The sequence below is a fragment of the Pseudomonas sp. 2995-1 genome, from assembly GCF_002742505.1.
Taxonomy (GTDB): domain Bacteria; phylum Pseudomonadota; class Gammaproteobacteria; order Pseudomonadales; family Pseudomonadaceae; genus Aquipseudomonas; species Aquipseudomonas sivasensis.
The window spans coordinates 1-57671 of record NZ_LJSA01000328.1 but is presented as its reverse complement, the minus strand read 5'-3'; the positions used below and the strand labels follow the sequence as shown (position 1 = coordinate 57671).

At 62.2% G+C, this 57671-nt stretch carries 31 protein-coding genes and 2 pseudogenes (1 of these 33 running past the window's edge); 18 read left to right on the top strand and 15 right to left on the bottom strand.

Going from position 1 to position 57671, the window contains the following annotated elements; translation table 11 throughout:
• Positions 1-740, top strand: partial view of an Nramp family divalent metal transporter gene (locus AOA61_RS08855; RefSeq protein ID WP_032885360.1) — the 3' portion only. Its footprint begins 580 nt before the window's first position; the window shows 740 of its 1320 coding nt (coding positions 581-1320); the start codon falls outside the window, past its left edge; it ends in the stop codon at positions 738-740.
• 1 nt (position 741) lies between these two features.
• On the opposite strand, the gene AOA61_RS08850 is transcribed toward AOA61_RS08855, so the two are convergent.
• Positions 742-1674, bottom strand: coding sequence for a LysR family transcriptional regulator (locus tag AOA61_RS08850; RefSeq protein ID WP_095186030.1), 933 nt, complete (start codon positions 1672-1674; stop codon positions 742-744).
• Between the two features lie 118 nt (positions 1675-1792).
• Here AOA61_RS08850 and AOA61_RS08845 point away from each other — a divergent pair, with 118 nt between their 5' ends.
• The 3 genes from AOA61_RS08845 (at position 1793) to AOA61_RS08835 (ending at position 2998) form a co-directional block, all read left to right on the top strand.
• Positions 1793-2281, top strand: coding sequence for a DMT family transporter (locus AOA61_RS08845; protein ID WP_032885359.1), 489 nt, complete (start codon positions 1793-1795; stop codon positions 2279-2281).
• A 4-nt stretch (positions 2282-2285) separates the two neighbouring features.
• Positions 2286-2738 (top strand): DMT family transporter, encoded by a 453-nt coding sequence (locus AOA61_RS08840; protein WP_099601604.1) that lies wholly within the window; start codon positions 2286-2288, stop codon positions 2736-2738.
• An 89-nt stretch (positions 2739-2827) separates the two neighbouring features.
• Positions 2828-2998: a metallothionein gene (locus AOA61_RS08835; protein WP_095185981.1), complete on the top strand. Its 171-nt coding sequence runs from the start codon at positions 2828-2830 to the stop codon at positions 2996-2998.
• A 52-nt stretch (positions 2999-3050) separates the two neighbouring features.
• On the opposite strand, the gene AOA61_RS08830 is transcribed toward AOA61_RS08835, so the two are convergent.
• Together AOA61_RS08830 and AOA61_RS08825 are read right to left on the bottom strand one after the other, a co-directional pair.
• Complete coding sequence (locus AOA61_RS08830) at positions 3051-3323, bottom strand: hypothetical protein (RefSeq protein ID WP_032885357.1); 273 nt, start codon at positions 3321-3323, stop codon at positions 3051-3053.
• A gap of 16 nt (positions 3324-3339) precedes the next feature.
• Positions 3340-3582: a DUF6555 family protein gene (locus tag AOA61_RS08825; protein WP_032885356.1), complete on the bottom strand. Its 243-nt coding sequence runs from the start codon at positions 3580-3582 to the stop codon at positions 3340-3342.
• Positions 3583-3698: 116 nt separating this feature from the next.
• On the opposite strand from AOA61_RS08825, the gene AOA61_RS08820 reads away from it, so the two are divergent.
• The 3 genes from AOA61_RS08820 to AOA61_RS08810 all read left to right on the top strand — a co-directional run bounded on the left by AOA61_RS08820 (position 3699) and on the right by AOA61_RS08810 (position 5715).
• A complete protein-coding gene (locus tag AOA61_RS08820; RefSeq protein WP_099601603.1) occupies positions 3699-4463 on the top strand; it encodes a helix-turn-helix transcriptional regulator in 765 nt (254 codons plus the stop codon).
• Positions 4464-4550: 87 nt separating this feature from the next.
• A complete protein-coding gene (locus AOA61_RS08815; protein ID WP_081797626.1) occupies positions 4551-4724 on the top strand; it encodes a DUF1427 family protein in 174 nt (57 codons plus the stop codon).
• Between the two features lie 31 nt (positions 4725-4755).
• Entirely contained in the window at positions 4756-5715 is a 960-nt protein-coding gene (locus AOA61_RS08810) for a zinc-binding alcohol dehydrogenase family protein (protein ID WP_099601602.1), read from the top strand.
• Between the two features lie 67 nt (positions 5716-5782).
• Here the strand turns inward: AOA61_RS08810 and AOA61_RS08805 are convergent, their stop codons facing one another.
• The 3 genes from AOA61_RS08805 to AOA61_RS08795 form a co-directional block, all read right to left on the bottom strand.
• Positions 5783-6811: a purine nucleoside permease gene (locus tag AOA61_RS08805; RefSeq protein ID WP_099601601.1), complete on the bottom strand. Its 1029-nt coding sequence runs from the start codon at positions 6809-6811 to the stop codon at positions 5783-5785.
• Between the two features lie 14 nt (positions 6812-6825).
• Positions 6826-7773, bottom strand: a complete 948-nt coding sequence (locus tag AOA61_RS08800; RefSeq protein WP_032885352.1) for a nucleoside-specific channel-forming protein Tsx — start codon at positions 7771-7773, stop codon at positions 6826-6828.
• A gap of 155 nt (positions 7774-7928) precedes the next feature.
• Positions 7929-8867 (bottom strand): AraC family transcriptional regulator, encoded by a 939-nt coding sequence (locus tag AOA61_RS08795; protein WP_099601600.1) that lies wholly within the window; start codon positions 8865-8867, stop codon positions 7929-7931.
• A 208-nt stretch (positions 8868-9075) separates the two neighbouring features.
• Between AOA61_RS08795 and AOA61_RS08790 the strand changes: the two genes are divergently transcribed.
• Both AOA61_RS08790 and AOA61_RS08785 read left to right on the top strand, forming a co-directional pair.
• Positions 9076-10386 (top strand): sugar ABC transporter substrate-binding protein, encoded by a 1311-nt coding sequence (locus tag AOA61_RS08790; protein WP_099601599.1) that lies wholly within the window; start codon positions 9076-9078, stop codon positions 10384-10386.
• An 18-nt stretch (positions 10387-10404) separates the two neighbouring features.
• Positions 10405-11178, top strand: a complete 774-nt coding sequence (locus AOA61_RS08785; protein WP_032885349.1) for an L-iditol 2-dehydrogenase — start codon at positions 10405-10407, stop codon at positions 11176-11178.
• 140 nt (positions 11179-11318) lie between these two features.
• Here AOA61_RS08785 and AOA61_RS08780 read toward each other — a convergent pair whose 3' ends face one another.
• On the bottom strand, positions 11319-12011 hold the full coding sequence (locus tag AOA61_RS08780) for an NUDIX hydrolase (protein ID WP_099601598.1): 693 nt from the start codon (positions 12009-12011) through the stop codon (positions 11319-11321).
• Positions 12012-12158: 147 nt separating this feature from the next.
• Here AOA61_RS08780 and AOA61_RS08775 point away from each other — a divergent pair, with 147 nt between their 5' ends.
• The 5 genes from AOA61_RS08775 to AOA61_RS08755 all read left to right on the top strand — a co-directional run bounded on the left by AOA61_RS08775 (position 12159) and on the right by AOA61_RS08755 (position 17570).
• Entirely contained in the window at positions 12159-12806 is a 648-nt protein-coding gene (locus tag AOA61_RS08775) for a nicotinamidase (protein ID WP_099601597.1), read from the top strand.
• 11 nt (positions 12807-12817) lie between these two features.
• Positions 12818-14035: a nicotinate phosphoribosyltransferase gene (gene pncB, locus AOA61_RS08770; protein WP_099601596.1), complete on the top strand. Its 1218-nt coding sequence runs from the start codon at positions 12818-12820 to the stop codon at positions 14033-14035.
• A gap of 1 nt (position 14036) precedes the next feature.
• On the top strand, positions 14037-14843 hold the full coding sequence (gene nadE / locus AOA61_RS08765) for an ammonia-dependent NAD(+) synthetase (RefSeq protein ID WP_099601595.1): 807 nt from the start codon (positions 14037-14039) through the stop codon (positions 14841-14843).
• 158 nt (positions 14844-15001) lie between these two features.
• Positions 15002-16357, top strand: a complete 1356-nt coding sequence (locus AOA61_RS08760; RefSeq protein WP_099601594.1) for an MATE family efflux transporter — start codon at positions 15002-15004, stop codon at positions 16355-16357.
• A 40-nt stretch (positions 16358-16397) separates the two neighbouring features.
• Positions 16398-17570, top strand: coding sequence for an MFS transporter (locus AOA61_RS08755; protein ID WP_032885341.1), 1173 nt, complete (start codon positions 16398-16400; stop codon positions 17568-17570).
• A gap of 42 nt (positions 17571-17612) precedes the next feature.
• Here AOA61_RS08755 and AOA61_RS31535 read toward each other — a convergent pair.
• Positions 17613-17720: pseudogene (locus tag AOA61_RS31535) on the bottom strand (type II toxin-antitoxin system HicB family antitoxin); the annotation flags it as partial.
• Positions 17717-17821: pseudogene (locus AOA61_RS32180) on the bottom strand (type II toxin-antitoxin system HicA family toxin); the annotation flags it as partial. The pseudogenes AOA61_RS32180 and AOA61_RS31535, both read right to left, overlap by 4 nt.
• A 147-nt stretch (positions 17822-17968) precedes the next feature.
• On the opposite strand from AOA61_RS32180, the gene AOA61_RS08745 reads away from it, so the two are divergent.
• Positions 17969-28171, top strand: coding sequence for a non-ribosomal peptide synthetase (locus tag AOA61_RS08745; protein ID WP_099601593.1), 10203 nt, complete (start codon positions 17969-17971; stop codon positions 28169-28171).
• Positions 28168-31347 (top strand): non-ribosomal peptide synthetase, encoded by a 3180-nt coding sequence (locus AOA61_RS08740; RefSeq protein WP_099601592.1) that lies wholly within the window; start codon positions 28168-28170, stop codon positions 31345-31347. Before AOA61_RS08745 ends, AOA61_RS08740 begins: the two co-directional genes overlap by 4 nt.
• 62 nt (positions 31348-31409) lie before the next feature.
• Here AOA61_RS08740 and AOA61_RS08735 read toward each other — a convergent pair whose 3' ends face one another.
• The 3 genes from AOA61_RS08735 to AOA61_RS08725 all read right to left on the bottom strand — a co-directional run bounded on the left by AOA61_RS08735 (position 31410) and on the right by AOA61_RS08725 (position 49096).
• The gene (locus AOA61_RS08735; RefSeq protein WP_099601591.1) at positions 31410-32363 is read right to left on the bottom strand and encodes an alpha/beta hydrolase; all 954 of its coding nucleotides are present in this window, start codon (positions 32361-32363) and stop codon (positions 31410-31412) included.
• Positions 32364-32423: 60 nt separating this feature from the next.
• Positions 32424-47315, bottom strand: a complete 14892-nt coding sequence (locus AOA61_RS08730) for a non-ribosomal peptide synthetase (RefSeq protein ID WP_099601590.1) — start codon at positions 47313-47315, stop codon at positions 32424-32426.
• Positions 47316-47446: 131 nt separating this feature from the next.
• Positions 47447-49096 (bottom strand): cyclic peptide export ABC transporter, encoded by a 1650-nt coding sequence (locus tag AOA61_RS08725; protein ID WP_095185966.1) that lies wholly within the window; start codon positions 49094-49096, stop codon positions 47447-47449.
• A gap of 431 nt (positions 49097-49527) precedes the next feature.
• Between AOA61_RS08725 and AOA61_RS08720 the strand changes: the two genes are divergently transcribed.
• Complete coding sequence (locus AOA61_RS08720; protein WP_099601589.1) at positions 49528-52014, top strand: TonB-dependent siderophore receptor; 2487 nt, start codon at positions 49528-49530, stop codon at positions 52012-52014.
• Between the two features lie 97 nt (positions 52015-52111).
• On the opposite strand, the gene AOA61_RS08715 is transcribed toward AOA61_RS08720, so the two are convergent.
• From AOA61_RS08715 to pvdM, 3 genes are read right to left on the bottom strand one after another with little or no spacing between them, the layout of a single operon-like run.
• Positions 52112-52984, bottom strand: coding sequence for a formylglycine-generating enzyme family protein (locus AOA61_RS08715; protein ID WP_099601588.1), 873 nt, complete (start codon positions 52982-52984; stop codon positions 52112-52114).
• A 32-nt stretch (positions 52985-53016) separates the two neighbouring features.
• Complete coding sequence (locus AOA61_RS08710; protein WP_099601587.1) at positions 53017-54285, bottom strand: aminotransferase class V-fold PLP-dependent enzyme; 1269 nt, start codon at positions 54283-54285, stop codon at positions 53017-53019.
• Between the two features lie 18 nt (positions 54286-54303).
• Positions 54304-55647: a pyoverdine-tailoring dipeptidase-like protein PvdM gene (pvdM, locus tag AOA61_RS08705; RefSeq protein ID WP_032885334.1), complete on the bottom strand. Its 1344-nt coding sequence runs from the start codon at positions 55645-55647 to the stop codon at positions 54304-54306.
• Between the two features lie 143 nt (positions 55648-55790).
• On the opposite strand from pvdM, the gene AOA61_RS08700 reads away from it, so the two are divergent.
• Entirely contained in the window at positions 55791-57419 is a 1629-nt protein-coding gene (locus tag AOA61_RS08700) for a PvdJ/PvdD/PvdP-like protein (protein WP_099601586.1), read from the top strand.
• The last annotated feature ends 252 nt before the right edge of the window (positions 57420-57671 follow it).

The window sequence follows — 57671 nt, the reverse complement described above, 5'->3', positions numbered from 1 at the left end:
ATTGGCCGGACGTCTTCAGCGGCTTCACGCCGTCACTGTCGGCCATCAGCGATGCCGCGCCGCTGTACCTGGCCATCGGCATTCTGGGCGCTACGGTGATGCCCCATAATCTCTACCTGCACAGCTCAATCGTGCAGACCCGCCTGATCGGTAAAGACCTGGCCAGCAAACAGGACGCGGTCAAGCTGGCGCGCATCGACACCATCGGCTCCCTGGCCCTAGCCCTGCTGGTCAATGCCGCCATCCTGGTACTCGCCGCCGCCGCATTCCACAAGACCGGCCACACCGACGTGGTGGAAATCCAGGATGCTTACCACCTGCTCGATCCGTTGGTGGGTGGCGCCTTTGCCAGCATCCTGTTCGGCGTCGCCTTGCTGGCGTCCGGGCAAAGCTCGACGTTTACCGGCACCATCGCCGGACAAGTGATCATGGAAGGCTACCTGAACCTGCGCATTCCCTGCTGGCAGCGGCGCCTGATTACCCGGGGGCTGGCGCTGATCCCGGCGTTTCTCGGGGTGTGGCTGATGGGTGACGATGCCATCGGCAAATTGCTGATCCTAAGCCAGGTGGTGCTGAGCCTGCAGCTGCCGTTTGCGCTGTATCCGCTGATTCGCATGACTGGCGACAAGCAACTGATGGGACCGTTTGTGAATAGCCTGCCCACCAGGGTGTTGGTGTGGTTTCTATTTGTGGTGATCAGTGGGGCGAATGCTTGGTTGATTGGGCAATGGGTGTTTTGAGTCAGCGATCCCAATAAGGCACCGCCCCAAAACACTCCACAAAGTAATCAATCACGGTCCTCACCTTCAGCGACAAGCGCCGGCTCCCTGGCCACAACGCCGCAATTTGCTGCGGCTCCAGCGTGGTCGCCACTTCGTACTCTGTCAGCACCGCGTGCAACGTGCCGGCGCGCAAGCTTTCGCCGATCAACCAGGATGGAAACACCACCAGCCCCAGGCCTTGTTCGGCGGCGTGGGTGAGGGTGTCGGCGTGGTTGCCAGTGATCGGGCCTTTGACGCTGTAGGGCGTCCAGTCGCCCTGGTCGCGGCGGAAAAACCAGCGTTGTTGGCCGGTGATGCCCTTGTACGCCAGGCATTGGTGGTTGATCAGTTCATCGGGGTGCGAGGGTGTGCCGTGCTTCGCCAGGTAAGCAGGGCTGGCGGCGATGCGAAAGCGCTGGGGCGCAAAGATACGGGCCTGCATGCCGGAGTCGTTGAGCACGCCGATGCGAAATAGCAGGTCGGTGCCATCTTGCAGAGGGTCGACGTAAGTGTCGGTTTGCTGGATATCCAGTTGCAGCTTGGGGTAGCGGCGGCACAACTCGCCGAGCCAGGGTGAGAGGTGACGCTGGCCGAACACCATCGGCGCATTGATACGCACCAGGCCGCTGGGCTCGCTTTCCTGTTCCTGCAGGGCCTGGCCGGCGGCTTCCAGTTGTTCGAGCATCAGGCGCGCGTGCCGCCCTAGCAGGCGCCCAGCCTCGGTGGGGCTGACGGCGCGGGTGTGCCGATACAACAACTGTTGCCCCAGGGCCTGCTCCATTAATTGGATCTGCCGCGAGATCGAGGAGGGCGCCAGGCTTTCGCGGCGCGCCACTTCGGAGAAGCTGCCGTGGTCCAGCACTGCGACGAACAGGCGCAGCGCCTTGAAACTCAACTCGTTCAAACCCTGCATCATGGCTCCAAGCTGTGCGTTTTGCGCAAAGGTGTTGTTGGCATGCTCCCATTTATCGCACAGGACGGCCACTGGATAATGCGCGCCATTAATCCATTTGTTGATGCGCAGGTGATGTATGCAGGCCAGTTCTATCGAGGGTGTGGCGAACGCCACGCCGAAAAAAAACCTTCTGCGGTTGCTGTTGTTGCCGCTGGTGATCCTCGCCGGTATGGGCTTGTCGGTGGAGGCCGGTTTACTCGGCCCGTTGGGCGTGCAGGTGGGGCACCTGTGGGCGACGTTGAGCATCTTCGGCGTGGGCTCGGCGATTCTGTATTTGCTGCTGCTGTTCAGCGGTCCGCAAAAAGGCCCGGCGCTCACGGACTTGCCGCGCTGGCAGCTGATCGGCGGTTTTCTGGGGCCGATGTACGTGGTGGTACTGACCCTGGCCACGCCGCACATCGGTATTGCGATGACCATGATCGCGATACTGTCGGGACAGGTGGGCAAGAGCGTTTTGATCGACCATTTCGGTTGGTTCGGCACGACGCGCAAGCGAGTCAATGGAGAGCGCTGGATCGCGCTGGCGTTGATTGTGGTGGCACTTGTTCTGATCGCACGAGGGTAAGACGATGAATCTGATTCTGTTGTTGGTACTGGTCATCGCGGCCGGTGCGGTATTGAGTGTGCAGGCGGCGATCAACGGTCGCCTGGGCCAGACAGTGGGTGTGTTGCGCAGCAGTTTGCTGACCTTTGCCGTAGGGGCGCTCACCACCGCGCTGTTGATTTTCTTCTTTGAACCGGCACAGGCGTTGAGCCTCTTGGACGTGCCTAAATGGCAGCTGACCGGCGCGCTTTTCGGCGTGGTGTACATGATGGTGATGGTCGGTGCGGTGCCGGTGGTCGGCACGGCGGTGGCCACTGTGGCGGTGATCACCGGGCAGTTGGGCATGGGCATGCTGATCGATAACTTCGGCTGGCTGGGCAATCCTGCCATCGAATTGTCGGGCGGTCGCATGCTGGCGATGGTGTGCCTGGCGCTGGCGCTGATGTTCATGTATCGCAGCAATACGCGCACCGACTGATGGTTTGAACGATCTGCGTGAGCCGGCAGTCATTGCTTAAGGTGCCGGCGCTCGCCGTACCGAGACGACCATGATGAAGGAGTCTGACCATGCCAGATCAAACCTGTGCCTGCCCACACTGCAAATGTGTATTGGGTGTCGAAGCGGTGATGAAAGACGGTAAGGGCTATTGCTGCCAGGGCTGTGCCGAACACCATGCCCATGGTGAACCCTGCGCTGCGGCTACGGGCTGCGAGTGTGCCAAGTCGGCCAACGGTTGAATGCGGTGGGAGCGGTCAAAACCGTTCCCACATTTGATCTATCTGTTAGCTGCTATTGGGTTTCCAACTCCAGCCGGAGGCTATGGTCAGACAGGCGCTGCCGACCTCTGACCACCCCGCTGGTCCGCCGCCCCTCCAGGGCAAACACCACCGTTTTCGCTGCATGCAGATCATCCGGGAGCGGCTGGAACACCTTCAGCACCAGTCTGTCGGGTTTGCGCTGCACGCTCACCTGGCATTCCACATGCCTGGCCAGTGGGCCAAACAGGGTGTCCTGGGTGTAATCAATCCGTGCCTTGCCATTGACCTGGCCGCATACATTCATGGGTATCTCTCCTTGATCAAGCCTGGGCGCGCGCGTCCGAGCGGCGCCATTGCACGTTGGTGATGCCGAATTTCTCGGCCTGAACCTGGCTGGTCTTCTTGACCTGCTCCCGGGCGAAACGGCCAATACGACCGACGCCGGCATCGCAGCTTGCCCAATGCCAAGCTTCGGCGGCATCGAGTTTTTCCAGGCGGATAATGAATGACTTGGCCTCGCCATGGAGGGTGTAATCGATCACAAACAGTTTTGCGTTATTCATCGGCCCATCAACCCTGGTGGTGTAAGCAAGTGATCGCCACGAACGCCAAAAATTCACTCGGATTGTCGGGCGGTGGTCATTACCATGGTGGCTCATCCTAGACTGACGTACGTCCCATGGCCCTGGCCGCGCCACCTGACCTCAGTGATCACGCTGTCCCCGTGCAACCTCTGGCGCGTACTTACCCGCGTGGGTGGTATGTGGAACCCCACAGGCACGAGTGGGGCCAATTGCTTTACGCCATGAGCGGCGTGATGTGGGTCGAGACCCCACGCGAAGCCCTGGTGGTGCCGCCACAGCGCGCGGTATGGCTGCCGCCGGGTGTCGAGCACGGGATTCGCGTAGTGTCGGATTTGCAGATGCGCAATATCTACCTGCGTCCTGCCTTGGCGGCGACGCTGGACAGCCAGGTGCAGGTGATTGAGGTCGGTGGGTTGCTGCGCGAGTTGATCGTCACGCTGGTGGAGGAGGGCGATAGCGGCGACGGTGCGTATTACGACGCGGTGGTCGGCCTGGCCATGTTGGAGTTGCAGCGGGCGCGTCGCTCCCGGATCCGCATCGCCATGCCGATTGAAGCCGACCGTCGACTGATCAGCGCGTGCCAGGCGGTCATGGCTGCGCCTTCCCTGGTGATCCCCTTCGAGCAGCATGCCGGGGTGGCCGGTGCCAGCGTGCGTACCCTGGCGCGGCTGTTCCAGAACCACTTGGGCATGGGGTTCGCCGAATGGCGCCGGCAAGTGCAACTCGCCACGGCGGTGGCGGAGTTGATCCAGGGCCAGTCGGTCAGCGGGATTGCGCGGTCCCTGGGCTATTCGCCGAGCAGCTTCAGCGACATGTTCCGCCGCGAACTCGGTGTGGCCCCTTCGCACTACACCGGCTGAGGTTTGGCCGAAATCCTGAAGCAGTTGGCCGATGCCAGCGGGAGGGGCTCCCTACACTGAGCCACCAACCCACACGGCGCTGCCCCCATGAATTACTTGATCTCCCTCGCCATTGGCCTGTTTGTCGGCGTGATTTATGGTGCGCTGGATTTTCGCTCACCCGCGCCGCCGGCCATCGCGCTTGTCGGCCTGATGGGCATGTTGATCGGCGAAAAACTGTGGCCCATGGGGCGACAGTTGGTCAGTGCCTGGTTGTCCTGAAGTCTTTTTCTTTTCGATGGATGTACTGCCCATGAAAGCCCTGCAATTTTCCGCCACTGGCGATCTCAATGCCCTCAGCTTTATCGACGTTCCCACTCCGGTGCCGGGCGCTGATGAAGTGTTGGTAAAAATCCAGGCTGCGGGCCTCAACCCCAGCGATGTAAAGAACGTGCTCGGTCGCTTCCCTTACACCACGCTGCCACGCATTCCTGGTCGCGATTTTGCTGGCGTGGTGGTTGAAGGCCCGCAGGCATTGGTGGGCCGGGAAGTCTGGGGCACCGGCCGCGATCTTGGGTTTTTTGCCGATGGCTCCCACGCTCAATACCTCACGGTGTCTGCCAAGGGCGTGGCCCATAAGCCTACGCATTTGAGCTTTGCCCAGGCGTCGAGCCTGGGTGTGCCGTACACCACCGCTTGGGATGCGCTGGAGCGCAGCGGTGTGGGCAAAGGCACGCGGTTGATGGTGATCGGCGCCAACGGTGCCGTGGGGAGTGCGGCGTTGGCCCTGGCGAAAATCCGTGGCGCCCGGGTGCTGGCGGCGGTGCGCAGGGTTGAGCAGGTCGAGGTTTTGCAAGCGCAAGGTTTCGAGGCGATTAGCCTCGCTAAACCGCAAGACTTGGGTACGCAAGTGAATGCCGTGTTCGCAGGCGGCGCCGACGTAATCTTCGACACCACCGGTTTCTGGCTGCCTGCCGCCGTGGCGGGTCTGGCGGCTTTTGGCCGTATCGCCATCATTGCTGCGCCCGTGGACGGTCATGTGCAATTGCCGGCTCTGGCGCTGTACCGCAAGGGAGGTTCGGTGGTGGGGATCAATTCATTGCTCTACAGCTGCGAGCAGTGCGCGGTGATGCTGGAGCAGTTCGGGCGCTTTTTTGATGAGGGGCTGCTGCCGCTGCCGGTCGGCCTGCGTGAAGTGGCGCTGGCCGAAGGGGCGCAGTGCTACGAAGACGTGAACCAGGGCAGTGCAGACAAAATCATCTTCCTGCCCTGATACGATCCCGTAGACGCCGGCTTACCGGCGATTGGCCCTAAGCACGCCATCGCCGGCACAGGAATCGTCACGCGTCGGGAACACCTTTTTCCCAGGCTGACCAGTTGTTGAGGATTGCCTGCACCAGCGGATTGCCCGTGCGGTACAGGTTTTCCAGCGCCGGCACGAACCCGCCCTGGTCCGCATAGTTGAGCAGGTTATCCACCTCGCTGTAGCCAGGGTAAGGCCGGTCGAAGTCGGAACCTGCTCGCACCACGGCCAGGCGCTGAATATCCACCAAACCCTCGCGACTGGCGCGCAGCAGGGCCTCATAGGTGGAGTTATCTTCCTGCTGGGTGGTGCAGTATTCGCCTTTGTTATCCGTGAGCAGCTTGGTCCAGACCTCGGCGCGTTCGCTCAGGCGCGTGCCGGAGAACCACGTGTTGCCCGCCAGGGTGTCGCAGCGGGTGACTTGCGGCGGCTGGTTGGCCGGGGCGGCGGGGTAGTGCTTGCGCCAGGCCGTCGACTCTTTGCTTTCCGTCAGCTCGACTTTCTGCGACAGGGCAAACGCCTTGGCTTGCAGCTTGGGGTTGAGCTCAAACACTTCGGTCTTGTAGTCCAGCGGCGGTTTTTCGTTGGGGCCTTTGGTGTTGATGCCGATATAACCGGTCGGCCAGTCCTTGGGCGCATCGCGCGAATCCAGTTCCCACTGCGTTCCAAACTCCACCAGGTAATGCGCCCAGGCAGCGGTGCCGATGGTGCCGTGCTTGGGGCTGATGCCGGCGATCCCGGCGATCAGGAAGTAGCTCTGGCGCAGGTCGAACTTGGGCGACAACGCCAGGGCCAGGGTGGAGGCGGCAGCGTTGGTCTGGCCCATGCCGGTGACGAGCAGGCACACGTCCTGGGTGTTGCAGCGGATCACCGGGTATTCGGCGGACAGGCCCGGCACGCGCACTTCTTGCTTGAGTTGCAGGCGGTCGATCCAGGTTTGTGCCTCGGGCGCGAACATGGTGATCAGCATCACTTTGGGTTTGATCGGTGCCGGGGTATCTGCCAGCACCAGGTGCGGCAACAGGACCATGCCGATGGCCATCGATAGACGGGTAAACGTGTTCATCTCATGCTCCTTGATCAGAATTGGTAGCCGACACCGGCGTAGTAGCCCCAGCCATCGGAGCGGGCGCGGAAGTTGCCTTCGCCGAAATTCAACTCGCTGCCATCTTCCCAGTTGCCGCCGTTATGGAAGTAGCGCCCGACCAGGGTGAAGCGCAGGTGGGTGAACGAGTACAGCAGCACGTTGGTCGCCACCATTGAATTGGCGGTGCGCGCCGGGTTGTCTTTATGCAGGTTGGAGCCGAAATCGTAGTTGGTGAAGCCGATGTAGGTCAGCGAAGCGCCGTTGTCGAACTTGCCGATTGGCACGATGTACTTCATCTGGGCGCGATAGCCGTCCCAGGAATACTCATTGCTGGCACCGTAGTTTTCCCACTGGTAGCGCCCATAGAAGTTAGCCGACAGGTTGACCCGCGAGTGGGTGTCGATGTCGGTGCCCAGGCCGCTGTACAGGGTGTTGGCGCGGTTTTCCTTGTTGCTGCCGTGGTCGTAGATCCAGTCGAACGCCACGTACCATTCCTTGAACGGCCCGATGGCCAGGCTGCGACCGGCCAGGTAGTCGATGGAGATGCGCGGCTCATGCTCCATGAACACCGGCGAGCCGTGGTCCCATGCGCCTTTGTCGTTGCTGTTGCCAATGCCGAGGATCTTCGGCACGTCGATGTAGCCATACAGCTCGAAGGGCCCTTTGCGGCCGAAGTACTCGTATTCCAGGTAAATGTCATCGGACGGCTTGGGGCCGAAGCTGATGTCTTTGCTGCCGATCAGCGTCAGGTCCTGGTTGAACCATTGCGACAGGTAAGGGCCTTTATTCGATTGGGTGGCTTCAGGGCTGAGGGTTTCGCCCTGTGCTGAGTCATTGGCAGGTGTTTCCTGCGCCAAAATGGGTGTGCTGAGTACTCCCGTAACGGCGGCCAGTAGCAAGGAAACACCAAAGCAGGCGCGAGGCCTTGAGGTGAGGTGCATTGAAAGTCCCTATTCGTACGCGGTTTGAACCCGATTGCTCAGGTAAGGGGGAACTTGGCGGTCAAGTTCGTACCGCAAACGTTTGCACAGGCTGTACCAACTTTGCCCAATGGCTTGAATGGCCTAGAAAAAAGGCGAATTAGTCGACCTTTTGATCAGAAATGACTGGGTGTCATTTTTTCAATGGGATTGAACAGATGCATCGCGGTGTCGCGGCGATATTCGCTCGGCGTCTGGTTCATCTCGATCCGAAAGTGCCGGTTGAAATTGGACAGGTTGGCGTAGCCCACTTCAAAGCAGATATCCGCCACCGACCGCTCACTGTGCAGCAACAGCCGGCACGCGCGCTGCACGCGAAATTTGCGCATCAGGTCGATAAAACCGTGGCCGGTGTTGCGTTTGAAGAACCGCGAGAATCCCGGTTCGCTCATCTCCAGTTGCTGAGCGATGACCGACAGGCGCACGTCGCCAGTGAGTTCGCGCATCAGGTAGTCGAAGGCCTTGTTGATGCGTTCAGCGCTGCGGGCATCCAGCGTGGGCGCGTAGCAGGGGCTGGCCAGTGCCTTGACTTGGATGGGCGGCGCGTTTTTCAAGGTGTCGAGCAATTGCAGGAACAGGATCAGCCGTTGCAGGCCATGGGCACTACCGATGGCTTCCAGCAGGTGCGCAGCCTTTGCGGCGCTGTCACCGGTGAACTCCAGGCCGCGCCGGGCCTGTTCGAACAGCGGCTGCAAATCCCCGAGTTCCGGCAAGGTATTGCGCAGGGCGAGCAGGGCGGCGCCATCGAATTGCAGCACCACATCGCGCCCGCTCAAGTGTTCGCCGGGGGCCAGTTCGCCTATCCAGTCGTGGGGCAGGTCCGGGCCGATCAATGCGACATGGCCGGCGCTGAATGCACCGATATAGTCGCCCGCAACCAGCTTGCCGGTGCCTTGGCGGATCAGGTGGATTTCAAATTCGGGATGGTGGTTCCAGCGCGCCAGATCATAGGGGTAATCGTGTTCGAACCAACGAAAGCAGTGGTCGGGTTCGGGCAAGATCACTTCGAGTTCGGCAGGGCGGTGCTCGAACAGTGTGGCGCGGCTGACGGGCATGGTGCTGCCTCTTGTGCGTTGAATTACACCAAAATACGCGGGTTTGCACGGGGCAGGCTACCCCCGCTTTCGCCCGGCACTGATACTTTTTTGATCCTGGATGTGCGGTTAAAAAAGTATCAGCCGCGCATTCGCCAGGCGTTTGTGAGGGCTTGGCCAAGCTGCTGTAATCGGTGCTCAACAACAAAAACAACAGGTGGAAACCGCCATGTTAACGCTTCCCAAAGCACTGTTACTGCTGTCCGGCCTGGCTATCGCTATACCCGGCCATGCGGCCGACACCGTGACCATCGCCACGGTCAACAACAGCGACATGATCCGCATGCAGCGCCTGTCCAAGGTGTTCGAAGAGCAGCACCCGGGCATCAAACTCAACTGGGTAGTGCTTGAAGAAAACGTTCTGCGCCAACGCCTCACTACCGACATCGCCACCCAGGGCGGGCAGTTCGATGTGCTGACCATCGGCACCTACGAAACCCCGTTGTGGGGCGCCAAACAATGGCTGGAACCGTTGACCGAGCTGCCGGCCGATTACGACGCCGACGATATCTTCCCCTCAGTGCGCCAGGGCCTGTCGGTCAATAACACTCTCTACGCCTTGCCGTTCTACGGCGAAAGCACCGTCACCTACTACCGCACCGACCTGTTCAAGAGCGCCGGCCTGAGCATGCCCGCGCATCCCACCTGGACCCAACTCGGCGAGTTCGCCGCCAAACTCACCGCCAAGGACAAGGGTCAGTACGGCATGTGCCTGCGGGGCAAGGCCGGCTGGGGGGAGAACATCGCGCTGTTGAGTACCATGGCCAACGCCTTTGGTGCGCGCTGGTTCGACGAACAATGGAAGCCCGAGCTGACCAGCCCCGAATGGACCGCCGCCGCCAACTTCTACGTCAATACCCTCAAACAATACGGCCCGCCAGGCGTGTCGAGCAACGGGTTCAACGAGACCTTGGCGCTGTTCAACAGTGGTAAGTGCGCGATCTGGGTCGACGCCAGCGTCGCCGGTTCCTTCACCACCGATACCAGCCAGAGCAAGGTTGCCGACAGCGTCGGTTTCGCCGCCGCGCCTACTGAGGTGACCGACAAAGGTTCATCCTGGCTCTACGCCTGGTCCCTGGCGATCCCGGCCACTTCCAAGCACAAGGACGCCGCCAAGGCCTTTATCACCTGGGCCACCTCCAAGGACTACATCCAACTGGTCGCCGATAAAGAGGGCATCACCAACGTACCGCCGGGCACGCGCCAATCCACTTACAACGAGGCTTACCTCAAGGCCGCGCCGTTTGCCCAGGTGACGCTGGAGATGATGAAACACGCCGACCCCGCCCATCCTTCAGCCAAACCGGTGCCGTACGTGGGCATCCAATACGTGACCATCCCCGAGTTCCAGGCCATCGGCACCTCGGTCGGCAAGCTGTTTTCAGCGGCGCTTACCGGCGGCATGACGGTTGATCAGGCCTTGTTGCAGGCGCAGTCCACTACCGAGCGCGAAATGAAACGCGCCGGCTATCCCAAGTAACCTTGACGGACAACACCCATGAAACGACTGGAAGGTAAAAGCGCGCTGATCACTGGATCGGCGCGCGGGATTGGCCGCGCGTTTGCCCTGGCCTACATCAATGAAGGCGCGACGGTTGCCATTGCCGACATCAACCTGCAACGCGCCCAGCAAACTGCCGCCGAGCTGGGCCCTCAGGCCTACGCGGTCGCGATGGATGTCACTGACCAAGCCTCCATCGATGGCGCGATTGCCGCCGTGGTGGCCCATGTCGGGAAGCTGGATATCCTGGTCAACAACGCAGCGCTGTTCGACCTGGCGCCCATCGTCGACATCACCCGCGACAGCTTCGAGCGGCTGTTCGCGATCAATGTCGCTGGCACGCTGTTCACGTTGCAGGCCGCGGCCCGGCAAATGATCCGCCAGGGCCACGGCGGCAAAATCATCAACATGGCCAGCCAGGCCGGGCGGCGCGGTGAGGCATTGGTGGCGGTGTACTGCGCGACCAAGGCAGCGGTGATCAGCCTTACGCAATCGGCGGGGTTGAACCTGATCAAGCAAGGGATCAACGTCAACGCCATTGCCCCCGGTGTGGTCGACGGTGAGCATTGGGACGGGGTGGATGCGCTGTTCGCCAAGCATGAAGGGCTGGCGCCTGGCGAGAAGAAGCGGCGGGTGGGGGCAGAGGTGCCGTTTGGGCGGATGGGTACGGCTGAAGACCTCACCGGAATGGCAATCTTCCTGGCGTCGAAGGAGGCTGATTATGTGGTGGCCCAGACCTACAACGTCGACGGCGGCAATTGGATGAGCTAACGCCATACCCCAATCAAAACTGGGGGAGGGGGCTTGCTCCCGATAGCGGAGGATCAGTCACTTTATTTGCGGACTGTCACACTGCTATCGGGAGCAAGCCCCCTCCCACATTTGAACCTCATCGCGCTTGAAAAGGGTGCTTAGTCGGCAAAACTGCGATCAAAGAAGTAAACCGCCCCAGGCTTCAAGTTCTCCACCGTCGCCTGAGGCCTGCCTCCCTCGCCATGCTTCTTGCGCCCCGTCTCGCGCAAATATCCCGCCTCCGTCAGCTTCAACAAGCGCTGGCGAATACTGGTCTTGAGCACCGGCCGCTCCAGCACCAGGGAAAAGATCGTGGTTGCCTCCGGCGCGCTGAACTCATTGCCCAGGAACATCAGCGGCAAGCTGCTGTACAGCGACTTGGAGAACAACCGCTCCTGCACGGCCGCGACGATGCTGTTGTGATCGAACGGCAACTTGATGCTGCCGTCTGCCACCGCCCTCAACCCAAACCAGCCTTGATGCTCCCCCAGTTGCACCTCATCCGCGACGATCGCCAAGTAGTACGTTGATGACGACCAGCAACGCGGGTCGCGAAACGCATCGCCCACCGTGCCGACTTGCTCGCTCCAGGCCAGCTCCAGACCGACCTTGTCGCTGGTTCGCAAGCGTTCCACCGCATCCTGGAGGCTCAGATCTTGCACGCCGCCATTCACCACCACGCCCGGCAACGCCCAATGCCCGGCGAAGGGCTCGGCGTCGCGCTTGTTCAGCAACAGTTTCAGTTCTCCAGTTGCGCGGCAGTAAAAAAGTACGCAGAGGTCGACGGTGTGGAGGTAGGCGCTAAGTGGCATATGAAATCCTTCTGAACGGCGAAGAGGGCTCAGTCTAACGGATCGAAAAGATATGTCATGTGCTTGAAGGCGAATAGATAAATAAATGTTTCTTGCAATGAAAGTACATGACGTGTACTTTTGTTTCCAGGCCACAGGAGAACAGCCATGACCCTTGCGAAAACTGCCCTTGCTTCTTTCGATGTCGATCCTCAGAAGAGCTTCACGCCGCTGTGCCCCAACGAATTGCCTGTGGCCGGTGGTGACCAGATCGGTGCCGAACTCAACTACATGGCCAGCCTCGCCGGCTATCGCGTCGGTAGCAAGGACGCCCACACCCCGCAAGCACCCTGGGTGGTCGCGCAGCCCAGCGAGATGCTGCAACCCACCGGCCTGACCCACGCTGACCTCACATGGGTCAGCCACTGCGTACCGGGCACTGAAGGTTTCACGTTGCTCGACGAACTGCCCACGCCCTATGACTACGACTACTTCATCTGGAAAGGCGTCGAGCCCGACCTGCACCCCTACGGTGCTTGCTACCACGACCTGCACGACAAGCTGTCCACCGGAGTCATCGAGTACCTCAAGGCTCAAGGTGTCACCCGTGTGATCGTTGGCGGTCTGGCCCTGGACTACTGCGTCAAAACCACCGCACTGCAATTGCTCAAGGCCGGCCTGGAAGTCGTGCTGCACCTGCCGGCGTGCCGCGGTATCAGCGAGGAGGGCGGCGTACAGGCTATCAATGAGTTGCTCAAGGCCGGTGCCGGCATCAGCCGCACCCGCGAAGAACTGGCCGCGATGGCCACGCGTTAAGGAGATTTACCATGGAAAGTGCCTACGACTACGACGCCCCGGTCATCCAGGGCCTGCTCGACACCGACTACTACACCTTCACCATGATGCAGGCGGTGTTGCACCAGTACCCCAACGTCGATGTGGAATACAACTTCATCGTCCGCTCCAAGGAAAAACTCGGCCACTTGATCCCGCAGTTGCGCGCTGAGTTGGACAAACTCGCCAGCCTGCAGGTGCGTGAAGGCGAGCTGCGCTTTCTGTTCAACCCACGCTTTCGCGAGTACCTCACCCCGGACTACGAGCGCTTCCTGGGCCTGTTCCGCTTCAACCTGCGTTATATCCACGTCAGCGAAGTCGATGGCCAATTGAACATCCGCGTGGTCGGCCCGATGCTGCACTGCATCATGTTCGAACAGCCGGTGCTCGCGTTGGTCAGCGAACTGCGCAACCGCGACAAATACCCGGATGTGACCCTGGAAGACGTCACCCGCAAGCTGTACCAGAAGTTCGACTGGCTGGAGAAAAACCTCAGCCGCGACGAGTTGGCCGACCTGCGCGTCTCCGACTTCTCGACCCGTCGGCGCCTGTCGTTCAAGGCCCAGCGCGAAGTGGTGGACATCATGCGCCGCGACTTCCCCGGTCAGTTCGTTGGCACCAGCAACGCGCACCTGGCGTATGAATTCGACTTGCCGCTGATCGGCACCATGGCCCACCAATGGCTGATGGTGCACCAGCAATTGGGGCGCTTGCGCGAAAGCCAGAACGCCGCCCTGGAGAACTGGGTGCATGAATACCGTGGCCGTCTCGGCATCGCTCTGACCGACTGCATCAGCACCGACTTTTTCCTCAAGGACTTCGACCTGTACTTCGCCAAGCTCTACGACGGCCTGCGGCAGGACTCCGGTGACCCCATCGCCTGGGCCGACAAGGTGCTGGCTCGCTACAAACAGCTGGGCATCGACCCGATGACCAAGGACCTGATGTTTTCCGACGGCCTGAACTTCGAAAAATGCCTGCCGATCCTGCGGCACATCCGTGGCAAGGCCAAGTTCGGTTTCGGCATGGGCACCAGCCTGGCTTGCGATGTGGACGGCGTCGAACCGCTGAGCATCGTTATGAAGCTGGTACGGGTGCACGGCGAACCGGTGGTGAAGTTCTCCGATGACCCGGTGAAGAACGTCTGCGAAGACCCCTCGTTTTTGCAGTACGCAGCGAAGGTATTCAATGTCGGCAAGGTGGAGGTGTGAAATGCAAGACCGTATCGCGCAGGAACTGAATATCAACCGGCAACTGGTGAAGGGCGGTGAGGCCAGGGAAATCCAACGGCGCATCGATTTCATCAAGACCACGTTGCGCCAGTCGGGCTGCAAAGCCCTGGTGCTGGGCATCAGCGGTGGCGTGGATTCCCTGACCGCCGGCCGCCTGTGCCAGTTGGCGGTTGAGCAACTGCGGGCTGAGGATTACGCCGCGCGCTTTATCGCCATGCGCCTGCCCTACAAGACCCAGGCCGATGAGCGCGACGCCCAGGCCTCGCTGGATTTCATCACTCCGGACCACATCGACACCCTGAACATCGCCGCCAGCGTCGACGGCCTGATGGCCAGCCTCACCGCCACCGACGCCAGCGCCGCTCAGGTGGATTTCATCAAAGGCAACGTCAAGGCCCGCACCCGCATGATCGCGCAGTATGCCGTGGCCAACTTGCACAATGGCCTGGTGGTCGGCACCGACCATGGCGCCGAAGCTCTGATGGGGTTTTTCACCAAGTTCGGTGACGGCGCCTGCGACCTGGCGCCATTGTCCGGACTGACCAAAACCCAGGTGCGCCTGTTGGCCAGTGCCCTTGGGGCACCGACGAACCTGGTGCACAAGCAGCCCACAGCCGACCTCGAAGAGCTGGCACCGGGCAAGCTGGATGAACAGGCCTATGGCTGCACGTACGAAGAGATCGATGCGTACCTGATGGGCGAGCCGGTGAGTGAGCGGGTGCGGGCGATTGTGGAGGCGGCGTACACCAACACCGCACACAAGCGTGCGCTGCCGGTTGCGCCATAGCCTTTGTCGTGAGCGGGGCGAGCTTGCTCACGACAAAAAAACAGTTGCCCATTCAGGTTGCCCACTGTTCGACGCCATGCCTCGATAAACCGCAGGAACATTGGATCCACATGCGGTATAAACCTCGGACGCTTTAGTTCTTCGAGGCCCCGTTTCTCATGCAAAGCTCTTTGCAACGCCCGCTGTGGCAGGTCTATCTGATCTTTCTGGCACCGATGGTGCTGTCCAACTTCCTGCAGAGTTTTTCCGGCACGCTCAACGGCATTTATGTCGGGCAGATGCTCGGCACTCAGGCCCTGGCGGCGGTGTCGGGGATGTTCCCCATCGTGTTTTTCTTCATTGCCCTGGTGATCGGCCTGGGGGCGGGTGCGTCGGTGTTGATCGGGCAGGCCTGGGGTGCCCAGGAAACCGCGATGGTCAAGTCGATTACCGGCGCGACGCTGACCCTTGGCGCGCTGGTGGGCTTGATCGCGGCGGTGTTGGGCAGTCTGTTTGCGCGCCCGGCGTTGCAGGCATTGGGCACGCCGGTTGACGTGCTCGACGACGCAGTCGGCTATGCCCAGATGATGATGCTGATCATGCCGCTGTTACTGGTCTTCATCCTTTACACCCAATTGCTGCGGGGCGTCAGCGATACGATTTCGCCCTTGCTCGCGTTGATGGTCTCGACCCTGGTCGGCCTGTTGCTGACCCCGGCGTTGATTCGCGGCTGGGTCGGCCTGCCACCCTTGGGCATCCAGAGCGCGGTGTACGCGGGCCTGGTGGGAAATGCCTCGGCGATGCTGTTTCTGGTCCTGCGCCTGCGCCATAAAAACCACGTGATGGCGCCGGATCGCGAACTGCTCGCGGCCTTGCGCCTGGACCGCGTCATCCTCGGTAAAGTTCTGCGTATCGGCCTGCCCACCGGCTTGCAGATGGTGGTGCTGTCGCTCTCGGAGCTGGTCATCCTGGCGTTGGTCAATAGCCATGGTTCCCAGGCCACGGCGGCCTATGGGGCGGTGACGCAGATCGTCAACTACGTGCAATTTCCGGCGCTGTCGATTGCCATCACCGCCTCGATCCTCGGCGCCCAGGCGATTGGTGCTGGGCGCCTGGAGCGCATCGGGTCGATTCTTCGTACCGGGTTGCTGATCAACACCTGCCTGACCGGTGGTCTGATCGTGCTGGGCTACTTGTTATCCCACTGGTTGCTCGGGCTGTTCATCACCGATGACGCCGCACGCGTGAATGCCGAGCACCTGCTGCACATCATGTTGTGGAGCATCCTCGTGTTCGGCTTCCAGGCCGTGATCGGCGGGATCATGCGTGCCAGCGGCGTGGTGCTGATGCCGGTGGCGATCTCGATCTTCTGCGTGCTGTGTGTGGAGCTGCCGATGGCATACCTGCTGAATGCGCACTTCGGCCTGGAAGGCGTTTGGATGGCGTTTCCGGTGACGTACCTGGCGATGCTGGGGTTGCAGACCGCGTATTACCGGTTGGTGTGGCGGCATAAACAGATCAAGCGGTTGGTGTGATAAAAGGATGCGCAATTTAAGGACAGAAGGCGTTTAAGTCATGGCAAACCCCTACGCCGAGTTATTCCAAGTCCCTGGCGCCCGGGCTTTTGTATTGGCCGGCATGCTGGCGCGTATGCCGGTGTCCATGACCGGTATCGGCATTATCACCATGCTTTCCCAGGTGCATGGCGGCTACGGCCTGGCAGGCTCGGTGGCGGCGGTATTCGCGTTGGCTACGGCGATTTGCGCGCCACAGGTATCACGGCTGGTGGACCGCTACAGCCAAGGCCGGGTGCTGCCGATTGCCGCGTTGATCGGTGGCGGGGCGCTGCTGATGCTGTTGCTGTGCACGCGGTTGCAGGCGCCGACCTGGACGCTGTTCCTGTCTGCCGCCTTGGCCGGTTGCATGCCGAACATGTCGGCGATGGTGCGGGCCCGTTGGACCGAGTTGTACCGAGGCCAGCCCAAGCTGCAAACCGCGTTTGCCCTGGAGTCGGTGCTGGATGAGGTGTGCTTTATCGTCGGCCCGCCGATTTCGGTGGGCTTGAGTGTGGTGCTATTCCCCGAAGCCGGGCCGCTGGTGGCCGCGTTATTGCTGGCGGTGGGCGTCACCACGTTCGTCCTGCAACGAGCGACCGAACCCCCGGTGCATGAGCACCACGATCACCATGCCGGCTGGCTGATCGCGTCGCCGTCGGTATTGATCCTGATGATCCTCTTGCTGGCCATGGGGGTGATCGTGGGTGTGGTGGATGTGGTCAGCGTGGCGTTTGCCCAACACCAGGGTCAGCCGGCGGCGGCGAGTATTGTGCTGTCGGTGTACGCCATCGGTTCATGCCTGGCGGGACTCGCCTTTGGCACTCTCAAGCTCAAGGCGCCGCTGCCGCGCCAGTTTCTGTTCTGCGGCGTGGCCACGGCGTTGACCACCTTGCCGTTGCTGCTGGTCACCAACATTCCAGGCCTGGCGGTGGCGATCTTTATCTCCGGCCTGTTCTTTGCCCCGACCCTGATCGTGTCCATGGCGCTGGTGGAGCGGATCGTCCCCGCCAGCCGCCTGACCGAAGGCATGACGTGGCTGATCACCGGCCTGAGCATCGGCGTGGCCATTGGTGCCGCCAGCTCCGGCTGGATGATCGACCACTTCGGCGCCGCCAGCGGGTTCTGGGTGGCGTTGGCGGCGGGCGCGGTGGTGTTGGGCTCGGCGGTGTTGGGGTATCGGCGGTTGGGTTGATCAACCCATCGCTGGGCATGCCTCTGTGCTGTGATGTTGCAGGAATGCGTTCAGCGCCTTGATGAACAGGATCTTGCCGAACAGGCAGTGGTCTTCAAGGCTGGCCTCTATGGAGCCGATGCAGGCTTTTCGTTTGAGTTGGTCGTTCACGTAATCAGTTCTCCTGAACGCAATGGTTCGATGATTCGGCGCCGAATGCAGTGCTTCAGTGCATTGCCGGGGCCGGGCCTGTGCAACGTGATCATTCTCGCTTTTGCACGGGTTTCCCGGGATTGACGTAACCCTTGATGACCCCTCGCTCCAACCCCTCCACCCGCCGCTAATTTTTCCCTCTCCGGTTCGTTTTATAGGGACGACGTGCCTTTGTGCTTCCTGCCTATTGCTCCGGACTCCAACAAATGAATGCTGAAGACTCCTTGAAACTTGCTCGCCGGTTTATCGGGTTGCCCCTGGAAAAACGCCAGCTGTTCCTGCAAGCACTGCAGAAAGAAGGGGTGGATTTCTCCCGGTTTCCGATTCCAGCCGGGGTGGAGGTGGAGGACCGTCAGGCACTGTCTTACGCACAGCAGCGCATGTGGTTCCTGTGGCAATTGGACCCGGCCAGCGGCGCTTACAACCTGCCGGGGGCGGTGAGACTCAAGGGAGCGCTGAGCTTAAGCGCGATGGAGCAGGCATTCGCCAGCCTGGTGGCGCGTCACGAGACCCTGCGTACGGTGTTCCAGCGCCAGGCCGATGAGCGCCTGTTGCAAGTCGCCGTACAACCGTCATTGGCCATTGAGCAACTCGACCTGACTGACCTGGCCCCGGCGGAACGCGAGCAGGCAGTGACTGACGCGGCCACCCGCCAGTCGCTGCTGCCATTCGACCTGGAGCACGGCCCGCTGCTGCGTGTGCAATTGCTCAAGCTTGGCGCCCAGGAGCATGTCCTGCTGCTGACCCTGCACCACATCGTCTCCGACGGTTGGTCGATGAACGTGCTGATCGACGAGTTCATCCGCTTTTACGACGCCCATGAGCGCAACGAGGCACCGCAATTGCCGGCGCTGCCGATCCAATACAGCGACTACGCCCTGTGGCAACGCCGCTGGTTGGAAGCGGGGGAGCAGGCCCGTCAATTGGAGTACTGGCAGGCGCGCCTGGGCGATGAGCACCCGGTGCTGGAACTGCCGACGGACCGTCCGCGCCCGGCCATGCCCAGCTATCAGGGCACCCGCCATAACTTCGCGATTGAGCCGGCACTGGCGGCGCAACTGCGCGCCTGTGCGCAAAAGCACAACGTCACGCTGTTCATGCTGTTGCTCGGTGCCTTTAATGTGCTGCTGCACCGCTACACCGGCCAGGGCGATATCCGCGTCGGCGTGCCGATTGCCAACCGTAACCGCAGTGAAGTCGAAGGGCTGATCGGGTTTTTCGTCAACACCCAGGTGTTGCGTACCGAGCTGACCGGGCAAACCCGTGTTGCTGAGTTGCTGCAAGGCATCAAAGAGCACGCCCTCGGCGCCCAGGCCCATCAGGAACTGCCGTTCGAGCGTCTGGTGGAAGCCCTGAAAGTCGAGCGCAGCCTCAGCCATACGCCGCTGTTCCAAGTGATGTACAACCACCAGCCGGTGGTGGCCGATATTGCATCGGTCAGTACCGCCTCCGGCCTGGAGCTGGCGTTGGTGGAGTGGCAAGGCCGTACCACCCAGTTCGACCTGACCCTCGACACGTATGAAAAATCCGGCACCCTGCACGCCGCGCTGACGTACGCCAACGACCTGTTTGACGCGCCGTCCATCGCGCGTATGGCCCGGCATTGGATCAGCCTGTTGCAGGCCATGGTTGCCGATGGCGAGCAGCGCGTCGGCGAGTTGCCGATGCTGGCTACCCAGGAGAAGCAGGTGCTGGTTGAGGCCTGGAATCAAACCGCAGAGGCATATCCGACTGAGCGTGGCATTCATCAACTGATCGAAGACCAGGTCCAGGCCACACCCCACGCTCCGGCACTGGTGTTTGGTGCCCAAACGCTGACCTACGCCCAGCTCGATGCCCGTGCCAACCAGTTGGCTCACGCCTTACGCGAACAGGGCGTTGGTCCCGATGCATTGGTGGGGATCTGCGTCGAGCGCTCCGTGGAAATGGTCGTTGGCCTGCTGGCCATTCTCAAGGCTGGCGGCGCTTACGTCCCGCTTGACCCTGAATACCCCCAGGAACGCCTGGCCTACATGATCGAAGACAGCGGCATCCAACTGCTGCTCAGCCAGCACAGCCTGGTACCGTCGCTGCCCACCGAGGGCATCCAGGTGATCACCTTGGACCAGGCGCCTGGCTGGCTTGACGGATACAGCAGCGCATCGCCCGCCGTAGGCATCCATGGGCTGAACCTGGCCTATGTGATCTACACCTCCGGTTCCACCGGCAAGCCCAAGGGCGCCGGTAACAGCCACCGCGCGCTGGTCAACCGTTTGTGCTGGATGCAGCAAGCCTACGGCCTGGACGCCAGCGATGCGGTACTGCAAAAAACCCCGTTCAGCTTTGACGTGTCGGTGTGGGAATTCTTCTGGCCGCTGATGACCGGCGCGCGCCTGGTGGTCGCGGCCCCTGGCGAACACCGCGAGCCGGCGCGTCTGATCGAGACCATCGGCCAGCACGGCATCACCACCTTGCACTTCGTACCCTCCATGCTCCAGGCGTTCGTCCATGAGCCGGGCGTACAGGGCTGCACCAGCCTCAAGCGCATTGTGTGCAGCGGCGAAGCCTTGCCACTGGATGCGCAACTGCAAGTCTTCGCCAAGCTGCCCCAGGCAGGGTTGTTCAACCTCTATGGCCCGACCGAAGCGGCCATCGACGTGACCCACTGGACCTGCGTCGACGAAGGCCGTGACGCCGTGCCCATTGGCCGCCCCATCGCCAACCTTGGTACCTACGTGCTCGACGCGCAGCTCAACCCGGTGCCCGCCGGCGTGTCCGGCGAGCTGTACCTGGGCGGCACCGGCCTGGCCCGCAGTTACCATCGTCGCCCGGCACTCACCGCCGAGCGTTTCGTGCCCAGCCCTTTTGGTGACGGTGCGCGTCTGTACCGTACGGGTGACCGCGTGCGCCAGCGTGAGGATGGCGTGATCGACTACCTTGGTCGGCTCGACCATCAGGTCAAGCTGCGCGGCCTGCGCATCGAGTTGGGAGAAATCGAGACGCGCCTGATGCAACACCCAGGCGTGCGTGAGGCGGTGGTGCTGGTGCAGGGCGGCAAGCAATTGGTGGCCTACCTGGTGCTGGAAGGTGAAGCGCCGACCGACCTCAAGGCCTGGCTGCTCAGCAGCCTGCCGGAATACATGGTGCCCACCCACATGGTGCACCTGGCCAAGCTGCCGGTGACCGCCAACGGCAAGCTCGACCGTAAAGCGCTGCCGCTGCCGGATGCCGCGCCGCAACAAGCCTACATCGCACCGCAAAACCCACTGCAACAAGCCCTGGCAGCGATTTGGAGCGACGTACTCGGCGTCGAGCAGGTCGGCCTGGAAGACAACTTTTTCGAGCTGGGTGGTGATTCGATCATCTCCATTCAAGTGGTCAGCCGTGCGCGCCAGGCGGGGATTCGCCTCAGCCCGCGCGACCTGTTCCAGTACCAGAGCGTGCGCAGCCTGGCCCTCGTCGCCACCTTTGAGCAGGCCTGCGTTATCGACCAAGGCCCGGTCAGCGGCGAGGTGCTGCTGACGCCGGTACAGCACAGCTTTTTCGCCCAGGCCATCCCGGCACGTCACCACTGGAACCAATCCTTGTTGCTGACCCCGCGCGAGGCCCTGGACCCGGTGCGCCTGGAAGCGGCGCTGACGCAGTTGATTAACCACCACGACGCCCTGCGCCTGCGTTTTGTGCAGCGTCCCGACGGCTGGCAGCAAACCCACGCTGCGCCCGTCGACGAGCCTGCGCTGTGGCACTCCCATGCCACCGACGATACGCAACTGGCCGCGCTATGCGACGAAGCCCAGCGCAGCCTCGACCTGACGCAAGGCCCGCTGCTGCGCGCCGCCCTCGTCTCCATGGCCGATGGCACCCAGCGCTTGCTGTTGGTGGTGCATCACCTGGTGGTGGATGGGGTTTCATGGCGCATCCTGCTGGAAGACCTGCAACAGGCTTACCGCCAGGCATCCTTGCCGGCCAAGACCAGTGCCTACCAAACCTGGGCGAACCAACTGCACACCCACGCGCAGACCCTCAGCGAACAGCTGCCTTACTGGCAGGCGCAGTCCGTCGACGCCGAGCTGCCGTGCGACAACCCCCACGGCGGGCTGCAAAACCGCTTGGGCTGCAAGCTTGAATCCCGCCTCAACGCCGAGCAAACCCGCCAGTTGCTGCAAGACGCGCCAGCGGCTTATCGCACTCAGGTCAACGACCTGTTGCTGACGGCGTTGGCGCGGGTAGTCAGCCGGTGGAGCGGGCAGGCTGCGGCGCTGATCCAACTGGAAGGCCACGGTCGCGAAGATCTGTTCGAGGCCGTCGACCTGACCCGCACTGTTGGCTGGTTTACCAGCCTGTTCCCTGTACGTCTGCAGGCGGACGGCGAGCTGTCGACCGCGATCAAGTCGGTCAAGGAGCAACTGCGTGCCGTGCCCGACAAGGGGCTGGGCTACGGCCTGCTGCGCTATCTGGCTGCGCCTCAGGTGCGTGAAGCCCTTGCGGAGCTGGCCGCGCCGCGTATCACGTTCAACTACCTCGGCCAGTTCGATCGCCAGTTCGATGAGTCCGCATTGTTCGTGCCCGCCACCCAAGGCAGCGGCCAGGCCCAAGACCCCGAAGCGCCATTGGCCAACTGGCTGACGGTGGAAGGGCAGGTGTATGGCGGCGAACTGGCGCTGCAATGGGGGTTCAGCCGCGAGATGTTCCAGGCGTCGACTATCCAGCGCCTGGCGGATGATTACACCGCCGAACTCAACGCCTTGATCCAGCACTGCTGCGATACACCCGCCGGGCAGGTGACGCCGTCGGACTTTGCGCTGGCAACCCTGACCCAACAGCAATTGGATGATTTGCCCGTGGACGGCCCGGCCATCGCCGATATCTACCCGCTGTCGCCCATGCAGCAAGGCATGCTGTTCCACACCCTGTACGAGCCTGAAGCCCAGGCCTATATCAACCAGTTGCGCCTGGACATTGAAGGCCTCGATCTGCTGAGCTTTGGTCGTGCCTGGCAGGCGGCGCTGGATCGGCATGACATTTTGCGCAGCAGCTTCCACTGGCTCGGCCTGGACAGCGCCCATCAAGTGATCCAGCGCCAGGTCGATTTGCAGCTGCACGTGATCGAAGACCCGCATGCTGACCTCGACGCCTTGGCCGACGCCGAGCGTCAGCGCGGTTTTGAGTTGAACGCGGCGCCCCTGTTTCGCCTGATGTTGGTGCGCGGTACCGGTACGGGCTGGCACATGATTTTCACCAGCCATCACATCCTCATGGATGGCTGGAGCAATGCCCAGTTGCTCGGCGAAGTCATTGCCGACTACGCAGGCCACGTTTTGCCCGCACCGTTGGGGCAGTTCCGCGATTATTTGGGTTGGCTGCAGCAGCAAGCCTCGGGCGAAGTGTTCTGGCGCGAAGCCCTGGCACCGTTGCAAGCCCCAACCCTGCTGGCTGAAGCACTGCGCGTGCCGGTCGAAGGGGCGGGCATGGCCGACCATCACACCACCCTGGACAGCCAATTCACCCGCGCGCTCGGCGATTGCGCGCGCCAGCACAAAATCACCCTCAACACCCTGCTGCAAGGCGCCTGGAGCCTCTTGCTGCAACGCTACACCGGCCAGGATTGCGTGGCTTTCGGTGCCACTGTTGCCGGGCGTTCGGCGCCGTTGCCGGGTATCGAGCAGCAACTGGGCCTGTTTATCAACACGTTGCCTATCATCAGCGCGGCCTCGCCGGCCCAGTCCGCCGCCACGTGGCTCGCGGAGCTGCAAGCGCTGAACCTCAGCCTGCGCGACCATGAACATGTACCGCTTTACGACATCCAGGGCTGGGCCGGACAACAAGGTGCCGCACTGTTCGACACCTTGCTGGTGTTTGAAAACTTCCCGGTAGCCGAAGCGCTCAAGCAAGGCGCGCCAGCGGGCCTGACCTTCGGCAAGATGCACAACCATGAGCGCACTCACTACCCGTTGACCCTGGGCATCGAGCTGGGGACTGGCTTGCGCCTGGAGTTCAGCTACGACCGGGCGCGGTTCACCGAGCAACACGTCGCGCAATTGAGCGCCAACCTGCAGCACCTGCTGGCGCAATGGGTGGCGGATATCCACGCGCCACTCGGCACCCTGCAACTGCTGGACAACAGCACGCAAGCCTCGCTGCTCGCCATCAGCCAATCCCCTGGTACTGCGCCGCGGCCAATGCGTGTGCATGAGCGCATCGCCACCCAAGCCCAAGCCACCCCTGATGCGTTGGCGGTTCAGGCAGGCAGTGAACGCCTGAGTTACGCCCAGCTCAATCAGCGGGCTAACCGTCTGGCTCACCGCCTGCTGGAACACGGCGTGGGCCCGGGCCAACGGGTAGGTCTGGTTTCCCGGCGTGGCCCGCAGTTGATCGTCAGCCTGCTGGCCGTCCTCAAAAGTGGCGCGGCCTACGTACCGCTGGACCCCAACTACCCAGCCGAGCGCCTGAGCTACATGTTGGCAGACAGCCGTCTGAACCTGTTGCTCAGCGAGACCGGCTTGCTGGCTGATCTGCCGCTGCCCCATGGGCTCAAACGTGTGGAGTTCAGCGCACAGGGTGAAGAGCTGGCGGGCTACCCGTTGACCAATCCACCGAACCACGCCGCTGCCGCCGACCTCGCTTATGTGATCTACACCTCAGGTTCCACCGGTCAACCCAAGGGGGTGGCCATCGACCATGCTGCACTCGACCAGTTCTGCGACACAGCGGCCGATTACAGTGCGCTGACGCCTGCCGACCGCGTGCTGCAATTTGCGACGTTCAGCTTCGACGGGTTTGTCGAGCAATGCTACCCGCCGCTGTGCATCGGCGCGGCGCTGATCATGCGCGGCGATGAGCTGTGGGACGCCGGGTTGCTGGCGCAGCAAATCGTCGAGCAGGGCGTGACCCTGGCCGACTTGCCCGCCGCCTATTGGTACTTGCTGGCCAAGGAGTGCGCCGTCGATGGCCGCACCCTGGGCAACTTGCGCCAAGTGCATGTCGGCGGCGAAGCCATGGCCGTGGAGGGCGTACGTGCCTGGCACGAGGCTGGGTTGGGCAACGTTCGTCTGGTGAACACCTATGGCCCGACCGAAGCCACCGTGGTCTCCAGCGTGCATGACTGCCAGCTTGCAGATGCCAATGACGCCTTTGGCATGCCCATCGGGCGGGCGATCGACGGGCGCGCGCTGTACGTGCTGGACAGCGGGTTTGAATTGCTGCCTACCTGCGGCGTCGGCGAGCTGTGCATCGGTGCGGCGGCGGGCTTGGCCCAGGGCTACTTCGATCGCCCGGCGCTGACCGCCGAACGCTTCTTGCCGGACCCGTTCTCCGGCGTGCCGGGATCGCGGCTCTACCGCAGCGGCGACTTGGCTCGCTACAACGACAACGCGGCCCTGGAGTACGTGGGCCGCATTGACCATCAAGTGAAAATCCGTGGGTTCCGGATCGAGATGGGTGAAATCGAAGCCTGTCTGCAAGCCATGCCTCAGGTGCGCGAAGCGGCGGTGATTGCGCTGGACGGGCCGACCGGCGCGCAGTTGGTCGCCTATGTCGTGCCCCAGTCGGATGCCCTGGAGGCGCACGCCTTGACGGCGGCGTTGCGTCAGTCGTTGCCGGACTACATGGTGCCGAGTTTCCTGATGCTGATCGACGTGTTGCCCCTGAGCCCCAACGGCAAACTGGACCGTAAAGCCTTGCCAAAGCCGGATGTCAGCCGCCGGCAAAAACACTATGTGGCACCCCGAACGGCCCTGGACATTCAGGTCGCCGAGGTTTGGCAAAACGTGCTGGGGCTGGAACAGGTCGGGCTGGACGATCACTTCTTTGAGTTGGGTGGGCATTCGCTACTGGCCACCCAAGTGGTCGCACGCTTGAAGACGCTGTTGGCTTGCGACCTGACCCTGCGTGACCTGTTTGGCGCGCCGCGACTGGCAGACTTTATCGCGGCGATCTCCACCCGCACCGGGCAGGACACGTCGCCGGCGCGCAGCCCGTTAGTGGCCCACGGCGAAAAAACCAGCGCGACACTGTCCCTGGTGCAACGCCGGCTATGGGTAGTGGAGCAGCTGTCGCAGGCCAGTGGCGCCTATGGCATGCCGCTGGCCGTGCGCTTGCGCGGCGAGTTGTCGGTGCCGCTGCTGGTCAGCAGCCTGGCACAGGTGGTTGCCCGCCACGAAACCCTGCGCACGGCCTACATCACCGACGAGGAGGGTGATCCGCTGGCCGTCATTGCCGCGCACGTGGAGGTCGACTTGCCGTTACTGGACCTGTCGTCCCTGGATCCCGCTGAACAGCAGCGCCGGGTCGCGCTCGCCGTTGAGGCGAACACCCGCCAATCCATCAGCCTGCTGCACGCGCCTTTGTTACGTGGACAGGTGCTCAAGCTGGGCCCCACCGAACATGTGTTGCTGTATTCGATGCACCACATCATCTCCGATGGCTGGTCCATGGCGGTGCTGGTAAATGAACTGGTGGGCTTCTATGGCCGGGCGAAGGCGGGGGTCGTTGAGCCGCTGCCGCCGCTGCCGATCCAGTATTCCGATTACGCCCTCTGGCAACAGCAACTGCAACGCACCGGCGTGCTGGCCGCGCAGGCGCGTTACTGGGAACAGGCACTGGCCGGTCACAGCGGCGTGTTGCAACTGCCCACCGACCAACCGCGTCCCCAGGCACCGACCCATGAAGGTCGCGACCTCGGTTTCACGCTGCCCGTGGCCTTGCATGAAGGGCTCAAGGCGGTGTCGGCGCGTGCCGGTGTGACGCTTTACAGCACGATGCTGGCCGCGTTCCAGATCCTGCTGCATCGCCTCAGCGGCAGCGATGACGTGCTGGTTGGTGCCGACGTTGCCGGGCGCCAGCAGCCTGAGCTGGAAGGTCTGATCGGTTTCTTCGTGAACATTCTGCCGCTGCGCTCGACCTTCGCGGCGCAGCAACCGTTCAGCGCTTTCCTGGCCACCACCCAAGGCACCGCGCTGGACGCTTTCGATCATCAGGACCTGCCCTTCGACATGATTGTGGAGGCCTCGCCGCGCCCGCGCCAACGGGGTTTCAACCCACTGGTGCAGGTGTTGTTCGTGATGAACAACCTGCCGGTGCAGGGTGGCCAGATGGACGGGATCGAGGTTGAGGTACTGCCCACTCGTGGCGGTTACTCCAAGTTCGATATGGCCCTGTTCATCGATGAGGATGCAGGCGGCCTGCACGGTACCTGGCAGTACGCCAGCGACCTGTTTGAACAACAACGCATCGAGTCATTCGTCAACGCCTGGACGGGAATTCTTGAACAGATTGTGTGTGATCCGAACATTCAATTAGGGGATATCACCATGCCTACCAACACCTTGGAACAAACCACGACGCCCGTACCGCCTGCCATCAAGGCCGACAAGCTGGGCAAGTTCCTGAAAAAATCCCAGAGCCGCACCGACAGGCCTGCCGGTGCTTTGATGCGTGAATCGCTGCTGGTACCCGGGCAGGATTTTCCATTGCTGATGGAACCCACTGATCCAGGCCTGGACCTGGTGGCCTGGATCAAGGACAACCGCGCCCTGGTGGAGGAAAAACTGGCTCGCCATGCGGGGATTCTGTTCCGTGGATTTGCCCTGCGCGATATTCATGACTTCGAAGCGTTTGCTGAAGCTGTACAGCCGGGCCTCTATGGCCAATATGGCGACTTGCCGAAAAAAGAGGGCGGTAAGAACACCTACCGGTCCACGCCGTACCCCGAAAAGAAAATGATCCTGTTCCATAACGAAAGCTCCCATCAGGACCGCTGGCCGCGCAAGCAGCTGTTCTTCTGCGAACAGCCATCCCCAATCGGCGGCGCCACACCGGTGGTGGACTGCCGGCAGATGTACCTCAAGTTGCCGGCGGCGATCCGCGAGCGCTTCGAGGACAAGGGGTTGCTGTACGTGCGCACCTTTGCCGACAAGCTCGACGTTTCCTGGCAGCACTTCTTCAAGACCGACGTGCGCGCCGACGTCGAGGCGCGTTGCCGGGCTGCGGGCATCGCGTGGACCTGGCTGGACAACGATGAACTGCAAATCCGCACCCCGTGCCCGGCGATCATCCGGCACCCGGTGACGGGGGAAAAAACCTTCTTCAACCAGGTTCAGTTGCACCACATCTTCTGCCTGGACCCGGATGTGCGCGAAGACTTGCTGGCGCTGTTCGGCGAGCAGCGTATGCCTCGGCACGTGTACTACGGCGATGGCTCGCCGATTGAAGACGAAGTCATGACCTTGGTGGGCGAGCTGTACGAAGCCTGCGCGGTGCGGTTCGACTGGCACAAGGGCGATGTCATCCTGCTGGACAACATGCTGGCTGCCCACGCACGTGATCCCTTCGAAGGACCGCGCAAGATCGTTGTGGCAATGGGCGAAATGATTGAACGCAGCGCGCTGCACCTAGCGCATAGCGAGACCGAAAAGGAAGAGGCCGGAGCATGAGTACTGCACAACAGGGAACCGTGGACGCTGGACTGGCGTTGCTGGTCGAGCAGCAACAGCATCTGGACGCACGGCAACAAGGGGCGAGCTGGGGGGATCTGACCCACTGCCTGAAACTGGATATTCGTGGCGAGCTGGACCCGGTGCGCCTGCAACACGCGTTGGATAGCCTGGCGGTGCGCCACGAAGCATTGAGTGCGCAGTTTGCGCCCGTCAGTGGTTATCACGGATTGCGCCAGCGGGTTGCGCCGGCTCAAGCGGTGAGCTTAACCCAGTGGCTCGACGTGGCGTCGCCCCAACAGGTGATTGCACGCCAACAGCAGTGGTTGCAGCAGCAACAGCCGCTGATCGGTGCGTTGTTGCAGCGCCTGGAAACGGACCACTGGCAACTGTTGATCGGCGTTTCGCGTTACGCCGCCGACGCCGGGACCTTGGCCCTGATCCAGCAGGAGTTGTTGGCCGCTTATGGGCAGCAAGGGTTTGAAGAGGACGAGCCGGGGCAGTTTCCCCAGTACCTGGAATGGCGCAGCGAGGTGATCTTCGACGAAGACGCAGACACCGCCAACGCTTACTGGCAGCAGTATCTGCAAGGGTACGAGGGGCTGCTCAGCGGGCCAGACTTGCCCTATCGCCTGACGTGCGCAGAAGTCCTGCCGGCAGAACGCTTGAGCGTGCCACTGGATCAAACGCTGTTGACTCGCCTGCGCACGGCGGGGCTGCCGCTGGACGTGCTGATGCACGCCGCCTGGTGGGTACTGCTGGCGCGCATCAGTGGTCGGGAGTCATTCCTGGCGGGATGGCGGCATGATGCGCGCCTGGACTATGAATTTTTCAGCCACAGCCTGGGCCTGTTCGAGAAAACCCTGCCGTTGGCGATTCGCATTGATCCGGCCAGTACCTTCCGTGAGCTGGTGACCACCTTGGCCGCGCAGTTGGATCAGCACCGCACCTGGCAGGAATACTGGACACCGTTGTCATTCCCACAACAGGCCGCGCCTGCGGTCGGTTTTGGCAATCGGTGGGTTTCGGAACCGCGTGAAGTGGCCGGGATGGTTTGGGTGGGCAGCGACCTGCCGGCCCGTCTGCCTGAATTCGAGTTGGCCCTTCAGCTGGAAATCGCAGCGTCTGGCGAACCTCAAGGTTTATCACTGGACTTCAATCCCGCACGCTATACGGCGCCCGCCGTCGAGACGCTGTTGGGCCAGCTCCGCGAGTTGCTCCACAGCATCGCCGACAAACCGGATGAAACCCTTGCACGCCTGAACCTGTTGGGTGCCGACGAAAAGAGCCGGTTGCTGGCACTGAACCCGCCGGCGCAAATCATGCAAACGCCGCAGTTGTTGCCGCAACGTATCGCTGCGTGGGCTGATCAGACGCCGGATGCCGTGGCGTTGGTCGCTGCGGGCCAGGCCCTTAGCTACGCTGAACTGGACGCCCGTACTGCGCGCTTGAGTGCCGAATTACTGCGCCAGGGTGTGGGCGCTGGGTCGATCGTGGGCCTGGCGCTGCCGCGTTCGGCGGAACTGGTCGTCGCCATTCTTGCCACCTGGCGTGCGGGGGCAGCCTATCTGCCGCTGGACCCGCAATGGCCAGTGGCGCGCCAGGCTGAAATCGCAGGGCACGCCGCCGCGAGCTTGATCCTGGTGACTCATGCGCCAGGCCAGGACGACCCGCTGACCGCGTTCAAACTGCTCAATCCGGGCGCATCAACCCAGGATGCCACGGTGGCCCCGGCGGTGTCCGTGCAGGCCCGTGACGTCGCCTATGTGCTGTTCACCTCCGGCTCCACCGGCCAGCCCAAAGGCGTGGTGATCGAGCATGGCGCGTTACTCAACTACACCGCGAGCAGCAGCCAGCAACTGGGCCTGTCCGCCTGCCGCCACGTTGCCTTTAGTTCCACGGTAGCGGCGGACCTGGGCAACACCGCCTTGTTCGGCGCGCTCTACAACGGCGCGACCTTGCATATAGCTGACGATGCGACCCTGCAAGATCCCCAGGGCTTCGCCGGGTTCCTGCGGGAAAACAGCATCGATTGTCTGAAAATCGTTCCTTCGCACCTGGCCGCCTTGCTTGAGGCTGATACCGCCGTATTGCCTGACACGCTGGTGCTGGGCGGTGAAGCCATCGGCGCGAGCCTGGTGCAGCGCATTCGTCAGCTGCGGCCCGACTGTCGCGTGTTCAACCATTACGGCCCCACCGAAGCGACAGTGGGCGTGATGGTGCATCCGTTACTGCCTGCGGAAGACGTGTCCCATGGCGTGCCGCTGACCCACGTGCTTCCCGGAAACCAAGTCTTCGTACTGGGCGCCGACGCGCAATTGCTGGCAACGGGTGAACTCGGTGAGTTGTTCATCGGTGGCCACCAGCTGTGCCGAGGCTACTTGCAGGGCGAGGGGGATGCAGACGCGTTTATCCATAGCCCGCTGGTGGACGGCGCGCGCCTTTACCGCACGGGAGACCTGGCCCGTTATCGGGTGGAGGGGGGCGTGCAGCTGTATGGCCGTCGCGATCATCAGGTCAAGGTGCGTGGTTTCCGCATTGAGCTGGCCGAGATAGAGGCGCAGTTGCTGCGTTTGCCCGAGGTCAGTGAGGCCGTGGTGGTGCTGGTGCAAGAGGAGCCGCAAGCGTTTGTGGTAATGCGTGCGGCGACGGCAGAGGACGTAGGGCCTCAATTGAAAAACCAACTGGCCCAGCATCTCCCGGCGGCCATGGTGCCGCGCCAGATTGTGAGCCTTGAACGCATGCCGCGCCTGCCAAACGGCAAGGTTGACCGCAAGTCGCTGCAACACGCTCAACCTGTGGCTTCCCAGGCGGTGTACGTCGCGCCACGGGATGCGCTTGAAACCCTGTTGTCCACGCGCATGGCCCAATTGGTCGGGTTGGAACGGCTGAGCATCGAGGAGGACTTTTTCGCCGCAGGCGGGCATTCCTTGTTGGTGATCAAGCTGGTGGCAGGCATCCGCAAACTGCTGCAATGCGAGATTCATCCCGGTGTGGTGTTTGATCACCCAAGCGTGGCGGCATTGGCGCGGGAGCTGCGCGAGCGTGAAACTGTCGCTGGGCAGTTGGAGAGAATCGCCCAGGCACGTTTGCGCATGGATGCAATGACACCTGAAGAGAAAGCGGCGCTTATGGAAAAGGCCCGGCAGTTGCAGGCGAGCAAGGAGCAGGGGTAAGGATGTAAAACGGGGCTGGCAATCAGCCCCGTTGTTTAATGGCGGGAACGGTCAAGTGTTGCTTAGCGCTGTTCCCCCAACCAACTCAACACGCCTTCATAAATGCCTGCAACCGCGCTGGTAATGCCGTTCATGCGCAGGAAGTCATGGGTCAGCCCCGACTGCACGTGCAGGCTGACCGCTGTGCCGCTCGCGGCCAGCATCTGGGCGTACGCCTGCCCTTCGTCATACAGCGGATCGTACTGGGCCAGGCTGATATAGGCCGGTGCCAGTGCAGTCAGCCCTTCGGCGAGCAACGGCGAGACTCGCCAGTCCAGACGCTGTTGGGCGTTCGGGCAATAGTGTTGGTAGAACCATTCCAGGGTGGCCGTTTCCAGCAGGTAATCCTCGGCATAGTGGCGATGGGAATCACGCTGCCGCGAGGTATCAGTGACCGGGTAAAACAGCAACTGGGCCCAGGGTTTGAACGCCAGTTGCTGCGGCGCCTTCACTGCGGTGATCGCCAGGACGGTCGCCAGCGTTGCCCCCACACTGTCACCCGCCAGGGTAATCCGGCTGTTGTCCAGTTGCAGGTTGCCGGCCTGTTCGGCCAGCCAATTGGCGGCGTCGAGGCTGTCATTCACTGCGGTCGGGAAGCTCGCCTGTGGCGCCAGACGGTAGCTGGGCGCGAACACCGCGTACTGACCGCTGGCCGCGAGCCTGCGGCAGATGGAGTCGTGGGAGTCCAGGCTGCCCACCACATAACCGCCGCCGTGGAAGTACGCAATCACCGGCAACTGCGCGGTGCCGGGCGCCCGGTAAAGGCGGGCGGGCAGTGCATGGCCATCGCGGGCGGTGACCGTCAGGTGGGTGACCACCACCGACCCCGGCGGGCTGGGGTCGAGAATGGCCGAAGTTTGTTCGAACTCCCGCCGTGCCTGTTCAACACTCAGTGCGTGCATGGGTTGGCTTTTACCGGTCAGGCGACCCATCTGCGCCAATTCCAGAAAACCTTCGAGATCAGGGTCCAGGGGCATTGCATGTTCCTTGTGAAATAGGCTGAAGCGCCGCCCCTGACCATCAGGGGCGGCGACGTTTCAACTGGCTACGGGTTGCAGCGCCAAGTGCTGCAACAGACCCTGAAGCAGGGTCGGGTGGTTAAGCATGTCGTAGTGGCCGGCGGCGATTTGTTCATTGCTCCGGGCGCTGGCCAGGTTCGATGCCGGCTGGTCGGCAAGCGCCTTGGCCCACCAGCAATGGGCTTGCGCCCGGGTGGGCGGCAAGCCGTCCAGTCCCGTGGACAACGCCTTGAGTTTCATCGCTACCTGGAACGTGTGAGCCAGCTCCTCGGTGCTGATTGCGGCATACACCGAACGCGCGGCAGCGCCTGCCTGGACCTGTGCGATCAGTTGCTCCAGCACCGCGCTGTCCGTCGTCGCCCTGACGTCGAAGGTTGGCAAGGCCTCGGCCGACAGGCCGAACAGTACCGCGAGGAACCCGCGCAAGTCCTCGCTCCAGTCGTCGCTCAAGACGTCTTCGCCAGTGGGCACAAAACTGTCCACCAGGCCGAGAAACTCCACGCGTTGGCCCTGGCTTTCCAGCTCCTGGGCCACCAGCACCGCGAGGGTGCCGCCCAGCGACCAGCCCACCAGGTGGTACGGGCCGCTGGCTTGCTGCTGGCGGATGTACTGGCTGTAATCGATGGCCATGGACGCCAGGGAATCATCGTTCCACTGGCGGTCCAGCAGCATGCGACATTGCAGGCCGTAGACGCTGCGCTGTCCATCCAAGCGACGGGCCAGGGGCTCGTAGTCGAACACCGTGCCAAAACCGGCATGCAGGCAGAACAACGGCGAGATGTGCGTCGTTTCACTGTTGAGCAGTAGCAGCGGATTCAGGCTGGCATCGTCCTCGGCAAACCCGGACAGCTCAGCGATGGTGGGTTTGCCGATCATGTCCCGCAGTTTCAGTTCGATGCCGATATCCGGCTGGCTGCGCACCTTCGACAGCACCTTGAGAATGCGCAGCGAGTCGCCGCCCAATTCAAAGAAGTTGTCGGTGACGCCTACGCTCTCCAACTCCAGCACCTCCTGCCAGATCGCTGCCAGTTGTGCCTCCAACGCATTGCGCGGTGCAACGAAGGCGCGGCCTTTGAAGTCCGGATCAGGCAGGGCCAGGCGGTCCAACTTGCCGTTGGGGTTGAGCGGGAAGGCCGGGAGCGCGAGGATTTGCGCCGGCACCATGTAGTCGGGCAATTCCACCTGCAAAGCTGCACGCAGGCGTTCGCCCAGCCCGGCCGAAGCATCGGCCACCACGTAACCGATCAGTTGCTTGCCGCCGGCCGTATCGCGGGCGACCACCACGGCGTCTTGCACGTCGGGGATCTCGCGCAGGCGTGACTCAATTTCTCCCAGTTCGATACGGAAACCGCGGATTTTCACCTGGTTGTCCAGGCGGCCAAGGTAGTCGATCACGCCGTCGGGGCGTTGGCGCACCAGATCCCCGGTGCGATACAGGCGTGTGCCGTCGGCAGCGAACGGGTCAACCACAAACCGTTCGGCGCTCAGGCCGGGCCGCTGGTGATACCCACGGGCAACGCCTTCGCCGCCGATGTACAACTCGCCCGCCACGCCATCGGGCACGGGGTTGAGGTGTTCGTCCAGCACATACAGGGTACGTTCACCGACGCGGGTGCCGATCGGCGCGTACACCGCGTTGCAGCGTTCGTCGGCACTCACTTTCCACAGCAGCGGGGTAACCACGGTTTCGGTGGGGCCGTATCCGTTGGTCAGGTACTGCGGCTTGAGCACGCGTTTGACCAGCTCGAAGTTGGCCTCGGCCACCGCGTCACCGCCGAAGCAGTAGATGCGCACGGGCGGTGGTGCATCGGTTTGGCTGTCGCCGTACTCGGCCAGCTGTTGCAGATACGCCGGAGGGAAGCAGGCGATGCTGGTGCTGTGGGCGTGCAGCGCCTGCCAGGTTTCTTCCGGTGTCCACAGCTGGTTACCCCGCACCACCAGGCACCCGCCGCTTTGCAGTGTCGACAGCCAACGCTCCTGGGCACCGTCGAAGGCGAACGACATGAACAGCAATTCGCGGGTGCCGCTGTCCATCTCGTAACGCTCGGCAATCGCATGGCAATGCATGCGAATTTGCCCATGGGTCACGGCGACGCCCTTGGGCTTGCCGGTGGAGCCCGAGGTGTAAATCAGATAAGCCAGGTTATCGTCGTGCACCAGCGGTGCCGGGCACGTCGCCGGCCAGTCCGACAGCGGCAGGCGATCCAGGTCGATAAGCGTCGCCTCGCCCAGGCCGTCGAAGCGCGACCGCAGCGAGTGCTGGCTGATCAGTACGCTCATGGCAGAGTCTTCGACGATCCACTGCACGCGGTCCTGCGGGTAGTCAATGTCCAGCGGCACGTACGCGGCGCCGGTTTTCATGACGCCATAGAACGCGACAATGACGTCCACCGAACGCTCCAGAGCGACGCCAACGAACATCTCCGGCCCGATGCCCTGGGCCATTAGGCAGTGGGCCAGGCGGTTGGCCCGGGCATCCAGTTCGCCGTAGCTCAACTCGATCCCGTCGCACACCACCGCCACTGCGTCAGGGCGCTCCAGTGCGTGTTGACGGATCACCTGTGCCAGGTGGGCGCGTGGTGCCATGGCGGGGCTCAGCACGTTACGTTGCAGCAACAGTTGCTGTTCGGTGCCTGCCAGCATAGTGAGGCTGCCGACGTTGGCCTGGGCGTTGTTCAGCAGTTCCAGCAGCAGGGTTTCAAAGCTGCGCAGGATTTGTGCGGTGGCGGCCTCGGTAAAGCGGTTGCGCAGGTACAGGAACTCGATCTTCAGGGTGTCGCCGAGGTTGATCGCCAGGTCCATGGCAAAGTTGGTCACATCGCGGCTGCTGACGTCGCCGAAGCTCAGGCGTTCTTGCCCGGCTTCCTGCAGGCGTTCGTCCACCGGGTAGTTTTCAAACACCAGAATGCTGTCAAACAGCGGCTGGCCACCTTGGCCCGACCAGCGTTGTACGTCCGCCAGGGACGCGTGCTCGTGGTCGCGCACTTCCAGGTTATAGGCCTGCAACGCTTGCAGCCATTGGGCGACGGGCATGTGCGGTTGCGGGGTCTGGATAATGGGCAAGGTGTTGATAAACAGCCCGAGCATGTCCTCCGAGCCTGGCAGGCTGGCTGGACGACCCGCGACCGTCGCGCCGAAGCACACGGTGTCCTGGCCGGTATAGCGCTGCAACAGCAGTAACCACGTGGCCTGGATCAGCGTGTTCGGGGTGACGCGCAGACGTTGGGCCTGCTCACGCAAGTGCGCGGTTTGCAGCGCATCCCAATTCAGATACAGCGCCGCGTGGCCTTCCAATTCCATGGCCGGTTTGGGCGATAGGCTGTTGGCGAGGGACGAGGTGCCGTTCAAGTCCTGGAGCTTGGTTTTCCAGAACTGCTCCAGTACCGCCTGGGATTGATCTTGCAGCCAGCGGATGTAATCGCGGTAATGCCCGCGTTTGGCCGGTGCGGCCTGGCCGTTGTAGATCGCGAAGACTTCACCCAACAGCCGCGAGTTGGACCAGCCGTCCATGAGGATGTGGTGGCTGGTCCAGATCAGGTAGTGCGTCTGCGGGTCGAGCTGCACCAGGGTCAGGCGTGTGAGCGGCGCACGCAGAAGTTCGAAGCCACGGGCGCAATCCTGGCTCGCGAGTACCTCCAGGTCTTGGGCGGTGACGTCCCGTTGCTGCCAGTCGAGTACGTCGACAGGCATCGTCGCCGCGCGATAGACCACTTGCAGCGGTTCGGCCAGTTGGTTGTCGGCCCAGAACCCGGTACGCAGGATTTCATGGCGCTCAATCACGGCGTTCCAGGCTGCGGTGAACCGCGCAACGTCCAGGCCGGTGACCGAGACGGCCATCTGGTTCACGTACAGTGCGCTTTCCGGTGCCTCCAGTGTGTGGAACAGCATGCCCTGTTGCATCGCCGACAACGGGTAGACGTCTTCGACTTGTGGCAACGGCACCGGCAGGCGATCCAGTTGTGCCTGGCTGATCCGCGCCAGCGGGAAGTCGGACGGCGTGACCCCCACGTTGGCGGTGTCGCAGCAATGCTCGATCAGGGCCAGCAGCTCGCGCTTGAGGTCATCGGCCAGGTGCGCAATGGTCGCTTCGTCGAACATCTCCCGGCTGAATTGCCAGCCGAGGGTCAGTTCATCACCGTATACCTGGCCATTGAGGCTCAGCCAGTTGCCCAGTGGCGCATTCAGCGCCTGCTCACGGCCGCTGCCTTCGGCGGCAGGGGCCAGCAACGAGCCCTTTCTGGCATCGAAACTGCCGTCGAACTGGCCAAGGTAGTTGAACGTGATGCGTGGTGCCTGCAAGGCGCCGAGGCTGGCCCGTGCCTGCGGCGTGCCCAGGTAGCGCAGGGCGCCATAGCCAAGGCCTTTGTCGGGGATTGCCCGCAACTGTTCCTTGATCTGCTTGATGGAGTCGCCAAGGTTGGCGGCCGGCACGAGCTTGACCGGGAACAGGCTGGTGAACCAACCCACCGTGCGGGTCAGGTCGATGTCATCGAACAGGTCTTCGCGGCCATGACCTTCCAGCTCGATCAGGCAGTGCGGGGCGCCGGTCCAGCGGCTGATGACACGTGCCAGGGCCGTCAGCAGCAAGTCGTTGATCTGCGTTCGATAGGCCTTGTGCGCCTGTTGCAGCAATTGTTTTGTCTGCCGGGCGTCGAGGTGTGTATGCAGCGTGTGGCTGTGGCGATTATCCAGGCTGCCATGGGGACGTTCGCATGGCAGGTCGGGCGTGTTGGTGTCGAGTTGCGCCAGCCAGTAGTTCAGTTCGTCCTGGGACGTCTGGTTTTGCGCGCGGCGTTGCAGGCGCTCGGCCCAGGCCTTGACCGAACTGGTGCGGGCCGGCAGCTGCACCGGCTGCTGGTCGCTGACCTGTTGATAGGCGTTTTGCAGGTCTTCAAAAAGAATCCGCCAGGACACGCCATCCACTGCCAGGTGGTGGATCACCAACAACAAGCGCTGGGTACCGTCAGCCAAGTGGATCAACAAGGCGCGGATCAGCGGGCCGTGTTGCAGGTCGAGGCTGCCTTGGGCTTGATCGCACAGGTCCGACAATTGCTCGGCGGTGGCGTCAATCTGTTGCAACTGCCAGTCGACCATTGGCCGGTACTGGGCGCTCCAGCCGCCGGGGTGTTGCTCAAAGCTCAAACGCAGGGCGTCGTGGTGCTCAATCACCGCGTGCAACGCCTGTTGCAGTGCCTCGGCCACCAGCGGTTGCGCAGGTTGGAGCAGTACCGACTGGTTCCAGTGATGGCGCTCAGGGATAGCCGTTTCAAAAAATACCTGGTGAATCGGCAGCAACGTGAGCGGGCCGGTGGCTGGTCCCTGGTCGATCACCTGGGCACTTGCGCCGACACGGGCCACGCTGGCCAGGCCTTGCACGGTCTGGTGTTGGAACAGTTCCTTGGGTGTAAAGGCGATGCCTTGCTGGCGGGCGCGGCTGACCACCTGGATGGAGATGATGGAGTCACCGCCCAGTTCGAAGAAATTGTCGTTCAGGCCGACGCGTTCCAGTTTCAGCACGTCTTGCCAGATGGCGGCGATCTGCTGTTCCAGCGGGCTGTGCGGTGCCACGTAGGTTTTTTGCAGCAGGTTTGCATCGGGTTTCGGCAGGGCCTTGCGGTCCAGTTTGCCGTTGGGGCTCAGGGGCAGTTGGTCGAGGAAGATCAACTGGGCCGGCACCATGTAGTCGGGCAAGTGTTCGCTCAGACGGTGTTTGATGTCGCTGCGCAGTTCAGCGGCGTCACGGGCTTGAGCGGGCACGGCGTAGGCGACTAACTGCCCGTCAGCCGCGATCACCACCGCTTCACGCACGCAATCGAGTTCCATCAGGCGGGTTTCGATTTCCCCCAGTTCAATGCGCAGGCCACGGATTTTTACCTGGTGGTCGATACGGCCACGGTATTCGATCACGCCGTCGGGCCGGTAGCTGGCCAGGTCGCCGGTGCGGTACAGGCGTTGGCCATCACCGAACGGGCTGGTCATGAAGCGCTCGGCGGTGAGGGCAGGGCGGCGGTGGTAACCCCGGGCCAGGCCTTCGCCGCCCAGGTACAACTCGCCGATGACACCGGTGGGCACCGGTTGCAGCTCGGCATCGAGGATGTAAGTGGTGAGGTTGGCGATCGGCTGGCCAATCGGCACGCTGGCCTTGCCTTCTTCGCGGCAGGTCCAGTGGGTTACGTCGATGGCGGCTTCGGTGGGGCCGTAGAGGTTGAACAACCCGGCGTTCGGCAGCTTGGCGAACACCTGTTGTTGAGCGTCCACCGGCAGGGCTTCGCCGCTGCAGATGATGCGTGTCAGGCGGGTGCACTGGGCGACCTGTTCGTCCAGCAGGAACACCTGCAGCATCGACGGCACGAAGTGCAGGGTCGTGACCTGGTAACGCTGAATCAGGCTGATCAGGATGGCCGGATCGCGATGATCGCCAGGCCCGGCAACGGCCAAACGGGCGCCGGTCATCAGCGGCCAGAAGAACTCCCACACCGACACGTCGAAGCTGAACGGGGTCTTTTGCAGCACCGTGTCGTCGGCGGTCAACCCATAGGCCTGTTGCATCCAGCACAGCCGATTGGTCAGGGCCGAATGCCGGTTGCCGGCGCCTTTGGGCTTGCCGGTAGAACCTGAGGTGTAGATGACGTAGGCCAGGTTTTCACCGTCAACGGCGACCTCCGGGTTGGTGTCGGCATAAGCGCTGACGTCCAGTTGATCGAGGGTCAGCACCGGCAGCGCAGCCGGAATCGGCAACTGCGTGAGCAGGTGCTGCTGGGTCAACAGCAGGCCAATGCCGCTGTCTTCGATCATGTAGCTGAGGCGGTCCTGCGGGTATTCCGGGTCCAGCGGCACATAGGCGCCGCCGGCCTTGAGCACGGCGAGCAGGCCGATGACCATCTCCAGGCTTCGCTCGGTGGCGATACCCACCAGTGCATCGGGGCCCGCGCCCAGTTCCATCAGCTTGTGGGCGAGCTGGTTGGCGCGCTGGTTGAGCTGGTGATAGCTCAGCTGCAGGTCGCCGAACACCAGCGCCGTGGCACTGGGTGTGGCCGCCACTTGGGCTTCGATCAGTTGCTGGACGCTGTGGTGCAGCGGGTAGTGGGTGGTGGTGGCGTTCCACGCGCTGACAATGTGCTGCTGCTCGGCGTGGTCGAGCATCGCCAAATCTGCAACTCGCTGTTGCGGGTCGGCAATCAGGCTGTGCAGCAGCTGTTGCCAATGCCGCCCAAGGCGCTCGATGGTGGTGGCGTTGAACAGGTCGGTGGCGTAGGTCAGGGTCGCGCTCAAGCCTTCGGCCGATTCGCTGGTGCTGAGGGTCAGGTCAAATTGCGAGGTGCTGCCTTCCCAGTCCAATCCCTCGACCTGCAACGCCGAAGGCAGTGACGGACGTTCGGTGGCGCTGGGTTTGTCGGCACTCTGGTGGTTGAACATCACCTGGAAGAGCGGGTTGTGGCTGAGGCTGCGTTCCGGTTGCAAGGCCTCCACCAGTTGTTCGAATGGCAGGTCCTGATGCGCCTGGGCATCCAGTGCATGTTGCTTGACCTGTTGCAGCAGAGCCTCGACCCGCAGGTGCGAGCTGAACTCGGCTTTCATGACTTGGGTGTTCACGAAGAAGCCAATCAGCCCCTCGGTTTCGACCCGGTTGCGGTTAGCAATCGGCACACCGACGCGGATATCGTTTTGGCCGCTGTAGCGGTGCAACAGGGTCTGGAAAGACGCCAGCAACAGCATGAACGGCGTCACGCCAACGCGATGGGCAAAGGCGTGCACGGCATCGCCCAGGCCTGGCGCCAGGGTGATTGACAGGTGGGCACCTCGGTAGCTTTGTTCCGCCGGGCGCGGGCGATCCGTCGGCAACTCCAATACGCTGTGTTCACCGGCCAACTGGCCGGTCCAGTACGCCAGTTGACGTTCGCGCTCGCCGGCTTGCATCCATTGCCGTTGCCAGGCGGCATAGTCGGCGTACTGGATGGGCAACGGCGCCAGTGCGTGAGGCTGTCCAGACTGGGCGGCGCCGTACAGGCTGATCAGTTCCTCCACCATCAGTTGCACCGACCAGCCATCGGAAACGATGTGGTGCTGGGTCAGTACCAGTACATGTTCATCGTCCGCCAGACGCAGCAGCCTGACCCGCAGCAGCGGGCCGTTTTGCAGGTCGAACAGTTGCCGGGTTTCGTGCTCCACAAAGGCCTTGATCGTGGCGTCGTCCGGCGTGCCGTTCAGCGTCTCGACCACCAACGCCAGCGGTGCCTGGTCGGCGATGATTTGGCGGGGGTGTTCGTTGTCCACCACGAAGGTGGTGCGCAGTGCTTCGTGACGCGCGATCAGTTGATTGAACGCGTGCTCCAGCGCCGCGACATCCAGCGTGCCCTTGAGGCGCAGGGCGGCCGGCAGGTGGTACGCGGCGCTGTGCGGGTCCAATTGCCAGAGGAACCACTGGCGCTCCTGTGCGTAGGACAGGGGCAGCGATTGAGTGCGTTCGACGGGCACCAATGGCAGCTCATGCTGCCGCGCGCGACCGTCCAGGCCGGCGACGAAATCCCCGAGCACGCTGCGTTCGAACAAGCTGCGCAGGGCCACATCCAGCCCCAGGGCCTGACGCACCCTGGAGATGATCTGGGTCGCCAGCAACGAATGGCCGCCCAGTGCGAAGAAGTCATCCGTGAGGCCCACCTGCTCAAGGTTGAGCACGCTTTGCCAGATTCCGGCGACCTGGATTTCCAGGGCCGTTCGCGGCGCCACATAGTGGTTTTGCTGTTGGCTGGCATCCGGCTTGGGCAGCGCTTTACGGTCCAGCTTGCCGTTCGGGCTCAGGGGCAATACATCAAGGAACATCAGGAAGCCCGGGACCATATAGTCCGGCAGCACGGCTGCCAGCGAGGCTTTGATCGACTGGCGCAGCTCTGCGTGCGGCACGGCCGTGGCCTCGGGCACCACATAACCCACCAACTGCAAACCGCTGGCGGCCGGTTGGGCGAGGACGATGGCGTCTCGCACCATGTCGTGCTCCAGCAGTCGGGCTTCGATTTCGCCCAACTCGATACGGAACCCACGAATCTTCACCTGATGGTCGATCCGGCCGACGTACTCGATCACCCCGTCGGGGGTGTAGCGCGCAAGGTCGCCGGTGCGGTACAAGCGGCCGCCACTTTGGCTGAACGGGTCGGGCATGAAGCGCTCGGCCGTCAGGTCCGGGCGATTGAAATAACCCCGCGCCAGCAACTCGCCGCCGATCACCAGTTCGCCCACCACGCCAATCGGCGCCGGGGCACCGCTGTCGTCCAGCAGGTAAATGCTGCGTCCGGCCAGGACCTTGCCGATGGGCATGGTCAAAGGCGTAGGGCGTGCGCCGGTTACATAGTCGGTGCAATCAAGGGCCGTGACCGTCACCGTGGCTTCAGTCGGGCCGTAGGTGTTGAGTAATTTGACGTGGCCAAGGCCGGCCTGGCTCCACGCGGCGAGGCCTTCTGGCGGCATGGCTTCACCACCGGCGTGCACTTGCTTGAGGCGCCCGTAATCCCGTGGGCCAGCCGCGGCAAAATCCTTGGCCAGCAGGTTCCAGTAGGCCGTGGTGAGGTCGACCACGCTGATCTGGTGCTTGATCAGTGCGTGGTAGAAGGTCTCGGTGTCCCAGATTTCGGTGCCGCGCAGCACCACCGACGCGCCGCAGATCAGGGCCGGGTACAGCTGCTCGACGAAACCGTCGAAGTTGAAGGTGGAAAACTGCAGGATGCGGTCGCCGCCATTGAGATTGAAGAACCCCAACGACACGTAGGCATGGCGAGTCAGCGAGGACTGGTTGATGCCCACGCCTTTTGGCCGGCCAGTGGAGCCGGAGGTGAACATCACATAGGCAAGGTTATCGGCATGGGCACGATTGACCAGGTTGCTGTCGTCCAGATCGACCCAGGCTTGGTTCTGGTCCAGGCACAGGTGCGCCACCTCGGCAGGAATCTTCAGGCGTTCGCGCAAGTGGCTCTGGGTCAGCATCAGTTGCGTGCCGCTGTCTTCGATCATGCACAGCAACCGATCCTGCGGGTATTCAGGGTCCAGGGGCACGTAGGCGCCACCGGCCTTGAGCACCGCCAGCAAGCCGATGATCATGTCCAGGCCGCGCTCCACGGCAATCCCCACCAGCACGTCGGGCCCGACGCCCAGGCTCACCAGATGGCGAGCCAGGCGATTGGCCTGGGCGTTGAGTTCGGCATAACTCAACTGGCGGTCTTCGAAGAGCAAGGCCGGGGCTGATGGTTGCTTCGCCACCTGGGCTTCAAACAGCTGATGAACCCGTTGTTCACTTGGGTAATCGAGGGTGGCACTGCTCCAGTCATGGAGCATCAGGTGCCGTTCTTCATGCCCAAGGATGTCCATTTCACCCAGGCGTTGCTGCGGGTTACGGACGATGGCCTGCAACAGGTTTTGCCAATGCCCGGCCAGGCGCTGGACGGTTGAGGCTTCAAACAGGTCGATCGCATAGGTGAGGGTGGCCAGCAGATCGTCGGCGGACTCGGTTGTGTCCAGCGAGAGGTCAAACTGGGTGCTGGGTAGCGTGCCTTCCAGGACTTCAAGGCTCAGGCCGGGCAGGCTGACGCTGTTTTGCGGCTGCACGCTGGCATGGTTGTACATCACCTGGAACAGCGGGCTGTGGCTGAGGCTGCGCTCCGGTTGCAGGGCTTCCACCAGTTGCTCAAAGGGCAGGTCCTGGTGAGCCTGGGCTTGCAAGGCGTGGTGTTTGACCTGTTGCAGCACGTCGACAAACCGCGCCTGGCCGTTGAGCTCTGCGCGCAGCACCTGGGTGTTGACGAAAAACCCGATCAGCCCTTCGGTTTCCACGCGGTTGCGGTTGGCAATCGGCACACCGACACGGATGTCGGTTTGCCCGCTGTAGCGGTGCAACAGGGTTTGGAACGAGGCCAGCAACAGCATGAACAACGTCACGCCTTGCTGCTGGGCCAATTGCTTGAGCGACTGATTCAGCTCGTGGCCCAGCGCCAGTTCCAATTGGGCGCCGCGGTAGCTTTGCTCCGACGGCCGGGTGTGGTCGGCGGGCAGTTCCAATACCGTCTGCTCGCCGCCCAACTGTTCGGTCCAGTAGGCCAGTTGGCGCTCGCGCTCTCCGGCCTCCATCCACTGGCGCTGCCACACGCCATAGTCGGCGTATTGGACGGGCAGGTCAGGCAGGCTGACGGGTTGCTGCTGGCTGAAACCGGCGTACAGGGCAATCAGCTCCTGGATCATCACGTTGATCGACCAGCCATCGGAGACAATATGGTGCTGGGTGAGGATCAGGACGTGATCGTCATCCGCCAGTTTCAGCAGTTTGACCCGCAGCAGCGGGCCATGCTGCAAGTCGAACAACTGCTGGATTTCGTGTTCAACACACGCCTGGATCGCCTGCTCGTCTGCGCCCAGCCGTGACTCGACGGTGATCGCCAGCGGAGCGTGGGCGGCGATCCGTTGGACGGTACGCTCGCCGTCCTGGGTGAACGAGGTGCGCAGGCTTTCATGGCGCTCGATCAGGTGGTCAAAGCTGCGCTGCAGTGCCTGGGTGTCCAGATGGCCGCGAAGGCGCAGGGCCGCAGGGATGTGATACGCGGTGCTTTGAGGGTCCAGTTGCCAGAGGAACCACTGGCGTTCCTGGGCGTAAGACAGGCGCAGCGGCTGGTCGCGCGCGACCCGGACCAAGGGCGGCTCGTGGCGGACCGGTTCCTGCGCCAAGGTGGCGACGAACGCCTGCAAGGTGCTGCATTCGAACAGGCTGCGCAGCGGCACATCGGTGTTCAGGGCATGACGCACACGGGAGACGACCTGGGTAGCCAACAGTGAATGTCCGCCCAGCTCAAAGAAGTCATCGTGCAGGCCGACGGTTTCACGCTTGAGCACGTCTTGCCAGATGGCAGCGATCTGCTGTTCCAGTGGGCTCTGCGGCGCTACGTAGGTTTTTTGCAGCAGGTTTGCATCGGGTTTCGGCAGAGCCTTGCGGTCCAGTTTGCCGTTGGGGCTCAGGGGCAGTTGATCGAGGAAGATCAACTGGGCCGGCACCATGTAATCGGGCAAGTGTTCGCTCAGACGGTGTTTGATGTCGCTGCGCAGGTCAGCTTCGTCACGGGCCTGAGTGGGCACGGCGTAGGCCACCAGTTGCCCGTCAGCCGCGATCACCACCGCTTCGCGCACGCAGTCCAATTCCATCAGGCGGGTTTCGATTTCCCCCAGTTCAATGCGCAGGCCACGGATTTTTACCTGGTGGTCGATACGGCCACGGTATTCGATCACGCCGTCAGGACGGTAGCTGGCCAGGTCGCCGGTGCGGTACAGGCGTTGGCCATCACCGAACGGGCTGGTCATGAAGCGTTCGGCGGTGAGGGCAGGGCGGCGGTGGTAACCCCGCGCCAGGCCTTCGCCGCCCAGGTACAACTCGCCGATGACGCCGGCGGGCACCGGTTGCAGCTCGGCATCGAGGATGTAGGTGGTGAGGTTGGCGATCGGCTGGCCAATCGGCACGCTGGCCTTGCCTTCTTCGCGGCAGGTCCAGTGGGTTACGTCGATGGCGGCTTCGGTGGGGCCGTAGAGGTTGAACAATCCGGCGTTCGGCAGTTTGGCGAACACCTGTTGTTGGGCGTCCACCGGCAGGGCTTCGCCGCTGCAGATGATGCGTGTCAGGCGGGTGCACTGGGCGACCTGTTCGTCCAGCAGGAACACCTGCAGCATTGACGGCACGAAGTGCAGGGTCGTGACTTGGTAACGCTGAATCAGGCTGATCAGGATGGCCGGGTCGCGATGATCGCCAGGCCCGGCAACGGCCAAACGGGCGCCGGTCATCAGCGGCCAGAAGAACTCCCACACCGACACGTCGAAGCTGAACGGGGTCTTTTGCAGCACGGTATCGTCGGCGGTCAACCCATAGGCCTGTTGCATCCAGCACAGCCGATTGGTCAGGGCTGAATGCCGGTTGCCGGCGCCTTTGGGCTTGCCGGTAGAACCTGAGGTGTAGATGACGTAGGCCAGGTTTTCGCCGTCAACGGCGACCTCCGGGTTGGTGTCGGCATAAGCGCTGACGTCCAGTTGATCGAGGGTCAGCACCGGCAGCGCAGCCGGAATCGGCAACTGCGTGAGCAGGTGCTGCTGGGTCAACAGCAGGCCAATGCCGCTGTCTTCGATCATGTAGCTGAGGCGGTCCTGCGGGTATTCCGGGTCCAGCGGCACATAGGCGCCGCCGGCCTTGAGCACGGCGAGCAGGCCGATGACCATCTCCAGGCTACGCTCGGTGGCGATGCCCACCAGTGCGTCGGGGCCGACGCCCAGTTCCATCAGCTTGTGGGCGAGCTGGTTGGCGCGCTGGTTGAGCTGGTGATAGCTCAGCTGTTGATCGCCGAACACCAGCGCCGTGGCATTGGGGGTGGCCGCCACTTGGGCTTCGATCAGTTGCTGGACGCTGTGCTCCAGCGGGTAGTGGGTAGTGGTGGCGTTCCATGCGCTGACCATCTGATGTTGCTCGGCGTGGTCGAGCATCGGCAGTTCGGCCAGTCGCCGCTGCGGCCCGTCAACGAGGCTTTGCAGCAAGCGCAGCCAGTGCTGTCCCAGGCGTTCAATCGTCGCCTTGCCGAACAGTGCCGTGCTGTACTCGATGCTCGCCGTGATCTGTTGTGGCGTGTAGTCCACGTCCATCGACAGGTCGAACTTGGCCTCATGTTGCGCCACCGGCAGGAACGCCAGGCTCAGCTCACCCAGCGTCAGAGCGGCCGGTTGATCCTGGCTCACCCGCCAGTTGAACAGGGTCTGGAACAACGGGTTGGCCTGAGTGCTGCGTTGCAGCTGCAAGCGCTCGATGATCAGTTCAATCGGGTAGTCGGCATGTTCCATCGCCGCCCGCGATTGCTGGCGCAGCGCTTGGAGAAACTCGCCTGTGGTCAGGTCGTCGGTGAGTTGCGTGCGATAGATCTGGCTGCTGACGAAGAACCCCACCAGGTCCTGGGTCTCGCTCTGATTACGGCTGGCATTCGGCACGCCAACGGTGAAATCCTGCTGGCCGCTGTAGCGACTGAGCAGCAGTTGCCAGGTGCCCAGCAGCACGATAAACGGCGTCAGGTCCTGTTGCTGGCAGAAGCTGTGCAACTGTTGGCTCAGGGCTGTGGGCACTGACAGTTGAAGATTGCCGGCACGGTGTTGTTGTTCGGCATTGCGGGGGAACTCGGTAGGCAGGTCCAGCGTGGGAATCTCCCGTCCCAGGTAACCCGCCCAATAGTCGGCGGCCCGCTGTTGTGCCGGCGTGTTCGGGTACTCCTCGCGCTGCCAGCGGGCGTAGTCGGCGTACTGGATGGCAGGTCGCGCCAGCGGCGTGGTATCGCCCTGGCAGGCGCGTTGGTAAGCCTGGATCAGGTCGTGCATCAGGATCGGGTTGGACCAGGCGTCCGAGACGATGTGGTGCATGTTCAACAGCAGGATATGGTCGTCGCGCTCAAGGGTGATCAGGGTGGCGCGAATCAGCGGGGCTTGCCCCAGGTCAAACGGTGCACCGGCCTCGGCGGCCAGCCGCTCAGTCACGGCGGTGCTACGGGCGTGCGGTGCCAGGCCTGAGAGGTCCTCTTCGCGCACGTGGATGCGGGCTTGCGGGTCAAGCACTTGCCGGGGTTCATCATCGACGGTCTGGAACGCGGTTTTCAGCACGTCGTGCCGGTCGATGATCTGCTGCAAGGCCGCGGCGAGCGCCGATGTATCCAGCGGGCCGCGCAGGTGCAGCGCGTTGGGAAGGTTGTAGGCGCTGCTGTCGGGCGAGAGTTGTTGCAGGAACCACAGGCGTTGTTGGGCGAAGGACAGGGGAGTGGGGCCGCGATGGGTGGAAGCCTTGATGGAATGCTCTGAACCGACGTCGTCGGCCATCAACAAAGCCAGCAAGTCGTCGTCGGGGAGTTGATTCAGTGGGTTCATGTTTGGTCTCGTCGCCATCGGCTGCGTAAATATGCGTTGTCAGAAAGACGAAGCGTGGCCGACGAGATTTAGGTGTGACGTGGGACTTGGCAGGCAGCGGCGAGCGGCAGGGCGCTCGCCGGAGGGGGAGGTCAGGCGAAGGCTTTTTCGGTAATGACGCGCCCGGCTTCCATGCGCACCAGTTGGTCGGCGATATCGAAGTAACGATCATCGTGGGAGATCACGATGATGGTCTTGCCCAGGCGCTTGAGGTCCGGCAGCAGCTCTGTGTAGAACACGCGGCGGAAGGTCGGGTCCTGGTCGGCGGCCCACTCGTCGAAGACCAGCACTGGACGCTCGTCGAGCCAGGCGTTGATCAGCGCCAGGCGCTTGCGCTGCCCGGTGGAGAGGTCGGTGGTGGTGAAAGCGCCATCGCGGATGCTGACCTTGTGCGCGATTTCCATGCGCTCCAGGTATTGGTTGGCGTCGTCTGGCAGGGCTTTATCGCTTTGCACCAGTTCGTCGAACAGGTAGTAGTCGGCAAAAATGGTGGTGAACATCTGCCGGTAATCATCCAGGCCGAGGGCGTCCACCGTTGTGCCGTTGAGGCGGATCTCACCTTGCTGCGGGGTGTACAGGCCCAGCAGCAGTTTGATCAGGGTGGTCTTGCCGCAGCCGTTTTCGCCGACGATAAACAGGATTTCCCCAGGCTCGATGGTCAGGTTCACCGGGCCCAGCTTGAAGGGCGCGCTGCCTTCCACGGGCGGAAACGCGTATTGCACGTCGCGCAATTCAAGATGCTTCATGGTCGGCGTGCGGCTCTCATCGGCGTCAAGCAGCAAGTGCGGTTCCGGCGACGAGAAGCGTTCGGACAGGTCGGCAATGCGTCGAAAGGCGATCTGCGCGCGGCTGATGATCGGCAGGTTGGCGATCAGGTTTTCCAGCGGGCCTTTCATGTAGAGCAGCACCAGTACAAAGCCGCTCATCATGGCCGGGTTGTTGCTGGGCCAGAACGATTGCAGGGTCAGTGCCAGGCCGATGACCACAAAGAACAGCATCGAACCCAGGCTCTTGGCGATCACGAAAATATTGATCGAGCGCACGTGGGTGTCGCAGATGTGGTCGGCGGTGGCCTGGATGTTGCGGGTCAGCATCGCGTGACGGCGCTTGCGATGGATCCGCAGTTCCTTGGCGCCTTCGGCGATGGCCGAGTAATGCTTTTGCAGGTTGTCTTCAGCTTCCCGCGCGGCGTAGAAGCCCTTGATGCCTTTGCTTTGCGCGATGAACTGGATCGCCGAGCCGATGCCGATGGCCAGCAGGGTCATGATGAAGATCGGCAGCGAGAGGCTCGCCAGGTAGCCCAGGCAGCCGAGGATAACGGTGATGGAAATGGCCAGCGGAGCGAAGGCGAAGGCGAAGTCGCTGATGGTGTCGACGTCGTGGGTCAGTACCGGAATAAGGCGGTGGCTGCGGTAGCGTTCGATCTGTTCGATTGGCGCTGACAGCACCTTGGCGCCGAGGTCCTTGCGCAGCCTGGCGATGACTTTTTGGCCCACGAAGTTGCTGCCGATGTCGGCGGCAATGCTGCTGAGCAGGGCGAGCAGGCACAGCCCGGCAAAGGCCAGGACCACTGCGGTGGTGAGGCCGGACTCGCTGTGCAGGCCCTGGTTAACCGTGGCAAGCAGAGCCGTGACGCTCACCCCTCCAAGGATGCCGAACAGAATCGACAGAATGACGGTGTAGCGATAGGGCTTGAGCAGGCTCAAGAGTTCGCTGAGGGCGCTACGCGGTTTTGCAGTCATGAAACTACCTCGGTCGCGACGTGGCTACGTGCTAAGGGCGAGTGGAGGCCCGGCGATCCATTTGATCGCTCGCGGGCTTTTGTAGAAGACGTTTCGACTACGGCGCGATTTAGCCTCATTGCGTTGAGCGCGGGCCCTAAATTTGTCCGCCAGCCCCACGTTATAGATTGGATGCGGCCATGTTCCATGGCCGGCACCCGTAGGCCGGTGCGCCGATCCCTTCCCATGGACGCTTTCATTTCTATGACCAGGCGTGCTCGACCCTCAATGCCCCTGGCGGTTGAGGGTTGAGCGCGTTTAGAGGGGTGGTAAAAAAAAGCAGGTAAATGAGTCTGGTTTTCATTACCTGAACCGTCTTATTAACCAGAGGCGCTCAAAGACGCCACTAATTTCTGCCAAACACACGCCTCATTGTTCAAGGATTGCTGTCGATGCCTTATCTCCTTTGGTTGTCTACGCCCAAGCATTACGCGCTGAAGAAATTGCCGCAGACCGTGCGTCTGATGATGTTGGGCGCCGCGCTGGCTGTGCCGGCTGCCGCCACATTGATGCCGAGCGTCGCACTTGCCCAGAGCGAAGCCGGCAAGGTTGCCTTCGCGATTCCGGCCGGTAAATTATCGGATGCGCTGATGTCATTCGGCTCGGCGGCCGGTGTCTCGATTTCCTACGATCCAGCGATCGCCAGCCAGCGCTCCACTCCAGGGTTGAAAGGGCAGTTTGGCGTGGATGAAGGCCTGTCTCGACTGTTGTCGGGCAGTGGCTTGCAGGCCAGTCGCGAAGCCAGCGGCAGCTATATCGTGATGGCGCCATCCACCGGTTCGGCGCTGAACCTGGGCGCGACCACGATCAGTGCCGAGGGTCTTGGGGAGACGACCGAAAACACCGGTTCGTACACCACGGGAGCAACCAGCACCGCCACCAAGCTTCCCTTGTCCTTGCGCGAAACGCCGCAGTCGGTGAGCGTGATTACCCGTCAACTGATGGACGACCAGCATCTTTCGACGCTTAACGAAGTGATGGCGTTCACGCCGGGTATCAGCATCAACCACCGCGACAGTGAGCGTTACACGTTTTACTCCCGTGGCTTTGCGATCCAGAACTTCCAGTACGACGGCATCCCGTCCCAGGTGGCCAACGAGTCCCAGCAATACGTGGGCGCACTCTCGGACATGGCTATTTATGACCGTGTCGAAGTGGTGCGCGGCGCGACCGGCCTGATGAGCGGTGCGGGCACTCCGTCGGCCACCATCAACCTGGTGCGCAAGCGTCCGACCAAGGACTTCCAGGCCTACGTTTCCGGAGAAGCGGGGGCGTGGGATCGCTACCGCTCCGAAGTTGACGTCTCGGGTCCGCTGACAGAAACCGGCAATGTGCGTGGACGTTTCGTCGCGGCTTATCAGAAGCAAAATTCGTTCATTGACTGGTACAGCCAGGAAAAGCGCGTGATGTACGGCGCGTTGGATATCGATCTGAACGACAGCACTACGCTGCGCACTAGCCTCGACTACCAGAACAACGACGCCGAAGGCACCAGCTACGGGCATATCCCGCTGTTCTTCAGCAATGGCAAGCAAACCAATTTCTCCCGTTCATTCAACCCGGCCTCGCGTTCGAGTTACATGGACAACACCAGCTATAACTTCACCGCCATGCTTGATCACAAGCTGGACAATGACTGGAGCCTGAAGACTGCTTACAGCCATCAATACTCCTACCGTAAAGGCCAGGGCGCATCGGCAAGTGGCGGCTACCCTGACCCTGTGACCGGTGAAGGCACGGGCGTATTTATTTACCGCCTGGACAGCTACCAGACCCAGGATACGCTCGATACCTATGCGTCCGGCCCGTTCAACCTGGGCGGTCGCGAGCATGAGTTGGTGGTGGGTGCCAGTGCTTCGCGCACTCACCTGAACTTCCCTAACTACGCCAGCCACAATGATGACGGCGACTACGGTTCGGCGAATATTTTCAACTGGGACGGCCGTGAGTACGGCAATCGTGAGTATCAAAAGGATGGCGGTACCGTCACCACCTTGCAGCAGACCGGTATGTACGGCGCCCTGCGTTTGAAACCGTTCGATCCGCTGACCATCATTCTGGGTACCCGGCTCAGCTGGTGGAATCAGGATGACGAGGTCAAGAACTATCTCGATGGCACCAAGACGACCGACAAGACCAAAAAGACCGGCGTTGTCACGCCGTATGCCGGTATCGTCTATGAGCTGAACGACACCTATTCGGCGTACGCCAGCTACACCAGCATCTTCTTGCCGCAGACGTTCTACAAAACAGCGTCGGGCACTTCGCTGGCGCCGCTTGAAGGCGACAACTACGAGATCGGTCTCAAAGGTGAGTTCTTCGATGGCGCGCTGAACGCGAGCGTCGCGGTATTTGAGATTAATCAGAAGAACACGCCGGAACAGTCGGGCACGGATTCTTCGGGCCGCGCTGTGTACAAGGCCATCAGTGGTACCAACACCCGTGGCGTCGAGACCGAGATCTCGGGTGAAGTGGTCAGTGGCTGGAACGTGTTTGGTGGTTATACCTACCGCGAGTCCCATGACAAGGACGGGGGTCGGGTGCAGACCAATCAGCCGATCAACCAGTTCAAGTTCGGCACTACTTATCGCCTGCCGGGTGAGTGGAACAAGTTGACTGTCGGTGGCAACGTAACCTGGCAAAGCGAGATGTACGCTGCATCGCAAATCAACTACTCCGGCCCTTACTACAAGGCAACGCAGGATCCGTTCGCCGTGGTTGGCTTGTTGGCCAAATACCAAGTGGATGACCACCTGAGTGTGGGGCTGAACGTCAACAACCTGTTTGACCAGAAGTACTACGACGGCATGGGCACGTTCAATTCGGGCTCCTACGGCGAACCTCGCAACGCAATGATCAACGCCAAGTACGCGTTCTGATCACCGGGAGCCGGCACGTGTGCCGGCGCCCTCCAGAAATAAAAAAACCGCCTGGCTCATGCCAGGCGGTTTTTTTTGCCGGTTTCAGTGTGCGTAATCAGAGATCACGCACAACCCTGAAGCCGATCCAGTCGCCCCGCGTCTGCGGGTAGATAGTGTTGCGGTTGCCCGAGCGCGAAAATACCGGTGCTTCACCCCAGTCATTGCCGCGAATCTGATAGGACTCGCAGTTAGGTTCTACCCAGGCACTGCCGTCGGCAGGGGCGCCGATGTAGTTGGTATGTTCGCAGTCGGCGACGCGCTCGTAGACGTTGCCGTGCATGTCGTACATGCCGAACGCGTTGGGCGGGTAGCTGCCCACTGGCGACGAGTAACTGTAGCCGTCCGCAGGCCCGTAGGTGTTGGCGTGTTCGGCGATGCTGTAGCCCTTGCCTTCATCGAAGGGGAAGGGGAAAGGCCCGGTGGAACCGGCACGGGCGGCGTATTCGCGCTGGGCTTCGCTGACCATTTGGTAGTGTTGGCCGGTCTTTTTCGACAGCCAGGCGACGTAGGCCTTGATGTCGTCCATGTCCATGCACACCGCCGGCTGACGTGGGCCTTGTGGATAGCGCGGCTTGCTGGCGATGCATTCGCGGCCGGGGCGGGTGTCACCATTGGCGATCTTCACGCCGGTCTGGCGCACATAGCTGTCCCATTCACCGGCAGTGATGTGGAAGCGGCTCATGGCGAACGGTTTGGCGAAGGTCACGTCATGCATCGGGCCTTCATCCGGCTCGCGACCGACCTCATCCTCAGGCGTCCCCATGGTGAAGGTGCCGGCGGGCAGCACGACCATTTCCGGGCAGTCCTTACAGTCCTTGAACACCTTGCCCGGCTGTGGCGCGGCGGCCTGGGCCACGCCTGGCAGCAGGCCGCTGCACAGGGCGGTGAGCGCCAGAGTGGTCAAGGGTTTGAGTCGGAATGGAATCATGTGGGCATCTCGTTCAAAGGGAAAAGTGAGCGTCACACCCGCTGGCGCAGCAGGGTCATGAACCGCTGGATTTCGTCGGCGTTGTTGAGCAGGCCAGGCGAGGTGCGAATCACGGGGCCGACATCACGGTCCACCGAATCGACCACCACGCGGTGTTTCATCATGTGGGCCACCACTGCGTCACTGTCCTGGCCCTTGATTCGGAAGAAGGTGAAACCGGCGGACAGCGCGGGGTTGCGCGGGGTGACCAGCTCGACCTGTGGCTGCGCCAGCAATTGGTCTTTCAGCTCGGTATTCAGTCCATGGATGCGTGTCTGCACCTGGGCCTTGCCCAACTGCAAGTGCAGCTTGAAGGCTTCATCTGCGGCCCAGCGATGCTCGAAGGCGTGGTAGCCGCCAGGCGTCATGCTGGTGGCGAAGTCCTTGTCCTCGGAGAAGGTCGGCACCATCGGCGTGACGTATTTGTTCTCGGGGTCGCGGGCGCACACCAGACCGGTGCCGCGCGGGCCGAACATCCATTTATGGGTGCCGGCGATGAAGAAGTCGCAGTGCATGTCGGGGAAATCGAGGTTTTCCACGCCGAAGCCGTGCACGCCATCCACCACGTAGAGGATGCGGTCTTGCTCATCGCGGTTGCGGTTGTGCTCGTCCACCAGCTTGCCGATCTCGCCGATGGGCAGCTTCACGCCGCTGCCGGACTGCACCCAGGTCATGCCCAACACACGGGTGTTGGGGCGGATGTTGCGCTGGATATTGCCCATTACTTCATCGACAGAGACTTGGTTGGCGTTGTCGAACAGTGTGATCCGGCGTACCTGTGTGGCTTGCTTGAGCACACGAAAGTCCAGCACGTTCTGGGTGGCGTAATGCTCGTGAACCGTGGTCAGGATTTCCTGGTCGGGCCGTACCTTGATCCCGCCATAGATCATCGCCAGCCCTTCGGAGGTGCTGCCGGTCAAGGCGATCTGCGGGGGAGAGGCCTTCAGGTAGCGGCCGGCCCATTCGCGTACCTGGCCTTCACGCTTCCAGGTTTCCTGCAAGTCCCAGTCCATGGCCAGCCCTGGGTTGCGGTCGATCTGTGCGCGGTAACGCTCAATGGCTTCGCGTACCGGTTTGGGGTGCGAGGTCACCAGGAAGTTGGAGAAGTGCAGGTAGTCCGGGTCTTGGTTGAACAGTCGCTTGAACCCGGTCCATGGGTCTTGTGTTGCGGCTGCTTGCGCCTGAGGCAGGATGGCAGCGCCCAGCGGCAGGCTGGCGGCAAGTACCCCAGCCTGCTTGAGAAACGTACGGCGGTCGGTCATGGACTGGCTTCTAGAGGGTTAACGGTTGGCCAATGGTTTGGCGGCTTTTTGCACTTGGTCCCAGACCCGTAGGAAGTTGCCTCCCCACAGCTTGGCGATGTCGGCTTCGGAGTAGCCGCGCTGGATCAGCTCGGCGGTGACGTTGCGGATTTCGCCGACGTTGTTCCAGCCGTCGATGCCACCCCCGTCGTTGAAGTCTGAAGACAGGCCGACGTGGTCGATGCCGATCTTGCGCACGGTGTAGTCGATCGCGTTGCCCAGGTCTTTGAGGGTGGCCTTGGGTTCCTCGTCGAGGATGCCGTACAGCGCGCTGGCGTACTCGCCGAACCGCTGCTCGGGCCAGGCAGCGATGATGGGATCGCCTGGCATCAGGGCCATGGCCAGGTTCGGCAGGGGCGGCAGGTCAAAACGGGCGCGCAGCGTGTTGAGCTTGTCCTGGGTTGGCTGGCTCAGCGGGCGCAGGTAGGCCGAGAAGGCCACGATCTGCACCACGCCGCCACTGTGCTTGATCAGCTGTAATTCCTTGTCGCTGAGGTTGCGCGGGATATCCACCGCCGCACGCGGCGCCGAGTGGGACGCCACCATTGGTGTGCGGCTCAGCTGCGCCACCTGTTCCAGGGCCTTGGTCGACATCTGCGAGACATCGATGATCACACCCAGGTCATTGAGACGGTGCACGGCTTGTTTGCCGATGTCGGACAGCCCGTCGAGCGCATCCACCGAATCATTGAAGAATGGCAGCGGGCGCGATGAGTCCGACCAGGCGTTATTGCCCACATAGCTGAAGCCGAACATGCGCATGCCGCGCGCGGCCCACAGGTCCAACTGGTTCAGATCGTTGCCCAGCGGGTAGGCGTTGAGCATGCTCATAAAGATCGCGAACTTGCCCTCGCCATGCAGGCGCCGGAAGTCGTCCGGGGTGTAGGCGATGGCGACTTGATTGGGGAAGTCGCGCACCATGGCGCTGATGATCTTGTAGCGCACTTCCTGTTCATGGCGTGCCGCTTCGACAAACCCTTCGGTGGGCTTGTGCGGTGCGTTCGGGCCGTTCCAGATTTCCGGCCAGCCGAAGATGGTCAGGGCGGCGCCGGACAAGCGGCCCCGACTGGCCTTGACCAGGTCAAATTGATCGCTGCCGTCCTTGTCCGCTTCTTTGCCTGCGGTGCCGAAATCCACCGGCACAGTGATATGGCTGTCGAACGACAACAACCGATCCTGCATCTCGTTGGCCTGCTTGATCACCTCCAGCGAGTAGCCGGCGTTGCCTCTGAACCAGTGATCCCAGACCAGCAAGCCAGCGCCGACGGCCAGGGCCAGCGGCAGGCCGATATACAGCGCCTTTTTCGAACGTGATTTTGTCATTGCCATCTCAGTCAGTTGAGGCCTTTGCTATCTGGGAAGAACGAGCGATGAGCGGGGAAATTTAGGCGGGCGAGACGGCGGCGGTAAATTTCCCCTGCCAGCAAACGTTCTAGCTCTGATCAAGCCGTTTCCTAAGGTAAACAATGACCATCTCTCGACGTGGGTTCATCGCAGGCCTCGCGCTCACCGGCGCCGCTGTGCCGGCAGCTTTCTATGCCCATCGCGAGTGGACGCGTGAAGAATTCCCCATCACCCCCGGCGAAGCCACGGTCGATCTGGCCGACACCGCCGGCCAGCAACTGGCCAATACCTTGCGTGGCGTCTGGAGCCTGCGCCTGGAAGGCCTCGACGCTGGCCTCAAGGGCCTGCCGCTGCAAGGCTTGGAACTGCTGCTCGACATCGCCCCCCGTGGCCGAGGCCTGCGCGGCTACCTGGACACCGCCGCCAACCTGCGTGCCGAAGGCGAACCGCGTTACCGGGTATTGGGCGATTTGCTGACGGGCGAGGGCGCGTTGCTCTACTGGCGCTTGATCGACCGCGACTCGGCCGATGGCAGGCCCGCCTATGAATTCAAGATGACCCTCGATGAGGTCTGGGCCGACTTCGGCAACGCCGGCAGCGGCACCCTCAGCGGGCAGATCCTCGACCTGAATCGCCCCCTGGCCCTGACCGAACGCGACAACCGCTTTATCGCGCACAAACAGCTGTTTCCCGAAGCCCGCGAGCGCATCGGCCACAACCCGACCCTGCTCGCCTGGCTGATCGCCCCCGAACACCGCCTGTTCCACCAGCTGTGGCACGCCACTCGCGACCAATGGCACAAACTCTCCGAAGAAAAACGCGATGCCCTGCGCGGCATCGGCTGGCAACCCGGCCCACGGGGCCAGGAGCGCGACGCCCGTGGCAAGCGCAAAGATCGCAACGGCTCGGGCATCGACTTCTTCTTTATGCATCGACACATGCTCGGCACTGCACGCGCCATGCAGGACTTACCCTCTTGGCCGGCCTTCCCCGAACCGCAACCGGCGCTGGAGCGTGATCGCCTGGGCTTTGTGCGCTACTTCGACAACCACGATGGCTTCGCCTTGCCTCCCACCTGGTTGGCCCCCGACGACAGCGAATACACCCAGTGGGTCAGCGACATCAAGTCGCAAGAGACGTACCACAGCAACTTCCAGGTCTGGGAGTCCCAATACCGCGACCCGCGTTACCTGGCCAAATACACCTTGGGCCAACTGGGTTCCGAGATGGAACTGGGCCTGCACGACTGGCTGCACATGCGCTGGGCCTCCGTGCCCCGCGATCCCTCCAACGGCGCGCCAGTGCCCTTTGCCCGCGACCCGGCAGACTTTGCCGCGCGGTGGTACGCCGCCGAAAACGACTTCCTTGGCGACCCGTTTTCCTCCCACGTAAACCCGGTGTTCTGGCACTTCCACGGCTGGATCGACGACCGCATCGAAGACTGGTTCCGCGCCCATGAACGCTTCAATCCAGGCGAAGTCAGCCGGCTGGAAGTCAACGGCGTAGCCTGGTTCGCCCCGGGCCGCTGGGTCGAAGTCGGCGACCCGTGGCTCGGCCCGGACACCCACGGCTGCAGCACCACGCCGGGGTTGCAAATGGGCAAGTCGATGGAAATGGACCCGGAGACCATGAAGCTCGCGTTGCGTATTACCTTTGGTGCTGACGACGATGCGCTCACAGGGTTGTTCAAGCGCGTGCCGAAGCGGCCGTGGTATGCGCGGCATTTGAAGGTGAAGGCGCGGGAAGCGTGACCGCTTGTCGATGAAACTAAGATTTTTACGATGTAAAACGGTAGCTGCGGGGTATTAATCTGCGGTTTTCGTTTTCAGGTAAGCGCAAAAGCCTGATGGTTAAGCGTCCTGTCTTACCTCTCTGAGAGATTGATCTACCCTGAATCGCCCCGGATTCTCCAGACACCTCGCAAACAGCTCGCCGGATAACGGCAGAAAATTACGGAACCATCTCGGCGTCCCCTTGTCCCCGCTTCCCATGTCACCCCCCAC

Bases quoted from the DNA above. Each gene is read 5' to 3' on its own strand.
- AOA61_RS08745 (WP_099601593.1), top strand. From the start codon at position 17,969: ATGAATGCTGAAGACTCCTTGAAACTTGCTCGCCGGTTTATCGGGTTG.
- AOA61_RS08730 (WP_099601590.1), bottom strand. From the start codon at position 47,315: ATGAACCCACTGAATCAACTCCCCGACGACGACTTGCTGGCTTTGTTG.
- AOA61_RS08790 (WP_099601599.1), top strand. From the start codon at position 9,076: ATGTTAACGCTTCCCAAAGCACTGTTACTGCTGTCCGGCCTGGCTATC.
- AOA61_RS08850 (WP_095186030.1), bottom strand. From the start codon at position 1,674: ATGCAGGGTTTGAACGAGTTGAGTTTCAAGGCGCTGCGCCTGTTCGTC.
- AOA61_RS08710 (WP_099601587.1), bottom strand. From the start codon at position 54,285: ATGACCGACCGCCGTACGTTTCTCAAGCAGGCTGGGGTACTTGCCGCC.
- AOA61_RS08700 (WP_099601586.1), top strand. From the start codon at position 55,791: ATGACCATCTCTCGACGTGGGTTCATCGCAGGCCTCGCGCTCACCGGC.
- AOA61_RS08805 (WP_099601601.1), bottom strand. From the start codon at position 6,811: ATGAACACGTTTACCCGTCTATCGATGGCCATCGGCATGGTCCTGTTG.
- AOA61_RS08775 (WP_099601597.1), top strand. From the start codon at position 12,159: ATGACCCTTGCGAAAACTGCCCTTGCTTCTTTCGATGTCGATCCTCAG.
- AOA61_RS08735 (WP_099601591.1), bottom strand. From the start codon at position 32,363: ATGCCCCTGGACCCTGATCTCGAAGGTTTTCTGGAATTGGCGCAGATG.
- AOA61_RS08800 (WP_032885352.1), bottom strand. From the start codon at position 7,773: ATGCACCTCACCTCAAGGCCTCGCGCCTGCTTTGGTGTTTCCTTGCTA.
- AOA61_RS08740 (WP_099601592.1), top strand. From the start codon at position 28,168: ATGAGTACTGCACAACAGGGAACCGTGGACGCTGGACTGGCGTTGCTG.
- AOA61_RS08825 (WP_032885356.1), bottom strand. From the start codon at position 3,582: ATGAATAACGCAAAACTGTTTGTGATCGATTACACCCTCCATGGCGAG.
- AOA61_RS08720 (WP_099601589.1), top strand. From the start codon at position 49,528: ATGCCTTATCTCCTTTGGTTGTCTACGCCCAAGCATTACGCGCTGAAG.
- AOA61_RS08815 (WP_081797626.1), top strand. From the start codon at position 4,551: ATGAATTACTTGATCTCCCTCGCCATTGGCCTGTTTGTCGGCGTGATT.
- AOA61_RS08835 (WP_095185981.1), top strand. From the start codon at position 2,828: ATGCCAGATCAAACCTGTGCCTGCCCACACTGCAAATGTGTATTGGGT.
- AOA61_RS08780 (WP_099601598.1), bottom strand. From the start codon at position 12,011: ATGCCACTTAGCGCCTACCTCCACACCGTCGACCTCTGCGTACTTTTT.
- pncB (WP_099601596.1), top strand. From the start codon at position 12,818: ATGGAAAGTGCCTACGACTACGACGCCCCGGTCATCCAGGGCCTGCTC.
- nadE (WP_099601595.1), top strand. From the start codon at position 14,037: ATGCAAGACCGTATCGCGCAGGAACTGAATATCAACCGGCAACTGGTG.
- AOA61_RS08785 (WP_032885349.1), top strand. From the start codon at position 10,405: ATGAAACGACTGGAAGGTAAAAGCGCGCTGATCACTGGATCGGCGCGC.
- AOA61_RS08830 (WP_032885357.1), bottom strand. From the start codon at position 3,323: ATGAATGTATGCGGCCAGGTCAATGGCAAGGCACGGATTGATTACACC.
- pvdM (WP_032885334.1), bottom strand. From the start codon at position 55,647: ATGACAAAATCACGTTCGAAAAAGGCGCTGTATATCGGCCTGCCGCTG.
- AOA61_RS08760 (WP_099601594.1), top strand. From the start codon at position 15,002: ATGCAAAGCTCTTTGCAACGCCCGCTGTGGCAGGTCTATCTGATCTTT.
- AOA61_RS08810 (WP_099601602.1), top strand. From the start codon at position 4,756: ATGAAAGCCCTGCAATTTTCCGCCACTGGCGATCTCAATGCCCTCAGC.
- AOA61_RS08725 (WP_095185966.1), bottom strand. From the start codon at position 49,096: ATGACTGCAAAACCGCGTAGCGCCCTCAGCGAACTCTTGAGCCTGCTC.
- AOA61_RS08715 (WP_099601588.1), bottom strand. From the start codon at position 52,984: ATGATTCCATTCCGACTCAAACCCTTGACCACTCTGGCGCTCACCGCC.
- AOA61_RS08755 (WP_032885341.1), top strand. From the start codon at position 16,398: ATGGCAAACCCCTACGCCGAGTTATTCCAAGTCCCTGGCGCCCGGGCT.
- AOA61_RS08845 (WP_032885359.1), top strand. From the start codon at position 1,793: ATGCAGGCCAGTTCTATCGAGGGTGTGGCGAACGCCACGCCGAAAAAA.
- AOA61_RS08840 (WP_099601604.1), top strand. From the start codon at position 2,286: ATGAATCTGATTCTGTTGTTGGTACTGGTCATCGCGGCCGGTGCGGTA.
- AOA61_RS08795 (WP_099601600.1), bottom strand. From the start codon at position 8,867: ATGCCCGTCAGCCGCGCCACACTGTTCGAGCACCGCCCTGCCGAACTC.
- AOA61_RS08820 (WP_099601603.1), top strand. From the start codon at position 3,699: ATGGCCCTGGCCGCGCCACCTGACCTCAGTGATCACGCTGTCCCCGTG.